The 56,685-nt window shown below is 72.5% G+C and carries 47 protein-coding genes (1 of these 47 only partly in view); 36 read left to right on the forward strand and 11 right to left on the reverse strand.

The features are described 5' to 3' along the window. The 6 genes from ACILR4_RS16080 to ACILR4_RS16105 form a co-directional block, all read left to right on the forward strand. Positions 1-451, forward strand: a 451-nt coding sequence (locus tag ACILR4_RS16080) for an ATP-binding protein (RefSeq protein ID WP_395701865.1), incomplete at its 5' end; no start/stop codon positions are given. Between the two features lie 98 nt (positions 452-549). After that, positions 550-1,959 (forward strand): cell envelope integrity protein CreD, encoded by a 1,410-nt coding sequence (gene creD, locus ACILR4_RS16085; RefSeq protein WP_395701866.1) that lies wholly within the window; start codon positions 550-552, stop codon positions 1,957-1,959. A 93-nt stretch (positions 1,960-2,052) separates the two neighbouring features. Continuing rightward, a complete protein-coding gene (locus ACILR4_RS16090; protein WP_395701867.1) occupies positions 2,053-3,714 on the forward strand; it encodes a GMC family oxidoreductase in 1,662 nt (553 codons plus the stop codon). Between the two features lie 399 nt (positions 3,715-4,113). Continuing rightward, positions 4,114-4,935 (forward strand): HDOD domain-containing protein, encoded by an 822-nt coding sequence (locus tag ACILR4_RS16095; RefSeq protein WP_395701868.1) that lies wholly within the window; start codon positions 4,114-4,116, stop codon positions 4,933-4,935. Positions 4,936-5,088: 153 nt separating this feature from the next. Continuing rightward, the gene (locus ACILR4_RS16100) at positions 5,089-6,771 is read left to right on the forward strand and encodes an AMP-binding protein (protein ID WP_395701869.1); all 1,683 of its coding nucleotides are present in this window, start codon (positions 5,089-5,091) and stop codon (positions 6,769-6,771) included. A 26-nt stretch (positions 6,772-6,797) separates the two neighbouring features. After that, positions 6,798-7,187 (forward strand): DUF488 domain-containing protein, encoded by a 390-nt coding sequence (locus ACILR4_RS16105; protein WP_395701870.1) that lies wholly within the window; start codon positions 6,798-6,800, stop codon positions 7,185-7,187. Here ACILR4_RS16105 and ACILR4_RS16110 read toward each other — a convergent pair. Beyond that, positions 7,173-7,892, reverse strand: coding sequence for an alpha/beta fold hydrolase (locus ACILR4_RS16110; protein ID WP_395701871.1), 720 nt, complete (start codon positions 7,890-7,892; stop codon positions 7,173-7,175). The two genes, ACILR4_RS16105 and ACILR4_RS16110, sit on opposite strands and share 15 nt — an antisense overlap. 120 nt (positions 7,893-8,012) lie before the next feature. Between ACILR4_RS16110 and ACILR4_RS16115 the strand changes: the two genes are divergently transcribed. Beyond that, the gene (locus ACILR4_RS16115) at positions 8,013-8,969 is read left to right on the forward strand and encodes a CysB family HTH-type transcriptional regulator (RefSeq protein WP_395701872.1); all 957 of its coding nucleotides are present in this window, start codon (positions 8,013-8,015) and stop codon (positions 8,967-8,969) included. 28 nt (positions 8,970-8,997) lie between these two features. Here ACILR4_RS16115 and ACILR4_RS16120 read toward each other — a convergent pair whose 3' ends face one another. Next, positions 8,998-9,564 carry an NADPH-dependent FMN reductase gene (locus ACILR4_RS16120; RefSeq protein WP_395701873.1) on the reverse strand — a complete coding sequence of 189 codons (567 nt, stop codon included), beginning with the start codon at positions 9,562-9,564 and terminating at the stop codon, positions 8,998-9,000. 108 nt (positions 9,565-9,672) lie between these two features. Here ACILR4_RS16120 and ACILR4_RS16125 point away from each other — a divergent pair, with 108 nt between their 5' ends. From ACILR4_RS16125 to ACILR4_RS16195, 15 genes are all read left to right on the forward strand, one after another. Beyond that, complete coding sequence (locus ACILR4_RS16125) at positions 9,673-11,094, forward strand: FAD/NAD(P)-binding protein (protein WP_395701874.1); 1,422 nt, start codon at positions 9,673-9,675, stop codon at positions 11,092-11,094. A gap of 172 nt (positions 11,095-11,266) precedes the next feature. Then, a complete protein-coding gene (locus tag ACILR4_RS16130) occupies positions 11,267-13,525 on the forward strand; it encodes a protein-disulfide reductase DsbD family protein (RefSeq protein ID WP_395701875.1) in 2,259 nt (752 codons plus the stop codon). 327 nt (positions 13,526-13,852) lie between these two features. After that, positions 13,853-14,431: a DJ-1/PfpI family protein gene (locus ACILR4_RS16135; protein ID WP_395701876.1), complete on the forward strand. Its 579-nt coding sequence runs from the start codon at positions 13,853-13,855 to the stop codon at positions 14,429-14,431. 20 nt (positions 14,432-14,451) lie between these two features. Further along, the gene (locus tag ACILR4_RS16140; protein WP_395701877.1) at positions 14,452-14,829 is read left to right on the forward strand and encodes a ribbon-helix-helix domain-containing protein; all 378 of its coding nucleotides are present in this window, start codon (positions 14,452-14,454) and stop codon (positions 14,827-14,829) included. A gap of 146 nt (positions 14,830-14,975) precedes the next feature. Continuing rightward, positions 14,976-16,769, forward strand: coding sequence for a S8 family peptidase (locus tag ACILR4_RS16145; RefSeq protein ID WP_395701878.1), 1,794 nt, complete (start codon positions 14,976-14,978; stop codon positions 16,767-16,769). Positions 16,770-16,862: 93 nt separating this feature from the next. Further along, positions 16,863-17,939 (forward strand): alcohol dehydrogenase, encoded by a 1,077-nt coding sequence (locus ACILR4_RS16150; protein ID WP_395701879.1) that lies wholly within the window; start codon positions 16,863-16,865, stop codon positions 17,937-17,939. Between the two features lie 107 nt (positions 17,940-18,046). Next, on the forward strand, positions 18,047-18,490 hold the full coding sequence (locus ACILR4_RS16155; RefSeq protein ID WP_395701880.1) for a hypothetical protein: 444 nt from the start codon (positions 18,047-18,049) through the stop codon (positions 18,488-18,490). Continuing rightward, positions 18,451-18,936: an alpha/beta fold hydrolase gene (locus tag ACILR4_RS16160; protein WP_395701881.1), complete on the forward strand. Its 486-nt coding sequence runs from the start codon at positions 18,451-18,453 to the stop codon at positions 18,934-18,936. The genes ACILR4_RS16155 and ACILR4_RS16160 overlap by 40 nt, the downstream gene beginning before the upstream one ends. 222 nt (positions 18,937-19,158) lie before the next feature. Continuing rightward, positions 19,159-20,049: a hypothetical protein gene (locus ACILR4_RS16165; protein WP_395701882.1), complete on the forward strand. Its 891-nt coding sequence runs from the start codon at positions 19,159-19,161 to the stop codon at positions 20,047-20,049. A 33-nt stretch (positions 20,050-20,082) separates the two neighbouring features. Next, the gene (locus ACILR4_RS16170; protein WP_395701883.1) at positions 20,083-22,137 is read left to right on the forward strand and encodes a cytochrome C; all 2,055 of its coding nucleotides are present in this window, start codon (positions 20,083-20,085) and stop codon (positions 22,135-22,137) included. Further along, entirely contained in the window at positions 22,134-28,634 is a 6,501-nt protein-coding gene (locus ACILR4_RS16175; RefSeq protein ID WP_395701884.1) for a hypothetical protein, read from the forward strand. Before ACILR4_RS16170 ends, ACILR4_RS16175 begins: the two co-directional genes overlap by 4 nt. 4 nt (positions 28,635-28,638) lie before the next feature. Further along, complete coding sequence (locus tag ACILR4_RS16180; RefSeq protein ID WP_395701885.1) at positions 28,639-30,948, forward strand: tol-pal system YbgF family protein; 2,310 nt, start codon at positions 28,639-28,641, stop codon at positions 30,946-30,948. Next, positions 30,938-31,843, forward strand: coding sequence for a tetratricopeptide repeat protein (locus ACILR4_RS16185; RefSeq protein WP_395701886.1), 906 nt, complete (start codon positions 30,938-30,940; stop codon positions 31,841-31,843). The genes ACILR4_RS16180 and ACILR4_RS16185 overlap by 11 nt, the downstream gene beginning before the upstream one ends. Positions 31,844-31,981: 138 nt before the next feature. Continuing rightward, on the forward strand, positions 31,982-33,277 hold the full coding sequence (locus ACILR4_RS16190; protein ID WP_395701887.1) for an NAD(P)-binding domain-containing protein: 1,296 nt from the start codon (positions 31,982-31,984) through the stop codon (positions 33,275-33,277). Beyond that, on the forward strand, positions 33,274-33,951 hold the full coding sequence (locus tag ACILR4_RS16195; protein WP_395701888.1) for a response regulator transcription factor: 678 nt from the start codon (positions 33,274-33,276) through the stop codon (positions 33,949-33,951). Before ACILR4_RS16190 ends, ACILR4_RS16195 begins: the two co-directional genes overlap by 4 nt. Here the strand turns inward: ACILR4_RS16195 and ACILR4_RS16200 are convergent. After that, a complete protein-coding gene (locus tag ACILR4_RS16200) occupies positions 33,899-35,332 on the reverse strand; it encodes an ATP-binding protein (protein ID WP_395701889.1) in 1,434 nt (477 codons plus the stop codon). The two genes, ACILR4_RS16195 and ACILR4_RS16200, sit on opposite strands and share 53 nt — an antisense overlap. A 117-nt stretch (positions 35,333-35,449) precedes the next feature. Here ACILR4_RS16200 and ACILR4_RS16205 point away from each other — a divergent pair, with 117 nt between their 5' ends. Then, a complete protein-coding gene (locus ACILR4_RS16205; protein WP_395701890.1) occupies positions 35,450-35,971 on the forward strand; it encodes a BON domain-containing protein in 522 nt (173 codons plus the stop codon). A 29-nt stretch (positions 35,972-36,000) separates the two neighbouring features. Here ACILR4_RS16205 and ACILR4_RS16210 read toward each other — a convergent pair whose 3' ends face one another. Beyond that, positions 36,001-36,915 (reverse strand): glutaminase, encoded by a 915-nt coding sequence (locus tag ACILR4_RS16210; RefSeq protein WP_395701891.1) that lies wholly within the window; start codon positions 36,913-36,915, stop codon positions 36,001-36,003. Positions 36,916-37,059: 144 nt separating this feature from the next. Here ACILR4_RS16210 and ACILR4_RS16215 point away from each other — a divergent pair, with 144 nt between their 5' ends. Then, the gene (locus ACILR4_RS16215) at positions 37,060-40,482 is read left to right on the forward strand and encodes a two-component regulator propeller domain-containing protein (RefSeq protein ID WP_395701892.1); all 3,423 of its coding nucleotides are present in this window, start codon (positions 37,060-37,062) and stop codon (positions 40,480-40,482) included. A gap of 22 nt (positions 40,483-40,504) precedes the next feature. On the opposite strand, the gene ACILR4_RS16220 is transcribed toward ACILR4_RS16215, so the two are convergent. From ACILR4_RS16220 to ACILR4_RS16230, 3 genes are all read right to left on the reverse strand, one after another. Then, on the reverse strand, positions 40,505-40,882 hold the full coding sequence (locus tag ACILR4_RS16220) for a VOC family protein (protein WP_395701893.1): 378 nt from the start codon (positions 40,880-40,882) through the stop codon (positions 40,505-40,507). A 106-nt stretch (positions 40,883-40,988) separates the two neighbouring features. Then, the gene (locus tag ACILR4_RS16225) at positions 40,989-41,699 is read right to left on the reverse strand and encodes a helix-turn-helix transcriptional regulator (protein WP_395701894.1); all 711 of its coding nucleotides are present in this window, start codon (positions 41,697-41,699) and stop codon (positions 40,989-40,991) included. Between the two features lie 45 nt (positions 41,700-41,744). Continuing rightward, complete coding sequence (locus ACILR4_RS16230; RefSeq protein WP_395701895.1) at positions 41,745-41,945, reverse strand: hypothetical protein; 201 nt, start codon at positions 41,943-41,945, stop codon at positions 41,745-41,747. 130 nt (positions 41,946-42,075) lie between these two features. Here ACILR4_RS16230 and ACILR4_RS16235 point away from each other — a divergent pair, with 130 nt between their 5' ends. The 3 genes from ACILR4_RS16235 to ACILR4_RS16245 all read left to right on the forward strand — a co-directional run bounded on the left by ACILR4_RS16235 (position 42,076) and on the right by ACILR4_RS16245 (position 44,289). Then, the gene (locus tag ACILR4_RS16235) at positions 42,076-42,723 is read left to right on the forward strand and encodes a histidine phosphatase family protein (RefSeq protein WP_395701896.1); all 648 of its coding nucleotides are present in this window, start codon (positions 42,076-42,078) and stop codon (positions 42,721-42,723) included. A gap of 83 nt (positions 42,724-42,806) precedes the next feature. After that, positions 42,807-42,950, forward strand: coding sequence for a hypothetical protein (locus ACILR4_RS16240; protein WP_395701897.1), 144 nt, complete (start codon positions 42,807-42,809; stop codon positions 42,948-42,950). A 103-nt stretch (positions 42,951-43,053) separates the two neighbouring features. After that, a complete protein-coding gene (locus ACILR4_RS16245) occupies positions 43,054-44,289 on the forward strand; it encodes an AGE family epimerase/isomerase (RefSeq protein WP_395701898.1) in 1,236 nt (411 codons plus the stop codon). 261 nt (positions 44,290-44,550) lie between these two features. Here the strand turns inward: ACILR4_RS16245 and ACILR4_RS16250 are convergent, their stop codons facing one another. From ACILR4_RS16250 to ACILR4_RS16260, 3 genes are read right to left on the reverse strand one after another with little or no spacing between them, the layout of a single operon-like run. Then, positions 44,551-45,888, reverse strand: a complete 1,338-nt coding sequence (locus tag ACILR4_RS16250) for a tetratricopeptide repeat protein (protein ID WP_395701899.1) — start codon at positions 45,886-45,888, stop codon at positions 44,551-44,553. Between the two features lie 18 nt (positions 45,889-45,906). Next, positions 45,907-47,403 carry an ABC transporter substrate-binding protein gene (locus ACILR4_RS16255; protein WP_395701900.1) on the reverse strand — a complete coding sequence of 499 codons (1,497 nt, stop codon included), beginning with the start codon at positions 47,401-47,403 and terminating at the stop codon, positions 45,907-45,909. Positions 47,404-47,431: 28 nt separating this feature from the next. Further along, positions 47,432-47,809 carry a thioredoxin family protein gene (locus ACILR4_RS16260; protein ID WP_395701901.1) on the reverse strand — a complete coding sequence of 126 codons (378 nt, stop codon included), beginning with the start codon at positions 47,807-47,809 and terminating at the stop codon, positions 47,432-47,434. A 117-nt stretch (positions 47,810-47,926) separates the two neighbouring features. On the opposite strand from ACILR4_RS16260, the gene ACILR4_RS16265 reads away from it, so the two are divergent. Then, positions 47,927-48,475, forward strand: a complete 549-nt coding sequence (locus ACILR4_RS16265) for a hypothetical protein (protein WP_395701902.1) — start codon at positions 47,927-47,929, stop codon at positions 48,473-48,475. 26 nt (positions 48,476-48,501) lie between these two features. After that, positions 48,502-50,550 carry an alkaline phosphatase gene (locus ACILR4_RS16270; RefSeq protein WP_395701903.1) on the forward strand — a complete coding sequence of 683 codons (2,049 nt, stop codon included), beginning with the start codon at positions 48,502-48,504 and terminating at the stop codon, positions 50,548-50,550. A 21-nt stretch (positions 50,551-50,571) separates the two neighbouring features. On the opposite strand, the gene ACILR4_RS16275 is transcribed toward ACILR4_RS16270, so the two are convergent. Continuing rightward, a complete protein-coding gene (locus ACILR4_RS16275) occupies positions 50,572-51,648 on the reverse strand; it encodes a helix-turn-helix transcriptional regulator (RefSeq protein ID WP_395701904.1) in 1,077 nt (358 codons plus the stop codon). Between the two features lie 77 nt (positions 51,649-51,725). On the opposite strand from ACILR4_RS16275, the gene ACILR4_RS16280 reads away from it, so the two are divergent. From ACILR4_RS16280 to ACILR4_RS16310, 7 genes are all read left to right on the forward strand, one after another. Next, complete coding sequence (locus ACILR4_RS16280; protein WP_395701905.1) at positions 51,726-52,052, forward strand: ArsR/SmtB family transcription factor; 327 nt, start codon at positions 51,726-51,728, stop codon at positions 52,050-52,052. A gap of 27 nt (positions 52,053-52,079) precedes the next feature. Next, positions 52,080-52,598, forward strand: coding sequence for an ArsI/CadI family heavy metal resistance metalloenzyme (locus tag ACILR4_RS16285; RefSeq protein WP_395701906.1), 519 nt, complete (start codon positions 52,080-52,082; stop codon positions 52,596-52,598). A 16-nt stretch (positions 52,599-52,614) separates the two neighbouring features. Continuing rightward, positions 52,615-53,496 carry a sterol desaturase family protein gene (locus tag ACILR4_RS16290; protein WP_395701907.1) on the forward strand — a complete coding sequence of 294 codons (882 nt, stop codon included), beginning with the start codon at positions 52,615-52,617 and terminating at the stop codon, positions 53,494-53,496. Positions 53,497-53,517: 21 nt separating this feature from the next. Further along, positions 53,518-54,024 (forward strand): arsenate reductase ArsC, encoded by a 507-nt coding sequence (locus ACILR4_RS16295; RefSeq protein ID WP_395701908.1) that lies wholly within the window; start codon positions 53,518-53,520, stop codon positions 54,022-54,024. A gap of 2 nt (positions 54,025-54,026) precedes the next feature. After that, positions 54,027-54,716, forward strand: coding sequence for an aquaporin (locus ACILR4_RS16300; RefSeq protein WP_395701909.1), 690 nt, complete (start codon positions 54,027-54,029; stop codon positions 54,714-54,716). Between the two features lie 123 nt (positions 54,717-54,839). After that, a complete protein-coding gene (locus ACILR4_RS16305) occupies positions 54,840-55,313 on the forward strand; it encodes a MarR family winged helix-turn-helix transcriptional regulator (RefSeq protein WP_395701910.1) in 474 nt (157 codons plus the stop codon). After that, a protein-coding gene (locus tag ACILR4_RS16310) for a flavoprotein (protein WP_395701911.1) crosses the window boundary here: on the forward strand, positions 55,310-56,685 show its 5' portion. It continues 97 nt past the right edge of the window; only the first 1,376 of its 1,473 coding nucleotides appear in the window; its start codon is at positions 55,310-55,312; its stop codon lies off the right edge, out of view. The genes ACILR4_RS16305 and ACILR4_RS16310 overlap by 4 nt, the downstream gene beginning before the upstream one ends.

Here is a 56,685-nt window from a genome sequence, read left to right on the forward strand (position 1 = left end):
GTTGCCGCCGGTGTCGCCGCTGCAGCTGATCGACGCGCTGCTGCAGGACCTGGCTGCGCCGCTGCGCCAGCGAGGCGTGGCCGTGCAGTGGGCGCAGCGCGACGGCACGGCGGTGCCGGCCGATGCCGAGCGGCTGCGGCTGGCCTTGTCGAACCTGCTGGCCAATGCGATGGACTTCGCGCCGGCCGGCTCGGTGATCGAGCTGGCGGTGCAGGCCCAGCCGCAGGCGCTGTGCATCACGCTGCGCGACCATGGCCCGGGCGTGCCCGACTTCGCGCTGCCGCAGCTGGGCCAGCGCTTCTTCTCGACGCCGCGCCCGGCCGATGGCCGCAAGGGCAGCGGGCTGGGCCTGGCCATCGTGCGCCAGGTAGCGCTGCTGCACCGTGGCGCCCTGCAGTTCGAGCAGGCGCAGCCGGGCCTGCGCGTGCGCCTGAGCTTGCCGCGCAGCTGAGCGAGACGGCCGTCGCTTCACGCCGCCTTCACGCAGCGCGTGGCGGCTTCACCCCGGGCGCCGAGCATCGGCAGCTTCATTCACGGAGGCTGCCGTTCATGCGATTTCCCCTGTTGTTCAAGGTGCTGGCACTGGCGCTGCTGGTGCTGATGCTGAGCGCGGTGCTGATGCGCATCGGCTTCCTCGTCGACGAGCGCCAGGCGCGGCAGGGCGAGGCGCAGCGCAGCGTCGAGCAATCCCATGCCGGCGCGCAGACGCTGATCGGCCCCTGGGTCGAGCAGCGCTGCGTCGAGGAGTGGGACGTCGTCAGCGGCGAAGGCAAGGACCGCAAGCTTAGCGTGGAGCGGCGCGAGCCGACCCTGCGGCGGGTGCCTGACCAGCTGGTGGTCGGCGCCCAGGTGCGCAGCGAACTGCGCACGCGCGGGCTCTTCCGCATCCCGACCTATGGCGGCCCGGTGACCCTCGATGCGGCCTGGAGCGCGCCCTTCGCGCAGTCGCCGCGCCGCGAGCGCAGCGATTCGCGCTGGGCCTGCGAAGCGCCGCGCCTGGTGCTGGCGATCAGTGACGTGCGTGGCTTGCGCGCCGCCGCCTTGACGCTGGACGAGCGGCCGGCCGCGGTGCGCGCCGGCACGTTGAGCGCGGCGTATCCGCAGGGCGTGCATGCCGACCTGCCGGCCAACCGGCCCGCCGCCACTGCGCTGCAGGCGCGCTGGCAACTGCAGCTGGCCGGCACCGGCCAGCTGGCGCTGGTGCCGGCGGCGGAGGCCACCGAGTGGCACCTGTCCTCGGACTGGGCGCACCCTTCGTTTGGCGGCCGCTTCCTGCCCGAGCGCCGCAGCATCTCGGCCGGCGGCTTCGAGGCGGCCTGGCAAGTTTCCTCGCTGGCCACCGGTGCGCCGGACCAGCTGCAGCGCGGCGTGCCGCTGTGCGGTGGCGCGATGGGCGTCGACGGCGATGCCTACAGCCCGCCGGGCGCGCGTGCGGCGGGCTGCCTGGACACGCTCTCGGTCGCCTTCTTCGACCCGGTCAATCCGTACGTCCTGAGCGACCGCGCCATCAAGTACGGCCTGCTGTTCGTCGTGCTCACCTTCGCCGCGGTGCTGCTGGTCGAGGCGCTGTCCGGCCGCCGCGTGCACCCGATCCAGTACGCGCTGGTCGGGCTGGGCTTGAGCCTGTTCTTCCTGCTGCTGCTGAGCCTGTCGGAACACCTGCCGTTCGCGCAGGCCTACGGCGTCGCGGCCACCGCCTGCGCGCTGCTGCTGGGCTACTACGGCGGCCACATGCTCGGGCGCTGGCGCGCCGGCCTCGCCTTCGGCGCCGGCATCGGCCTGCTCTACGGCCTGCTGTACCTGCTGCTGCAGATGGAGCAGAACGCGCTGGTCGTCGGCTCGCTCGCGCTGTTCGTCGTGCTCGCCGCCGTGATGGTGCTGACCCGCCGCGTCGACTGGTACACGCTGTTCGACAGCTGGCGCCGCAGCGCGGCGGTGGCCGCACCGGTTGGACGCTAGCGGGCGACGCGAGGCCCGGCGCGCCCGCCGGGCCACTACAGTGCAGGCAGCCCGGGCGCCACCGCCCGGTCGCCTGCCTGGAGACCCCACCCCGTGAGCGACGACAGCGTTCCCACCTACGACTACGTGATCGTCGGCGCCGGCACCGCCGGCTGCCTGCTGGCGAACCGGCTGAGCGCCGACCCCGATTGCCGCGTGCTGCTGATCGAGGCCGGCGGCTACGACGACTACCTGTGGATCCACATCCCGGTGGGCTACCTGTACTGCATCGGCAATCCGCGCACCGACTGGCTGTTCCAGACCGAGCCCGACCCCGGGCTGAACGGCCGCCGGCTGCGCTACCCGCGCGGCAAGGTGCTGGGCGGCTGCTCCAGCATCAACGGGATGATCTACATGCGCGGCCAGCGCCGCGACTACGACGCCTGGGCCGAGGCCTGCGGCGACGCCGCCTGGCGCTGGGACGCCAGCCTGCCGTTCTTCCGCCAGCACGAGGACCACTGGCGCGCGCCGGGCGATGCGGCGCACGACGCCGCGCACGGCCACGGCGGCGAATGGCGCGTCGAGCGCCAGCGCCTGTCCTGGGAGATCCTCGACGCGTTCGCCGCCGCCGCGCAGCAGGCCGGCATCCCGGCCAGCCAGGACTTCAACCGCGGCGACAACGAAGGCGTCGGCTACTTCGAGGTCAACCAGAAGCGCGGCGTACGCTGGAACGCGGCCAAGGCCTTCCTGCGGCCGGCGGCGCAGCGGCCCAACCTGCAGGTGTGGACCGGGGCGCAGGTGTCGCGGCTGGTGGTGGAAACCGGCGATGGAGGGCCGCGCGTCACCGGCCTCGAGGCGCTGCCCGCTGGCGGCGGCGCGCCGCTGCGGGCACGCGCGCGGCGCGAGGTGGTGATGGCCGCCGGCGCGGTGGGCACGCCGCAGATCCTGCAGCTCTCGGGCATCGGCCCGGGCGCGCTGCTGCAGGCCCATGGCATTGCCGTGCAGCACGAGCTGCCGGGCGTCGGCGAGAACCTGCAGGACCATCTGCAGATCCGCGCGGTGTTCGAGGTCGAAGGCACGCGCACGCTGAACACGATGGCGCACTCGCTGCTCGGCAAGGCGCGCATCGGCCTGCAGTACCTGCTCACCCGCAGCGGGCCGATGAGCATGGCGCCCTCGCAGCTGGGCTGCTTCACCCGTTCATCGGCCGGGCAGGCGCATCCGAATGTCGAGTACCACGTGCAGCCGCTGTCGCTGGATGCCTTCGGCGAGCCGCTGCACCGCTTCAATGCCTTCACCGCCAGCGTCTGCAACCTCAACCCCACGTCGCGCGGCCATGTGCGCATCCGCTCGCCACGGCCGGGCGATGCGCCGGCGATCCAGGCCAACTACCTGTCGACGGCCGAAGACCGCCAGGTCGCCGCCGATTCGCTGCGCCTGACCCGCCGCATCGCCGCGCAGTCGGCGCTGGCGAAGTACCGGCCGCGCGAGGTGAAGCCGGGCGTGCAGTTCCAGAGCGACGAGGAACTCGCGCGCCTGGCCGGCGACATCGGCACGACGATCTTCCACCCGGTGGGCACCTGCCGCATGGGCCGGGCCGACGACGCGATGGCGGTCGTCGACGCACGGCTGCGCGTGCGCGGCCTGGCCGGCCTGCGCATTGCGGACGCCAGCGTGATGCCCACCATCACCAGCGGCAACACCAACGCGCCGACCCTGATGATTGCCGAGCGCGCCGCGGCCTGGCTGCGCGAGGACGCCGCGGCCCGCGGCTGAGACTGCCGCCGCCGCGGCCCCGGGTTCGCGGGGCGGTGTGTGGTTTTGCCGCTGCATGACGGGTTAACCCTGGATGACGTTGGTCATGCGCCTGCCTACATTGCGCCCACTCGGCGGTGTTGGGCTTGGACACCCGCGCCGCCCGGGGGACTGAGGAGACAGCAACAGAGTCGAACGAGCACAAGCATCCGTGGCAGCAGCAGGCCGAGGACAGCGGACCTGCGCATCACACGGGGCACCCATTGCAGGCGCCGGGCAACCCCCGGCGCCTTTTTTCTTGGGCCGCCGCCGGCGCTGTTGCCATTTGTCGATATTGCGTGCCGCCCGACCGTTGATTTGCCCTTTGCCGGGCGGCGCCAGGGGCTACCCTGTGGTGAGATCCCCCAGCCTGCCACTGCCATGTCCGTCAACGCCCGCCTGCGCACGCTCGACATCGACATCCCGTCCAAGCCGGATTCGCTGGTCCGGCTGTCGCTGCTGCTCGCCGACGAGGACGTGAACCTGCAGGCTATTGCCGCACTGGTCGAGGCCGACATGGCGCTGGCCGCGGCGGTGATGAAGGCGGTGAACTCCTCGCTCTACGGCCTGAAAGGCCGGGTGCAGAGCGTGCAGCAGGCCGTCACCTACCTGGGCACGCGCGAGATCGCCGGCATCACCTTCGAGATGGGCCTGCGCGCGGCCTTCCCGCCGGCGCCGGAACTGGAGCCGATCTGGGCCCGTGCCGCGCAGCGCGGGCTGCTGATGGGCCGGCTCGGCCAGTCGCTCGGGCTCGACGCCTGGGCCGCGCATTCGGCCGGCCTGTTCGAGGAATGCGGCAAGGCGGTGCTGTTCCGTCATGCGCCGGACCACTACCGCGCGATGCTGCGCGCGGCCACCAGCGATGCCGAGCTGTGCCAGCTGGAGCACACCGGCTTTGGCGTCAGCCACGACGCGCTGGGCGCCGCCTTGTGCGAAAGCTGGGGCCTGGGCCCGGCCGCGGTGGCCAGCGTGCGCCACCACGTGGCCGCGCGTGACCAGCGCGACCTGCAGGCCGCGCCGGTGCCGCGGCGCGCGGTGCTGGCCTTGTCCGTGCTGGCCGACGCGCTGATGCGCCAGCCCGAGCAGCTGGACGAAGCGGCCGCCGCCGTCGGCCCGCAGGCCGAGCTCGACACCACGCTGCTGCTGCGCTCGGCGCGCCGCATCCAGGAACAGCTGGCCGAGGCCGCCGCGCACGGGCGCTGACGGCGCCCGCGCCGATTGCTGCCGCTGAAGCAGCTGTCGCCCGGCCCGCGCCCGGGCTAACCCGGCCCTGGAAAGCCCTCATGGGCGCAGCCCGTAAGGGCCGGCTACGCTGCGCCGCTCCACCCTCTTGCGAACCGCGAGCGTCGCCGCCCCATGAGCCAAGCATCCGTGCCCGCCAGCGACCTGGCCCTGCAGCGCCTGTACCACTGGGAAAAGACCGCGCCCAACCGCCGGGTGTTCGTGCAGCCGATGGGCGGCGGCGTGATCCGCGAATTCACCTGGCGCGAGGCGATGGACCAGACGCGCCGCATGGCCGCGCACCTGAAGAGCCTGGGCCTGGCGCCCGGCGACAAGGTGGCGCTGATGTCCAAGAACACCGCCTGGTGGCTGATGGCCGACTGGGCGATCTGGATGGCCGGCGGCGTCTCGGTCCCGCTGTACCCCACGCTGGCCGCCGAGACCATCCGCCAGATCCTGAACCACAGCGAGGCCAAGCTGCTGTTCATCGGCAAGCTCGACGGCTTCGACGCGATGAAGCCCGGCATCCCGCAGGGTCTGCCCTGCATCAGCCTGCCGCTGGCGCCCAAGCTCGACTGCCCGGCCTGGGACGACATCATCGCGAAGACGCAGCCGATCAAGGGCGAGCCGGTGCGGCCCGGCAGCGAGCTGTCGACCATCATGTACACCTCGGGCACCACCGGCGCGCCCAAGGGCGTGATGCACAGCTTCGACACCTTTGCCTGGTCGGTCGGCACCGGCATGAAGCGGGTGAAGTTCGACACCGAGACGCGCGTGCTGAGCTACCTGCCGCTGTCCCACGTGGCCGAGCGCACGCTGATCGAGCACGGCCTGTTCGCCACCGGGATGCAGGTGTTCTTCGCCGAGAGCCTGGAAACCTTCACGCAGGACCTGCAGCGCGCGCGGCCCACCGGCTTCTTCTCGGTGCCGCGGCTGTGGGTCAAGTTCCAGCAGGGCGTCAGCGCCAAGATGCCGCCGGAGAAATTGAAGCGCCTGCTGAAGATCCCGATCGTGCGCGGCCTGGTGCGCAAGAAGATCCTCGGCGCGCTGGGGCTGGACCAGTGCGTGTTCGCCGCCGGCGGCGCCGCGCCGATGCCGCCCGAGCTGCTGCGCTGGTATGCCGAGCTCGGCCTGCCGATCATCGAGGTCTACGGCATGACCGAGAACTGCGGCGTCTCGCATGCCACGCTGCCCGGCGTGCAGCGGCCCGGCACCGTCGGCCTGCCCTACGACGGCGTGCAGAGCCGGCTCGACCCGGCCAACGGCGAGATCCAGGTCAAGAGCCCCGGCCTGATGCTCGGCTACTACAAGGAGCCCGAGCTCACCCAGCAGGCCTTCACCGACGATGGCTGGCTGCACACCGGCGACAAGGGCCAGCTCGACGCCGAGGGCAACCTGCGCATCACCGGTCGCGTGAAGGACCTGTTCAAGACCAGCAAGGGCAAGTACGTGGCGCCGGCGCCGATCGAGGACCGCCTGGTGATGCACACCGCGATCGAGGCCTGCTGCGTGACCGGCGCCAACCTCGGCCAGCCGCTGGCCATCGTGATGCTGAACATCGATGCCGCCCAACGCGCAAAGGACGCGGCCGCGCGCGGTGAGCTGGAAGGCTCGCTGGCTGCGCACCTGAAGTCGGTGAATGCCTCGCTCGATCCGCACGAGCAGCTCGACAGCCTGATCGTCGTGACCGAGGCCTGGACCGTGGACAACGGCTTCATCACCCCGACCTTCAAGGTCAAGCGCAACCGGGTCGAGGAGGTCTATGCGCAGCGCTACGAGGCCTGGTCCGAATCGCGCAAGCCGGTGATCTGGGTCTGAGCCCCGAGGTCACGACGAGTACGGCGATGGCCATTCGCATCGTGCGCCTGGGCAGCCCGCGCGCGCCGGACGAAGGCCCGCGCATCGGCACCGTGCGCCGGCCGCCGCGCGGCGTGCCGAAGACCGAATTCGCGCGCCAGGACTGGTACGACACCTGGTACCCGAACCTTGCGCCCAGCGTCGAGACGATGAAGCTGGGCCAGCAGGCCGGCGATGACGCCGCATGGGCGCAGTTCGCCAAGCGCTACCGCGCCGAGATGGCCGAGCCCGATGCCGCGCGCAGCCTCGACCTGCTGGCCACCTTGTCGCACACCAGCGCGTTCTCGGTCGGTTGCTACTGCGAGCACGAGGCGCGCTGCCATCGCTCGATCCTGCGCGCCCTGCTGCAGGAGCGCGGCGCCTCAGTGCTGCCCTGAGATCCCGTCGAGCCAGTCCGCCAACAGCGCGTTGACGGCCGCGGGCCGCTCCATCGTCAGCAGGTGGCCGCAGTCGGCGATGAGTTCGAAGCGCGCGCCGGGCACGGCCGCGGAGATCTCGCGCGAACACTCCGGCGGCGTCAGCAGGTCGGCGTCGCCGCAGGCCACCAGCACCGGACAGCGGATGTGCGGCAGCAAGGGCCGGCTGTCGGGCCGGGCCATCACCGCGCGGTTCTGCCGCACCAGTTGCGCCGGCCCTGCGCGGCCGATCATCGCCAGGTAGTCCTCCACCAGCGCACGGTCGCCGCTGCGCGACGGGTGGAACGCGAACAGCACGTTCGCGCGCAGCACCTCGTCCATGCGGCCGCTTTCGAACAGCGGGATCGCGTTGCTGCGCAGCGCGATCTGCTCGGGCGTGTCCGCCCGCGCCGAGGAGCCCAGCAGGGCCATCGCCCGCACCCGCTGCGGCGCCTGGCGCAGCAGCTCGAAGGCCAGCATGCCGCCCATCGAGGTGCCGATCAGCAGCAGCGGCCCGGCGTGTTCGGCCAGCAGCGCGGCGGCCATCTCGGGCAGCGTCGCGCAGCGGGCATGCGCGTCGCTCACCTGCACCGGAAGGCCGCGGGCGCGCAGCGGCGGCAGTTGATCGCGCCAGATTGCCTCGTCGCTGGCGAGGCCGGGCAGCAGCAGCAGGGTGGGTTCGGGCATCCGGCGCAGTGTGCCAGCCCGGCCTTATGCGCCAGGCGTGCTTGCTTGGTTCAAAACCTTCGTTGGCCGTGCCCTGCACGCATCAATAATTCGATTTCCGCATAAGAAGACCGCGCGGCCATGAATTTCCAGCAACTTCGATCGGTGCGCGAGACCGTTCGCCAGGGCTTCAACCTCACCGAGGTGGCGGCCACGCTGCACACCTCGCAACCGGGCGTGAGCCGGCAGATCCGCGAGCTGGAGGACGAACTCGGCATCGAGATCTTCGTGCGCGCCGGCAAGCGCCTGACCGGGCTGACGCCGCCGGGCGAGGTGGTGCTGCCGATCGTCGAGCGCCTGCTGCACGAGGCCGCGAACCTCAAGCGCGCCGGCGACGACTACGCCCGCAGCGGCAGCGGCGCGCTGACCATCGCGGCCACCCATTCGCAGGCGCGCTATGCGCTGCCGGCCGCGGTGCGCGACTTCCGCGCCGGCCACCCGCAGGTGCAGCTGCAGCTGCACCAGGGCACGCCGCAGCAGATCGCCCGCATGCTGATCGACGGCGAGGCCGACATCGGCATCGCCACCGAAGCGCTGGCCGACTACCAGGAACTGCTGGCGCTGCCCTGCTACCGCTGGACCCACAGCGTGGTGCTGCCGCCCGACCATGCGCTGGCGCGAGACGCCCAGGCCGGCAAGCCGCTGACGCTGCAGCGCCTGGCCGAGTTTCCGCTGATCACCTACGAGTCCGGCTACACCGGCCGCGCGCACATCGACGAGGCCTTCAAGCGCGCCGGGCTGGCGCCCGAGGTGGTGCTGGTGGCGATGGATGCCGACGTGATCAAGACCTACGTCGAGCTCGGCATGGGCGTGGGCATCGTCGCGGCCATCGCCTACGACGAGGAGCGCGACCGCCACCTGCGCGCCATCGACGCGCGCCACCTGTTCGCCGCCAACATGACGCGGCTGGCCATCAAGCGCGGCAGCTACCTGCGCGACTACGTCTACGACTTCATCACCACCTTCGCCGCGCCGCTGACACGCAGCCTGGTCGAACAGGCGATGGTGGCCACGCCGGAGCAGGACCCGATGCTGTGACGCCGCGGGGCCGCGGACGCCCCAGGGTTCAGGCCGCCCAGCGCTCGACCCAGGCCGCCACCGCCGCGATGTAGCGCTCCAGCACCTGGCGCGTCGCGTCGTTGGCCACCGAGCCGTCTTCCGCGATCAGCTCGGGCGTGAAGTGCAGGAACAGCTCGGGCTGCGACATCGTCGGCGCGTTCAGCACCGACAGCACGTTGCGCAGGTGCTGCTGCGCCGCCGCGCTGCCCAGCTGGCCGGGCGAGGTGCCGCAGATCGCGCAGGGCTTGCCGCCCAGCGAGTTCTGGCCCTTGGGGCGCGAGGCCCAGTCGATCGCGTTCTTCAGCGGCGCCGGGATCGAGCGGTTGTACTCCGGCGTCACCAGCAGCAGCCCGTCGCAGGCGGCCAGCGCCTGCTTGAAGGCCTGCACCGGCGCGGGCAGCGCGCTCTCGTGGTCCTGGTTGATCAGCGGCAGGTCGCCGACGGCGATGGGTTGCCATTGCAGCGATGGCGGCGCCAGGCGCTGCAGCGCCAGTGCGAGGCGGCGGTTGAACGATGCCTGGCGCAGGCTGCCGACGATCACGCCGAGACGGCGTACGGGTGGGGCGGTGCTCATGGGGCCCGATGGTACGGGCCCGATGCGGTGGCGGGGCCCTCGGGTGCCGCTGCAGTCACTAACATCGGTCACCATCGAGACAGCCTCCGCCGCGACAATCGCCCGCCGATGCACGCCGAACCGACCTCGCCACCGCCAAAGCGTCCGCCCCGCCGCATCGCCATCGTCGGCGCCGGCTTCAGCGGCGCCGTCACCGCGATCCAGCTGCTGCGCCGCGCCCCGCCCGAGGGCCTGCAGGTGGTGCTGATCAACGAATCGGGCCGCATGGCGCGGGGCCTGGCCTATGGCACGCACAGCAGCGCGCATGTGCTGAACGTGCCGGCCGGCAACATGAGCGCGCTGGCCGACGATGCCGAGGACTTCGTGCGTTACTGCCGCTGGTCCGACCCGCGCGTCGAGCCAGGCGCCTTCGTCTCGCGCCGGCTCTACGGCGCCTACCTCGAGGCGCTGCTGTCGGCGGCCGAGCTGCGCGACGACGGCGCGGCCACGCTCGAGCGCATCGTCGGCCGCGTGATCGGCCTGCGCACCGAGGGTCCCGGCGGCCGCGCCGAGCTGCTGCTGGACCAGGGCAGCAGCGTGATCGCCGACCACGTGGTGCTGGCCTTCGGCCACTTCGCGCCGCTCGACCCGCTGCCGCCCGCGGCGCTGGCCGCGGCCGGCGCGCGCTACATCCGAGACCCCTGGCGGCCCGGCGCGCTGCGCGGCATCGGCCCTGCCGACGACGTGCTGCTGGTCGGCGCCGGGCTCACCGCGGTGGATGTGGCCCTGGCGCTGACCCAGGCCGGCGCGCGCAGCGGGCGGCTCGTCAGCATCTCGCGCCGCGGGCTGCTGCCGCAGTCGCACCGCCGCAGCGGCGCGGTGCCCGGCGCGCTCGACGGCGCCGCGCTGGTGGCCGAGATGGGCGGCAGCCTGCGCCAGCAGCTGCGCGTGCTGCGCCGCGCGGTGCGTGCGGCGCTGGCCCGCGGCGAGGACTGGCGCGACCTGATCGGCGCCTTGCGGCCGCACACGCCGGCGCTGTGGCAGCGGCTGTCACTGGCCGACCGCGCGCGCTTCCTGCGCCATGTGCGGCCGTTCTGGGAAGTGCTGCGCCACCGCTGCGCCCCCAGCGCGCACGACCGCTTCCAGCAGTTGCGCGACAGTGGCGCGCTGACGGTGCAGGCCGCACGCATCGCCGATGTGCAAGCGGTCGACGGGGCCTTGCAGGTGCAGCTGCGCCCGCGCGGCGCGGCCGGCACGCAGGGCCTGCGCGTGCAGTACATCGTCAACTGCACCGGACCCAGCGCCGACCTGCAGCGCTGCAGCTCGCCGCTGGTGCGCGAGCTGCTGGCCAGCGGCCAGCTGTGCCCCGACGCGCTGGGCCTGGGCCTGGCGGTCGATGCGCAGTACGCGGTGCTGGACCGCGCCGGCCGGCCGTCGCCTACGCTGTCGTACATCGGCCCACTGCTGAAGGCGCGCGACTGGGAGGCCACGGCGGTGCCCGAGCTGCGGGTGCATGCGCAGCAGCTGGCCCAGCGGCTGCTCGTCGGCTGAAAAACCGCCCATCGGTCTGGCGAAGCCTTCGCGGCACCCCGCCGCACCGGCGCTGGTGGACCCCGAATGCCGCAGGGCGATGAAGGGTCTTGCCAGACCCCCGCTTGCCAGGAGCGCCGCTTGACGCTGTAGTGCGCGCTGGGCCGGGGTCCGCCCCCTGGCAGGATGTTCCGTGCGCCGCTTGATTGCTCCCCTCCTCGTCGCCCTTGCCGCCTTCGCCGGCGGCGCTCCGCTGGCACTGGGCGCCGCGCCCGCCGCGGGCCCGGTGGTGCAGACCGACCAGGTGCGGGCCGAATTGCTGGTCCATGCGCCCGAGGGCCTGGCACCGGACAAGCCGGTCTGGCTGGGGCTGGCGCTGGACGCCCTTCCGCACTGGCACACCTACTGGCAGAACCCCGGCGATTCGGGGCTACCGACCACCCTGCGCTGGACGCTGCCCGCTGGCGCCAGCGTCGGGCCTGTCCAGTGGCCCACGCCGCAGCGGCTGCCGGTGGGCCCGCTGGTCAACTACGGCTACGAGGGCCGGCTGCTGCTGCCGGTGAAGCTGGCGCTGCCGGCGGGGTGGGCCGGCGGTCCGCTGCCGGTCAAGCTGCATGCCGAATGGCTGGTGTGCAACGACACCTGCATTCCCCAGTCGGGCGATTTCGCGCTGGATCTGCCGACGGGGCAGCCCATCACCGCGCAGGCCGAGCGCTTCACGCAGGCGCTGGCCGCGGTGCCGGCCGCGCCGGCGGGCGTGAAGCTGCAGGCCCGGGTCGAGGGCACCGCGCTGCGCATCGAGGCCACCGGCCTGCCGGCCGCGTGGCGCCAGAAGCCGCTGCAGCTGTTCGCGGCGCAGGCCGGCGTGATCGACCACGCCGCGCCGGCGCAGGCCCAATGGCAGGGCGACTCGCTGCGCCTGAGCCAGCCGCTGTCGCCGCAGCGCAGCGAAAGCCCGGAGCAGTTGCAGGTCGTGCTGACCACCGCCGGCCAGCCGGCCGGCCTGGCGCTGGCCGGCCCGGTGCTGGGCGGCTGGCCGGCCATCGCCGGCGCCGCGAACGCCGACATCACGCCAGCCACCGCACCGGCGGCTGCCGCCGCGGCCGCTCCCGCCCCGGCCGCTCCCGCCCCGCGGCTGCCCGTGCCGGAGCTGCCAACGGCCGCCGCCGAATCCGCGCCGGTGGAGACCCCCTGGCTGCTGACCACGCTGGGCCTGGCCTTCGTCGGCGGCCTGCTGCTGAACCTGATGCCCTGCGTGTTCCCGGTGCTATCGCTCAAAGTGCTCGGCCTGGCCGCGCATGGCGGCCAGCGCCGGCAGCTGGTGGCCGGTGGCCTGGCCTATGCCGGCGGCGTGCTGCTGTCCTTCCTGGTGCTGGCCTCGCTGCTGCTGATGATGCGCGCCGGCGGCGCCGAGCTCGGCTGGGGTTTCCAGCTGCAGTCGCCGGGCTTCGTCGCGCTGCTGGCGCTGCTGTTCACCTTGATCGGCCTGAACCTGTCGGGCGTGTTCGGCTTCTCGGGCGCGATGACCGGGCAGCTGTGCACCGTGCGCGCCCGCCGGCCGCTGCTGGACCATGCGCTGACCGGCGTGCTGGCGGTGCTGGTGGCCTCGCCCTGCACCGCGCCGTTCATGGGCGCGGCACTGGGCGCGGCGCTGGCGCAGCCGCCGTTGCAGGCCTTGTCGGTGTTCCTCGCGCTGGGCCTGGGCATGGCCGCGCCCTACCTGGTGCTGTGCTGCTGGCCGCGGCTGGCCCGCCTGCTGCCGCGGCCGGGCGCCTGGATGGAGCAGCTGAAGATGCTGCTGGCCTTCCCGATGTACGCCACCGTGGTGTGGCTGCTGTGGGTGCTGGGCCACCAGGTCGGGGTCGATGGCGCCACCGCGCTGCTGCTGGTGCTGCTGCTGGTGGCCTTCGGCGCCTGGGTCTGGGGCTCGCGCGGGCTCGGCCGCCTGGGCCGCCGTGCCGGTGGCGCGCTGGCCGCGGTGGGGCTGGTGGGCACCAGCCTGTGGGCCTGGCCGCAGCTGCAGCTGCCGCCGGCCCCGGTGGGCACGCAGCAACCGGCGCTGGCGGCGGCCAGCGAACGCTGGCAGGCCTGGTCGCCCGAGGCGGTGCAGCGCGCACAGGCCGAAGGCCGGCCGGTGCTGGTGGACTTCACCGCGGCTTGGTGCGTGACCTGCCAGTTCAACAAGCACGGCGTGCTGGCCAATGCCGGCCTGCTGGCCGACCTTGACGCGCGCCGCGTGCTGCTGCTGCGCGCCGACTGGACCCGGCGCGACCCGCAGATCACCCAGACACTGGGCGCGCTGGGCCGCAGCGGCGTGCCGGTGTACGCGGCCTACGGCCCGGGGCAGGCCCAGCCGCGGCTGTTGCCCGAGCTCTTGAGCGTGGCCAGCGTGCGCGAGGCCATCGCCGCCTGGCCGGTGGCGCAGCCCCTGGGCGCGATGCCCGTGCCCTGACCGACCGACACCCACCCGGTCAACCAGGCGCTGGCCGGCAAGCCGGTTAGCAAGCCGGTCACGCAGCCCTACGGCTGCTCGGTCAAGTACGCCGCGGGATAGGGGCTCCGAGGTTTCTCCCCGGTAGGGGACAGGCCGCGCCGCGGCCAGGGGCGCGCGGTGGTGTCTGAAGGGCCAAACCCGATCCGGGTTGCCCGGTCGGGTTTGGTGGCCCCTCGGGGGCGGCCGCCAGGCGGCCGGGGCCGACACAACAGCCGGCTGCTACCCGCAAGAGGTGCTTCCTTCGAACAATGGCCGGACCCCATCCCGCCACGAAGGAGACACCCGATGGCCCGCAAGATCCTGATGCTGTGCGGCGACTACGCCGAAGACTACGAGACCATGGTGCCGTTCCAGGCCCTCAGCGCCGTGGGCCACACGGTGCATGCGGTGGCGCCGGACAAGAAGGCCGGCGACTGGGTGCACACGGCCATCCATGACTTCGAAGGCGCGCAGACCTACAGCGAGAAGCCGGGCCACCGCTTCACGCTGAACGCCACCTTCGCCGAGGTGCGCCCCGAGGCCTACGACGCGCTGCTGATCCCCGGTGGCCGCGCGCCCGAGTACCTGCGCATGAACAGCCGCGTGGTCGAGATCGCGCGCCACTTCCTCGCCGCCAACAAGCCGGTGGCGGCGGTGTGCCATGGCGCCCAGCTGCTGGCGGCCACCGGGCTGTTGAAGGGCCGCAAGGTCTCGGCCTACCCGGCCTGCCAGGTCGAGGTGGAGCTCGCCGGCGCCGAATACATGGGCCTTGCCATCGACCAGGCGGTGACCGACGGCACACTGGTGACCGCGCCGGCCTGGCCGGCACACCCGGCCTGGATTGCCCAGTTCCTCGCGGTGCTGGGCACCCGGATCGAGACCTGACCCTTCCGGAGAGCCCTGCCATGTGCGAGGTGTTCATCAGCGCAGACCCGCAAAGCTACGACAGTCGCACGCGCTCGGTGCGGCTGCATGGCGTGGTCACCAGCATCCGGCTGGAGAACCTGTTCTGGCAGGTGCTCGAGGAGATCGCCCGCCGCGACGGCATGAACGTGGTGCAGCTGATCGAGAAGCTGTACGACGAACTGGTCGCCGCGCGCGGCGAGGTCGGCAACTTCGCGTCCTTCCTGCGCGTCAGCGCGCTGCGCTACGAGGCGCTGCTGGCGCAGGGCGCCATTCCGGCCGACACCGCGATCGCGATCCGCTCGCTCGACCCGCAGGCCGTGCTGCGCGGGCTGGCACCGGGCTGGGGACGGCCGGCACCGCCGCGCAGCCTGAGCTGAAGGCGGGGCGGTCCTCACGCCCCGGCGCCGGCCGGGCGCACGCTCTTCACGCTTTGTTGCGAGGAATCAGCAAGACCGCAGCAACAAGTCGATGCGCCAATGGCGGTGTGGGCGCTAGCATGCCCGCCCAAAGCGAGAGAGCCCCGATGAACCTGCGCCGCCTGACCCTGCTTCCCCTGCTGCTTGCCGCCGCCTGGCCCCTGGCGGGCTGGTCGGCCACCCACGAACCCGGCCCGCGCCGCTCGGTGGTGGCCTACGACCCGGCCGAAGACCCCGCCGGTGCGCGCGTGATCGTCAAGTACAGGACCGGGTCCACGCTGATGAAGGTGCAGGCCGCCGGCAGCGGCGAAGGCGCGGCCAGCACCGCCAGCGCCGGCCCGCAGCAGGCCGCGACGATGGCCCGGCGCCTGGGCCTGGCGCTGCGCGACGGCATCACGCTGGGTCGCCGCAGCCAGGTGCTGCATGGCGACAAGAGCCTGAGCTCGCGTGCGCTGGCCGCGCGCCTGGCCGCCGATCCGGAAGTCGAATACGCGGTGCCCGACCTGCGCCGCCGCGCCTTCGCGGTGCCCAACGACCCGCTGTTCAATGCCGCGGCCGGCATCTCCCCCGCCGTCGGCCAGTGGTACCTGCGGGCGCCCGACAGCACGGTGAAGGCCTCGATCAACGCGGTGGGCGCCTGGGACCTCAGCACCGGCGCCAGCAGCGTCACGGTGGCGGTGCTCGACACCGGCGTGCGCCTGAACCACCCGGACCTGGCCGGCAAGCTGCAGTCGGGCTACGACTTCATCGCCGACCGCGTCACCGCCAACGACGGCAGCGGCCGCGATGCCGACCCCAGCGATCCCGGCGACTGGACCAATGCCAACGAATGCGCCAGCGGCGAACCCGCGTCGGACAGCAGCTGGCATGGCACCCAGGTCTCGGGCCTGATCGGTGCCTCCACCAACAACGGCGTCGGGATGGCCGGCGTCGGGCGCAGCGTGATGCTGCTGCCGGTGCGCGTGCTGGGCCGCTGCGGCGGCTTCGACAGCGACATCATCGCCGGCATGCGCTGGGCCGCCGGCCTGTCGGAAACGCAGAGCAACCCGCGCCCGGCCAAGGTGCTGAACATGAGCCTGGGTTCCACCGGCAGCTGCAGCGTCAGCGAGGCGCCGGACTACGTCGACGTGTTCAACGAGCTCACGGCCGCCGGCGTCACCGTCGTGGTGGCCAGCGGCAACGACACCGGCCATGCGGTGGGCGTGCCGGCCAACTGCCCCGGCGCCATCGCGGTGGCCGGCGTGCGCCACATCGGCACCAAGGTCGGCTACTCCAACGTCGGTCCGGAGATGACCATCGCCGCGCCCGCGGGCAACTGCGTCGAGGACAACACCTGCCTGTACCCGCTGCTCACCACCACCAACAGCGGCACCAAGGGCCCGGCCCTCAACACTTACAGCGACAGCACCAACTACTCGGTGGGCACCAGCTTCGCGACGCCGCTGGTGGCCGGCACGGTGGGGCTGATGCTGTCGGTGAACCCGAAGATGACGCCGGCGCAGATCAAGACCGCGCTGCGCAACAGCGCGCGGCCGTTCCCGACCACCGGCTCCGATGCCGACGTGGTGGCCTGCCATGCACCGGACGACACCGACCAGCTCGAGTGCTACTGCACCACCAGCACCTGCGGCGCCGGCCTGCTGGACACCCAGGGCGCGGTGGCGCTGGCCGCCGCCGACCGCGTGTTCGACTGGGCCGAGTCGGTGTACCCGCAGCTGTTCCCGAAGCCCGCGACCAGCGGCTACTTCGCGCCCTACACCTACCGCTACTACCCGGCCACCGGCATCTACCTGGGCACGGCGAACGGGCGCATCTACCTGCACGACGGCCGCGAGTGGAACCTCACCGATGTCGGCCCGATGAGCCAGTACCTGCCGCAGGCCGCCGCCGCGGGGTTCTGACACGCGGGTGACACCCTCGCCGCACCGACCGGGCACGGCCGGTGCTAGCGTCACGCCAGCGCGCACGAGCCGCGCGCCGAGGAGCGACGAGCGATGAGCCTGAACTACCGATGCGCCCACCGCTGGGCCTTCAGCGCCTGGGGCGGCGCGCTGGCCGAGCAGGCCGACGAACTGGTCGCGCCCACCGGCCAGGAAGTGACGGTGCGCATCCGCCACTGCGGCATCTGCCACTCCGACCTGCACATCCAGGCCGGCGGCTTCGACATGGGCGGCGGCAAGCTCTCGTCGCTGGAACGCGCCGGCACGCGGCTGCCGGTGACCATGGGCCACGAGATCGGCGGCGAGGTCGTCGAGCTCGGCCCCAAGGTGCAGGGCCTGGCGCTGGGCGAGCAGGTCGTCGTCTACCCCTGGATCGGCTGCAATGCCTGCCCGGTGTGCGCCCGTGGCGACGACCACCTGTGCCCGAAGGCGCAGAACACGCTGGGCATCCAGCGCCCCGGCGGCTTTGCCGACCTGGTGCGGGTGCCGCATGCGCGCTACCTGGTGCCCATCGGCTCGCTGGACCCGGCGCGCGCGGCCACCTTTGCCTGTGCCGGCATCACCGCCTACGGCGCGATCCGCAAGCTCGACGCGATGACGGCCGACGAGGCGGTGGCCGTGATCGGCTGCGGCGGCGTCGGCATGACCGCGGTGGCGCTGCTGTCGGCCACCACGCCGGCGCGCATCGTCGCCATCGACCCCGACCCGGCCAAGCGCGACTCGGCGCTGGCCCATGGCGCCGCGCTGGCCTTCGACCCGGCCGCGCCCGATGCGCTGAAGACGATCAACAAGGCCTGCGGCTTCAACATCGCCGGTGCGCTCGATTTCGTCGGCGGCGAAGCCAGCTCGGCGATGGCGGTGAACCTGGTGCGGCGCACCGGCCAGGTGGTGATCGTCGGCCTGTTCGGCGGCGAGTTCCGCCTGCCGCTGCCCATGTTCGCGCTGCGCTCGCTGCGCATCAGCGGCTCCTACGTCGGCAGCCTGCACGACCTGCGCGAACTGGTGGCGCTGGCGCAGCGCGTCCCCCTGCCGGCGATCCCGCTGGACCTGCGGCCGATGGCCAGCGTCAACACCGCGCTGGCCGACCTGGCGCAGGGCCGGGTCGTGGGGCGGGTGGTTCTCCAAGCCTGAGTTCGTCAGCATCCGGGCACGCCCATGCCCGGTCCGCTCGACACCACGATCCACCTCACCCGTGCGCCCTCGGGTGCCCGCATCGCCTGGGTCTGGCCGCACAGATCGTGCGTTATGACGAGCGGGGCTGCGGCCTGTCCGGCCGGGATGCACTGCCGCCCTCGCTCGACAGCGCGGTGCAGCAGTACTTCACCTCGACGATGGTGCCGGACGCCAGCCGCGAGCAGGCCGAGTCGCTGAACGAGCAGCAGCGGCTGAGCTGCGACGGCGAGCATGCCGCGGCGCTGATGCTGGCGCGGGCCTCGCTGGACGTGCGCGCCGAGGCCGCGGCCCTGCGCAACGCGCTGTCGGCGCTGTACGCACGGCTGCAGGTCGAGGGCCGCGCGCAGGCCATCGTGCGCATCCGCGACGGCGGCAGCGGGACGCTGCCGCGCGCGCGGGACCGCTGTCCCGTGGCGCCCGGTGCGCTTGGACACTGCAATCGAGGCTCCCATCCACGGAGGTCACGATCATGTTCATCGAACGCCCCGATGCCCGCCTGTTCTCGCTGAGCTTCGGCCAGGGGCCGCGTACTTTGCTTGCCATTGGCGGCTGGATCGGCAGCGGCGAGCTGTGGCACGAGGTCTTCGGCCAGCTGCCGCACTGGCGCTGCGTCAGCCTGGACCACCGCGGCAGCGGCGCCAGCCACTGCGGGGCCGAGGCCATCGGCCACGAGGCGATGGTGCAGGACCTGGCGGCGGTGGCCGATGCGCAGCGCATCGACCGCTGCGTGCTGGCCGCGGAGTCCTCCGGTGTCGCGGTGGCGCTGCTGCACGGCGATCGCGCCGCGATCGCGCCACCGGCCGAGTCGCAGCGCCTGGCCGCCGCGCTGCCGCAGGCCACGCTCCACCTGCTGCCCGGGCTGGGCCATGTGCCGATGCTCAGCGCGCCGGCGCGGCTGGCCCAGGCCATCGAGCAGCGCTTCGGCCGCCAGGAATGCGCGGCCACCGCGTCGTGAGCCGGCCGGCGCTGAAACAACCGGCAGCACAAGCTTAAGCGGGCTTAGCGATCGCCGCCGGGCCGGCCCGCACCATCGCCTGACCGCTGCGCCGAACAGCGGAACAACAGAGGGCCCCGCGGGGCCATGCACAGGAATGGCAGTGGGACCGGGGAGGCCGGCAGCGGTGCTGCCGGCAATGTGGCGCCTTGACGACGAGGCGCCCCGGAGGCGAAGGACGACATGAACACCAGCGTGGCCAGCGATGAGGCGATTGCCACGCCGGCACCGGCACGGCGCCGCAGTGGCGACCACTGGCTGGCACTGCTGCTGCCGGCGCTGGTGGCGGCCGCCTGGGTGCTGGGCCGTGGCGGCTGGCTGCGCTCGGGCGACGACCTGAGCTACTGGATCGCGGTGGCCGGCGGCTCGATGATGCTGGCCGCGCTGCTGCTGTACCCGCTGCGCAAGTACTGGCGCGCGCTGCACCAGGCCGGCCGGGTCAAGTGGTGGTTCGCGCTGCACATGGTGCTGGGGCTGCTGGGGCCCTGGCTGATCCTGGTGCACTCGACCTTCCGCATCGGCTCGCTCAATGCCGGCGTGGCGCTGCTCAGCATGGTGGTGGTCGTTGCCAGCGGTGTCATCGGTCGCTTCCTGTATGTGCGCGTGCACCGGGGCCTGAGCGGCGAGCGCACCTCGCTGCAGGCACTGCAGGCCCGCGCCGGCTTCGTCGAGGACCAGGCCCGCTCGCGCCTGGCTTTCGCGCCGGAGGTGGAAGCCGGCCTGCGCGCCTTCGAGCAGCGCGTGCTGGGCACGCCGCCCGGCCTGGCAGGCGCGTTCCGCCAGGCGCTGTGGCTGCCATGGCTGGCCTGGCGCGAGCGGCGGCGCTGCCAGCAGCGGCTGCAGGCGCCGCTGGCCGCGCTGGCGCAACGCCGCGGCTGGGGCGCCGATGAGCTGGCGCGCCGCCGCCGCCACGCCTGCAAGCTGGTGGCGCGCTACCTCGAAGCCGTGGTGCGCGTGGCGCAGTACAGCGCCTACGAGCGCCTGTTCGCGCTGTGGCACGTGGCGCACCTGCCCTTCGTGGTGCTGCTGGTGCTGAGCGCAGTGGTGCATGTGGTGGCGGTCCATGCGTACTAGCCGTTTCCGGGGCCCCGCCGGCCATGCGTGCTGATGCCAAGGCCTCGCTGGCAGGCGGCCGGCCGCGCATGGCGCCAGGTCATCGCCGGCCTGGGCCTGCTGCTGTTGATGCTGCCGGCGCTGGCGCAGAACCTCGAATCGGTGCTGCGCCCGGGCGAGCTGATCCGCGGCCATGCGCAATGGGACGAGGCCTGCGAGCAATGCCATGTGCGCTTCGACCGCGCGGCGCAGAACGAGCGCTGCATGGCCTGCCACAAGGACGTGGGGGCTGACGTGCGCCAGCGCCGCGGTCACCACGGACGCCTGCCGGCACAGCCCTGCCGTGCCTGCCACACCGACCACAAGGGCCGCGACGCGCGCATTGTCCAGCTCGACACGCAGCGCTTCGACCATCGCCAGACCGATTTCGTGCTGCGCGGCAAGCACGAGGGCGCCGCCTGCCAGAAATGCCACCCCGCCGGCCGCAAGTATTCGCAGGCGCCGGGCGACTGCGCCAGCTGCCACCGCGCCGACGACGTCCACAAGGGCGGCCTCGGCGCGCAGTGCGCCGACTGCCATGGCGAGACCGACTGGCGCCAGGCCCGCTTCGACCACGGCCGCACCCGCTTCGCGCTGACCGGCCGCCACGCCGAGGCACGCTGCACTGACTGCCACCGCAATAACGTCTATACGGAGGCGCCGCGCACCTGCATAGGCTGCCACCGCAAGGACGACGACGGCGCGCGCGGCCACCACGGCCGCTTCGGCGAGCGTTGCGACAGCTGCCACGGCAGCAAGGCCTGGAAGCCGGCCAGCTTCAACCACGATGCCGACACCCGCTTCGCCCTGCGCGGCAAGCACCGCGCCGCCACCTGCACCGCCTGCCACACCGGCGTGCTGTTCAAGGACAAGACCGGCACCGCCTGCGTCGACTGCCACCGCAAGGACGACCGCCACGAAGGCAGCCTGGGCCGCGAATGCCAGGCCTGCCACAGCGAGCGCGACTGGAAGGACACCGGCACCCGCTTCGACCATGCGCGCACCCGCTTCGCGCTGCTGGGCAAGCACCGTGACGTGCGCTGCGACGCCTGCCACGCCAACCAGCGCTACCAGGGCACGGCGACCGAGTGCGTGGCCTGCCACCGCAAGGACGACCGCCACCGCCCCAGCCTGGGGCAGGCCTGCGAGTCCTGCCATGGCGAGCGCGACTGGAAGGACGTGTCGCGCTTCGACCACCAGAAGACGCGCTTCGCGCTGCAGGGCCGCCACCGCGACACGCGTTGCGCCGACTGCCACCGCAGCAGCAACTACCGCGAGGCGGCGAGCGACTGCGTGGCCTGCCACCGCCCCGACGACAAGCACGCCAACACGCTGGGCAGCGGCTGCGGCGATTGCCATGACGCCCGCGCCTGGAAGCCGGCGCCGGCCTTCGACCACCAGCGCACCCGATTCGCGCTGCGCAACGCGCACGCGGCGCCGGCCGTGGCCTGCAGCGCCTGCCATGCCGATGCGCGCCACTACCGCGACCTGGCGCGCGACTGCATCGCCTGTCACCGCAAGGACGACCGCCATGCCGGCCAGTCCGGCGAGCGCTGCGAGGCCTGCCATGCCGACACGCGCTGGCGCGACACCCGCTTCGACCATGCGCAGGCGCGCTTCCCGCTGCTGGGCCGCCACCTGGCGCTGGCCTGCAGCAGCTGCCACCTGAGCCTGCGCTACCGCGACGCCGCGCGCGAATGCGACGGCTGCCACCGCAAGGACGACAGGCACCTGCGCAAGTTCGGCAGCGCCTGCGAGAGCTGCCACAACGCGCGCAGCTGGCGGCTGTGGCGCTTCGACCATGAACGCCGTGGCCGCTACAAGCTCGACGGCGCGCATGCCCGCGTCGCCTGCGAAGCCTGCCACACGGCGCCGGCGCCGGCCGGTCGCGCCATCGCCGATGTCGGGGGCGGCTGCATCGCCTGCCACCAGCGCGACGACAAGCACGAAGGCGCCTTCGGCGTGCAGTGCGACCGCTGCCACGACACGGCGAACTGGCGCCAGGTGCGCCAGCGCAGCGGCGCGGTGCACACCTGGCCGCGCGACCTGCGCGCCGGGAGGCTGGCATGACGGCGCGGGCCTGCGGCCGGCCCCTGGCGCCCGCGCTGTGGCGTGCGCTGGCGCTGCTGCTGCTGGGCCTGCTGCTGAGCCTGCAGCTGCCCGGCCTGGCGGCGGCGCAAGGGACCGCACCGGCCGCCGGCGCGCAGGGCTTCGACCACCTGCGCACCGGCTTCGCGCTGACCGGCCGCCATGCGCAGCAGCGCTGCGAAGCCTGCCACCAGAACGGCGTGCTGCAGGGCACCCCGCGCGATTGCGTCAGCTGCCACCAGAGCGGCCAGCGCTTCGCACGCGGCAACGTCGTGATGTCGGCCAACCACCTGCCGACCCAGCAGAGCTGCGACACCTGCCACGACACGCGCGCCTTCACGCCGGCACGCTTCAACCACGGCAACGTGGCCGCCGGCAGCTGCGCCAGCTGCCACAACGGCGCGCGCGCCGGCGGCAAGCCGGCCAACCACCTGCCGCAACAGGCGCTGGCGGCCACCGCCTCGGCGGCCTGCGACAGCTGCCACAAGGGCGGCTTCAGCAGCTGGGCCAACGGTCGCCTGCACGCCAATGTGAGCGTCAGCAGCGGCTGCGCCAGCTGCCACAACGGGCAGGTGATGGGCGCCGCCGGCAAGCCCGCGACGCCGGTGCATGCCACCGCCACCACCTGCGAAAGCTGCCACGGCACCGGCAGCTGGGCCGCGGCGCGGGTCGACCACGCCAGCTTCACCAGCGCCACCGCCTGCACCAGCTGCCACAACGGCAGCACCGCCACCGGCAAATCGGCCACGCACGTGCCGGTGGGCAACGCCAATTGCAGCAGCTGCCATGCCAGCAGCGGCTGGAAGCCGACCACCTGGAACCACACCCAGCTGCCCGTGGCCAACCAGTGCGCCGGCTGCCATTCGGGCGCCTACCCGCCGGCCGATGGCCGATCGGCCAACCACGTGCCTTATGCCGGCCTCGCGGCGCTCAACGGCGCCAGCTGCGACACCTGCCACAAGGCCGGCTTCGCCGCCTGGGCCCCGGCCAAGGTGCACCGCAACGTGGCGCTCACCAGTGGCTGCGCCAGCTGCCACACCGGGGCCTTCGCGCAGGCCGTGGGCAAGCCGAACAACGCGGTGCATGCCAGCGTCGGCGGCAATTGCGAGAGCTGCCACAAGTCCACCAGCGCCTGGGCCGGCGCCAAGGTCGACCACGGCGCCTTCAACGACAGCACCGCCTGCAGCAGCTGCCACAACGGCAGCGCGGCCACGGGCAAGTCCGCCACCCACGTGCCGGTGGGCACGACCAACTGCGCGGCCTGCCACGCCACGGCCGGCTGGACCCCCACGAAATGGACCCATGCGCAGGTGGCGGTGAACGGGCAGTGCGCCAGCTGCCATTCGGGCGGCTTCCCGCCGGCCGATGGCAAGCCCGGCAACCACCTTGCCGAGGGCAGCTTCGCGCTCACCGCCTCGTCCAGTTGCGATGCCTGCCACAAGGGCAGCTTCAGCAGCTGGGCCGACGGCCGGCTGCATGCGAACTTCACGTTCGGTGCGCAGTGCGACAGCTGCCACAACGGCAACACCCTCGGCGCCACCGCCAAGCCGGCGAACGCGCTGCACGCCAATGTGAGCGGCAGCTGCGAGAGCTGCCACAAGTCCACCAGCAGCTGGGCCGGCACCAAGGTCAACCACGCGAACTTCAACGACAGCACCAACTGCGCCAGCTGCCACAATGGCAGCGCGGCCACCGGCAAGCCGGCGGGCCACGTGCCGGTGGGCTCCGCCGGCTGCATCGGCTGCCACAGCACCAGCGGCTGGACACCGACGAAGTGGAACCACACGCAGCTGGCGGTGGCGGCGCAGTGCGCCAGCTGCCACACGGGCAGCTACCCGCCCGCAGACGGCAAGCCCGCCAATCACATCCCGTACCAGGGCGTGGCGCTCACGTCCTCGGCCAATTGCGACAGCTGCCACAAGGGCAGCTACAGCAGCTGGGCCAACGGCAAGCTGCACGCCAACTTCGCGATCACGGGTGCTTGCGCGTCGTGCCACACCGGCGCGTTCCTCAACGCGGCGGGCAAGCCCGGCACCACCATCCACGCCACCGTGACCGGCAACTGCGAGAGCTGCCACAAGTCGACGACGAACTGGAGCGCCAAGGTCGACCACAGCACGTTCAACGACAGCACCAACTGCGCCAGCTGCCACAACGGCAGCGCGGCCACCGGCAAATCGGCCACGCACACCCCGGTCGGGGCCACCAACTGCATCAGCTGCCACAGCACCGCGGGCTGGACGCCGACGAAGTGGAACCACACGCAGCTGCCCGTCACGTCGCAATGCGCCAGTTGCCACAGCGGCGGCTACCCGCCGGCCGACGGCAAGCCGGTCAACCACATCCCGTACCAGAACGTCGCGGTCACCGCATCGGCCAACTGCGACAGCTGCCACAAGGGCAGCTACAGCAGCTGGGGCACGGGCAAGCTGCACAGCAACTTCACCATCACCAGCGGCTGCGTGGCCTGCCACAGCGGCAGCTACCTCAGCGCGGTGGGCAAGCCCGCGACCACGATCCATGCGACGGTCACCGGCAATTGCGAGAGCTGCCACAAGTCCACCAGCACCTGGTCCGGCGCCAAGGTCGACCACGGCGGGTTCAACGACACGACCAATTGCGCCAGCTGCCACAACGGCAGCGCGGCCACTGGCAAATCGGCCACGCACATCCCGGTGGGCTCGACCAATTGCTTCACGTGCCACAACACCACGGGCTGGACGCCGACGAAGTGGAACCACACGCAGCTGGCGGTGACGGCGCAATGCGCCAGTTGCCACACGGGTGGCTATCCGCCGGCCGACGGCAAGCCGGCCAACCACATTCCGTACCAGGGCGTGGCGGTGTCGAGCGCAGCCAATTGCGATGCCTGCCACAAGGGCAGCTTCAGCAGCTGGGCCACCGGCAAGTTCCACGGCAATTTCACCGTCAGCGCCGGCTGCGCGAGCTGCCACACCGGCGCCTACCTCAATGCCGTTGGCAAGCCCGCGACCACGATCCATGCGACGGTCACCGGCAATTGCGAGAGCTGCCACAAGTCCACCAGCACCTGGTCCGGCGCCAAGGTCGACCACGGCGGGTTCAACGACAGCACCAACTGCGCCAGCTGCCACAACGGCAGCGGGGCCACCGGCAAGCCGGCGTCCCACATCCCGGTGGGCTCGACCAACTGCTTCACGTGCCACAACACCACGGGCTGGACGCCGACGAAGTGGAACCACACGCAGCTGCCCGTCACGTCGCAATGCGCCAGTTGCCACAGCGGCGGCTACCCGCCGGCCGACGGCAAGCCGGCCAACCACATCCCGTACCAGGGCGTGGCGGTCACCTCCGTGGCCAACTGCGACAGCTGCCACAAGGGCAGCTACAGCAGCTGGGCCAATGGCAAGCTGCACAGCAACTTCTCGATCTCGAGCAATTGCGTGGCGTGCCACACCGGCACGTACCTGAACGCTGTCGGCAAACCCAACACGGCCATCCACGCGACGGTGACGGGCAACTGCGAGAGCTGCCACAAGTCCACCAGCACCTGGTCCGGCGCCAAGGTCGACCACAGCACGTTCAACGACACGACCAACTGCGCGAACTGCCACAACGGCAGCACCGCCACCGGCAAATCGGCCACGCACATCCCTTCGGGTTCGACCAACTGCTTCACGTGCCACAACACCACGGGCTGGACGCCGACGAAGTGGAACCACACGCAGCTGCCCGTCACGTCGCAATGCGCCAGCTGCCACACGGGCGGCTACCCGCCGGCCGACGGCAAGCCGGCCAACCACATCCCGTACCAGAGCGTGGCGGTGACCTCCGCAGCCAACTGCGACAGCTGCCACAAGGGCAGCTACACCAGCTGGGTCAACGGCAAGCTGCACAACAACTTCTCGATCTCGAGCAATTGCGTGGCGTGCCACACCGGCGCCTACCTCAATGCCGTGGGCAAGCCCAACACCGCAATCCATGCGTCGGTGACCGGCAACTGCGAGAGCTGCCACAAGTCGACCACGAGCTGGACGGCCAAGGTCGACCACAGCGGATTCAACGACACGACCAACTGCGCGAGCTGCCACAACGGCAGCACCGCGACCGGCAAGCCGGCGACGCACATCCCGGTGGGCTCGACCAATTGCTACACCTGCCACGGCACCACCGGCTGGACGCCGACGAAGTGGAACCACACGCAGCTGGCGGTGACGGCGCAATGCGCCAGCTGCCACACGGGTGGCTATCCGCCGGCGGACGGCAAGCCCGCCAACCACATCCCGTATCAGAGCGTACCGGTGTCGACCGCGGCCAACTGCGACGCGTGTCACAAGGGCAGCTACACCAGCTGGGCCAACGGCAAGTTCCACAGCAATTTCTCGGTCTCCACGACCTGCGCGACCTGCCACACCGGCACGTACCTGAACGCGGTGGGCAAGCCCAACACCGCCATCCACGCCACGGTGACCGGCAATTGCGAGAGCTGCCACAAGTCCACGACGAGCTGGAGCGCGAAGGTCGACCACAGCACCTTCAACGACACGACCAACTGCGCGAACTGCCACAACGGCAGCACCGCGACCGGCAAGCCGGCGACGCACATCCCGGTGGGCGCGACCAACTGCTACAGCTGCCATAACACCACCGGCTGGACGCCGACGAAGTGGAATCACACGCAGCTGGCGGTGACGGCGCAATGCGCCAGCTGCCACTCGGGCGGCTATCCGCCGGCGGACGGCAAACCAGGCAACCACATCCCTTATCAGAGTGTGGCGGTCACGTCCGCGGCCAACTGCGACAGCTGCCACAAGGGCAGCTACACGAGCTGGGCCAACGGCAAGCTGCACAGCAATTTCTCGATCTCGAGCAATTGCGTGGCGTGCCACACGGGCACGTACCTGAACGCCGTCGGCAAGCCCAACACCGCGATCCACGCCACGGTGACCGGCAACTGCGAGAGCTGCCACAAGTCGACCACGAGCTGGACGGCCAAGGTCGACCACAGTGGGTTCAACGACACGACCAACTGCGCCAGCTGCCACAACGGCAGCACCGCCACCGGCAAGCCGGCCACGCACATCCCCGTCGGTTCAACGAACTGCTACTCGTGCCATGGGACCACCGGCTGGACGCCGACGAAGTGGAACCACACGCAGCTGGTGGTGACGGCGCAATGCGCCAGCTGCCACACGGGCGGCTACCCGCCGGCCGACGGCAAGCCGACCAACCACATCCCGTACCAGAGCGTGCCGGTGTCAACCGCGGCCAATTGCGACAGCTGCCACAAGGGCAGCTACACCAGCTGGGCCAACGGCAAGTTCCACAGCAACTACAGCGTCAGCACCAGCTGTGCGACCTGCCACACCGGCACGTACCTGAATGCGGTGGGCAAGCCCAACACCGCGATCCACGCCACGGTGACCGGCAATTGCGAGAGCTGCCACAAGTCCACGACGAGCTGGAGCGCGAAGGTCGACCACAGCACCTTCAACGACACGACCAACTGCGCCAGCTGCCACAACGGCAGCACCGCCACCGGCAAGCCGGCCACGCACATCCCGGTCGGTTCAACGAACTGCTACTCGTGCCACAGCACCACCGGCTGGACGCCGACGAAGTGGAACCACACGCAGCTGGTGGTGACGGCGCAATGCGCCAGCTGCCACAGCGGGGGCTATCCGCCGGCCGACGGCAAGCCGGCCAACCACATCCCGTACCAGAGCGTGCCGGTGTCGACGGCGGCCAACTGCGATGCGTGCCACAAGGGCAGCTACACGAGCTGGGCGAATGGCAAGTTCCACGCGAACTTCAGCGTCAGCACCACCTGCGCCACCTGCCACACCGGCAGCTACCTGAATGCGGTGGGCAAGCCGGGCAACGCCACTCATGCCAGCGTCACCGGCAATTGCGAGAGCTGCCACAAGTCCACCAGCAGCTGGTCGCAGGTGAACTACACGCACTCGGCGGCCAATGCGGTGGGCACCGGCACCTGCGACACCTGCCACAACGGCAGCAATGCCACCGGCAAGCCGGCTTCGCACATCCCGATTCCGGCCGGCGCGGCCAGGTGCGACAGCTGCCACAAGTCGCAGTCGGCCTGGAATGCCTCGGTGACGATGAACCACAGCGTGGTCACCGCCGGTGCCTGCAAGTCCTGCCACAACGGGAGTTATCTCTCGGCCGGCACGCAGGGCGCACTGGCCAAGCCGTCCAACCACATCCCGGAAGTCCAGCTGCTCAACGGCGCGGCGATGGACTGCAATGCCTGCCACACCAGCACCAGCAGCTGGGGCTCGCAGAAGATGAATCACAACGCCAGCCAGGGCAATGGCGCGGGCTGGTGCAAGGCCTGCCACCAGAGCGGCACCAGCTACCTCGGCAGCATGGAGCACAAGTCGCTGACGCACCAGAAGTCCAGCGGGGTCACCGATTGCTCGCAGTCCGGCTGCCACCGGCCGCTGGGCAACAAGGGCAGCCCGTACACCAAGTGGGATTGAGAACTTGAAGTCAAAGTCGTGGGAGGGGGCGCCGCTGGCGCCATGGGTGGCCGTGCTGGGGCTGGCGGCAGCGTCCGCGCCCGCGGCCGCGCAGTTGATCGACGAGCTCGAGCTGCGGCGCGAGGGCAACGACGCGGTGCTGCAGCTGCGCTTCACCACCGAAGTGCAGTTCCAGCGCGCGATCAGCACGCGCTCGGGCGATGTGACGCAGCTGATCTACACGCTGCTGACGACCACCAACGGCGCGGTGGCGACGCCGATGCAGGTGCTGCGGCTGCGTGCCGCGCGCGGCGTGCCCGAGCTCGAGGTCAGCGACGAGCCCGAGCGTGCCGAGCGCGGCGAGCAGACGCGCCGCGTGCTGTTGCGCAGCCGCGAGCCGCTGGTGGCCCGGGCCCGCGCCGGCAAGGGCAACCGCAGCCTGGAGATCGTGCTGGTCGGCAAAGGCAGCGGCCTGCCGTTGCCGCCGCCTGGGCCGGCGGCGCGCCGGCCTGCGCCCGCGGTGGCTGCGGCCTCGGCACCTGCCGCCACAGGCCCCGCGGCGCCGGCCGCTGCACCCGCCCCGACCGCCCCGGCCGCGCCGGCCGCCGCGTCGCCGCTGCCGAGCCAGGCGCCGCCGGAGGTGGAGGCCCGTGCCACCGCGCTGCTGGCGCAGGCCCGCACGGCCTTCGAGGCCGGGCGCATCGGCGAGGCCATCGACCAGCTGAATGTGCTGCTGGAGCTGCCGCCGAACAGCGCCACGCGTGAAGGCCAGGAGCTGGCCGGTCGCGCCCACCTGCAGGCCGGCGACACCGCGCGGGCCCGCGCCGAGTTCGAGACCTACCTGCAGCTGTTCCCGCAGGGCGAGGGCAGCGAGCGCGTGCGCGCGCTGCTGGCCGGGCTGCCGAAGCCGTCCAGCGCGCCGGCCGCGCCCGTCGCCGCGCCACTGCCGGCCGAGCCCGAGATCACCACCAGCGGCTCCGCGTCGGTCACGCACTACGGCGGCAATGGCCAGGTGCGCAGCCGCGACTTCCTCGATTCGCCGATCGCCGGCCTGCCGCAGGTGGCGGGCGACCCGCAGCTCAGCGCCGACCGCACGCGCCAGCTGTACAGCGACGTCGACCTGAACTGGCGCCGCCGCAACACCGAGGTGGAGCAGCGCTTCGTGTTCCGCGAGGCCTACACGCGCGATGAGCTGCGCCCGGAGAAGAGCCGCAACCGGCTGTCGGCGCTGTACTTCGACCACAAGTCGCTGACCGGCGGCTGGAACGTGCGCCTGGGCCGGCAATCGCCCACCGGCGGCGGCGTGATGGGGCGCTTCGACGGCCTCAAGGGCAGCTGGTCGATCACGCCGCGCGTCAAGCTCGGTGCGGTGGCCGGCCTGCCCACCGACAAGTACTTCGATTCGAACCGCCGCTTCTACGGCGTGTCGCTCGACGCGGAGCGGCTGCCCGGCGGCTTCGGCGTCGGCGCGTATGCGATCGAGCAGCGCATCGACAGCGAGATCGACCGCCGCGCCGTCGGCCTGGACCTGCGCTGGTTCCAGGGCGGCAGCACCGTGTTTTCGCAGTTCGACTACGACCTGCTGATGCGCGGGCTGAACGTGGCCACCGTGCAGGCCACCTTCATCACCGAAGGCAACACCGTCTACAACGCGCTGTACGACCGCCGCACGCTCAGCACGCTGGCACTGGGCAACGCGCTGACCTTCGAGGACCCGGCCAATCCGGGCGTGCTGTTCTCGCGCATCCAGGACCGGCTGGCCAGCACCACGGTCGAGGCGCTGCGCCGGCAGGTCAAGCGCATCACGCCGATGATCACGCAGGCCCAGCTCGGCGTGACGCGCCCGTTCACGAAGAACTGGCAGGGCGCGGCGAGCATCCAGCTCACCAACACCGGCGCGATCCCGCCGGTGCCGGAGGTGGCCGGCTTCGAGAACGGACGCCCGGCCACCGGCAACGTCATCACCACCAGCGCGCAGCTGATCGGGCTGAACCTGTACTCGGCGCGGGACACGCACGTGCTGTCCACCAGCGTCATCTCCAGCCCCTCGCTGCACGGGCTGCTGCTGGGCTACAACAACGCCTCGCTGCTGTACGGCGTGTGGCAGGTCGAGCCTTCGCTGCAGTTCTACCGCGACCGCCTCAGCGGCGGCAGCCACAGCCGGCGCTGGACGCCGGGCCTGCGCATCAGCTGGCGCGGCTGGCAGCGCTGGGCCATCGAATCGAACCTGACCTACGAGATCGGCCGCGCCACGCGCGTCTCGACCGCCGGCTCGACCACCGAGGAGTCGGTTCGACGCGTCAATTACTCGTTAGGAGTCCGTTATGAGTTCTGAAGCCGTGGCCCTGCCGACCCCGGCGCTGACGCTGGCGCAGTGCCGTCAGCAGATCCTGCAGCTCGACGCGCTGCGCGACGGCGGCGCCATCAGCGCGTCCGACCACGCCAGTGGTCGCGCGCGGCTGGAGCGCCTGCTGCTGGCGCAGGTGCTGCAGGCGCCGGCACCGGCGTCGGCGCCAGCCGTGGCGAGCCCGTCGCCGACGCCGGCGAGACCCGCCCGCTGGCGCTGGCCGCTGGCCGGTGCACTGCTGCTGCTGGCCGGGCTGGCGGCCGGCTACGCGGCCTGGCGCGTGCGGGCCGGGCCCGCCGCGCCGACGGGCGCTGCACCGATGGCCGCGGCACCGATGGCCATGCCGCGCCTGCCGGGCCTGTCGCCGGCCATGGGCCAGGCGCAGCCGATGGGCCAGGCGCCGGCCGCGCCCGCGCCGGTCGCGCCGCATGCGATGGCGCCGGACCAGATGGCCGGCGTGGCCAAGAGCCTGTCCGAGCGCCTGGCGCGCGAGCCGAAGGATGGCGCCGGCTGGGCGATGCTGGCGCGCACCTATGCGGTGATGGGCCGCCATGCCGATGCGGTGCCGGCCTTCCGCCAGGCCGTTGCGCTGCAGAAGCCTGATGCGGTGCTGCTGGCCGACTTTGCCGATGCGCTGGCGATGACCCAGCAGCGGCGCCTGGACGGCGAGCCGATCGCGCTGGTGAAGCAGGCGCTGGCGCTGGCGCCGGACAACCAGAAGGCGCTGTCGCTGGCCGGCACCGAGGCTTTCGACCGGCGCGACTACGCCGCCGCGCTGCGCCACTGGGAACACCTGCGCCAGGTGGCACCGCCGGACAGCGTGTTCGTCAAGCAGATCGAGGGCGGCATCGAGGAAGCGCGCGCGCTGTCCAGCGGAAAATGACCCACCCCCGTAGCGCCTTCGGCGCCTCCCCCTCCAGGGGGCCACGCCAGTGGCCCGGCGGAGCCGGCTCCACGGCGTGCGCTTGGTCAGACCGGATCCTGCGCCGTGGGGCGCGCGAAGCGCGGTGGAGCAACTGACATGAGCTGGCTGCTGCTGTACGCGGCCGCGCTGGCGCTGGTGCTGGCCGGCTACGGGCGCTGGCGACGGCGGCGCCAGCAGGCCCATGCGGCCGAGCTGCAGCAGGCCGTCGAGGCCGGCCTGGTCGAGCCGCCGTCGCTGCATCCGGTGATCGACCCGGTGCTGTGCATCGGCTCCAGCTCCTGCGTGCAGGCCTGCCCGGAGGGCGCCCTGGGCATCGTCGACGGCAAGGCCACGCTGACCAACGCCTCGGCCTGCATCGGCCACGGCGCCTGCCAGGCGGCCTGCCCGTTCGAGGCGATCCAGCTCGTCTTCGGCACCGAGCGCCGCGGCATCGACATCCCGGCGCTGACGCCGCAGTTCGAGAGCAACGTGCCGGGCCTGTTCATCGCCGGCGAGCTGGGCGGCATGGGGCTGATCCGCAAGGCCGCCGAGCAGGGCCGGCAGGCCATCGATGCGATCCGCCGGCGCGGCGGCGGGGCCGGCTTCGAGCATGACGTGGTCATCGTCGGCTGCGGCCCCGCGGGCCTGTCGGCCGGCTTGAGCTGCATCGAACACGGGCTGCGTTACGTGCTGATCGAGCAGGAGGACTCGCTCGGCGGCGCGGTGTTCCACTATCCTCGCCAGAAGATCGCGATGACGGCGCCGGTGAAGCTGGCCCTGATCGGCCAGGTCAAGTTCGGCGAGGTGCAGAAGGAGGCGCTGCTGGACTTCTGGGATGGCGTGGTGCGCCGCACCGGCCTGCGCATCGCCTTCCGCGAGACCTTGCAGGACATCGTGCCCGAGGGCGAAGGATTCACCGTGCACACCAGCCGCAGCCACTACCGCACCCGCAGCGTGCTGCTGGCGATGGGCCGCCGCGGCACGCCGCGCAAGCTGGGCGTCCCGGGCGAGGACAGCCCGCAGGTGGTGTACCGGCTGATCGATCCCGCGCAGTACCGCGGCCAGCGCGTGCTGGTGGTGGGCGGTGGCGACAGTGCGCTCGAAGCCGCGCTGGCGCTGGCGGCCGAGCCCGGCACCACGGTGGGCCTGAGTTACCGCGGCGAGGCCTTCAACCGCGTCAAGCCGAAGAACCGCCAGGCGCTGCAGGCCGCGGCCGAGGCCGGCCGCGTGCAGCTGCTGCTGGGCACCGAGGTCGAGGCCATCGCCGCGCAGGCGGTCACCTTGCGCGGCCCGGGCGCGGCCACCACCGCGTGGCCGCACGATGCGGTGATCGTCTGCGCCGGCGGCCAGCTGCCGGTGCCGCTGCTGCAGAAGGTGGGCATCCGCTTCGAGACCAAGTTCGGCACCGCATGAAGATCCTGCTGCTCGAGGACGACGAGGACTTCGGCGCCGCGCTGCGCGAGGGGCTGATGCAGGACGGCCACGAGGTGCTGTGGCTGCAGCGCGCGCGCAGCTTCGAGACCACGTTGATGTCCGAGCGCTTCGACGCGGTACTGCTGGACCTGAGCCTGCCCGATGCCGACGGCCAGCAGCTGCTGCGCGAGATGCGCCAGCGCCGCGACGCGACGCCGCTGATCGTGATCTCGGCGCGCGGCCAGCGCAGCGACCGCATCGACATGCTGGACCTGGGCGCCGACGACTACCTGGTCAAGCCGATCGACCTGCCCGAGCTGGCGGCCCGGCTGCGCGCGGTGACGCGGCGCGCCTACCCGCAGGCCACGCAGCGCAGCGCGCTGCAGCACGGCGCGTTGCGGCTGGACCCGGCGCAGGGCGTGGTGTCCTGGCGCGGCCGGCGCGTGGCGCTGCGCGAGCGCGAGCGCTGGCTGCTCGAGCAGTTCATGCGCCATCCGCAGCATGTGTTCACGCGCGCGCAGCTGGAGGCGGCGCTGTACGGCGAGCCCACCGCGGTGGACAGCAATACCATCGAGGTCTACGTGCACTACCTGCGGCGCAAGCTGGTCTCGGACGTGATCGTCACGGTGCGTGGGCTGGGCTACCGGCTGGGGCCGGCGCATCCGGAAAACTGATCCGCACGCGCAGCCCGCCGCCGGGCGCATCCAGCAGCGCGACGCTGGCGCCATGGGCCTCGGCCACCGTGTGCACGATCGACAGGCCCAGCCCCGCGCCCGGGCTGCCTGCCGCCGGCGCCAGCCGCACGAAGCGGTCGAACACGCGGGCCCGCTCGGCCGCGGGAATGCCGGGGCCGCTGTCGTCGATCTCCAGCACGGTGGCGCCGGCCTCGTGCCGGCTGCCGATGCGCACACACCCGGCCGGTGGCGTGTGCAGCAGCGCGTTCTCGACCAGGTTGCGCAGCAGCATCTGCAGCGCATAGGGCCGGCCGGTCAACGCCGGCGCCTGCAGCGCGAGCTCGATGCGCGCCTGCCGGCGCTGTGCCAGCGGCGCCAGGTCGTCCAGCACCTCGTCCAGCAGCGCCTCCAGGTCCAGCGACTCGGGTGCCGGCGGCTGGTCGTCCTGCTCCAGCCGGGCCAGCGTCAGCAGCTGCGACAGCAGGTGGTCGCAGCGGTCGGCAATGCCGGTCAGCGCCCCCAGCTGCTGGCGGCGGCGCGCCTCGTCGGGCTCGCGCTGCGCCACCTGGGCCTGCAGGCGCAGCGCCGCCAGCGGCGTGCGCAGCTCGTGCGCGGCCAGCGCGGTGAAGCCGCGCTCCCGCGACAGGTGCTCGCCGATGCGCGCCAGCAGGCTGTTCAGCGCCGCCAGCAGCGGCTGCATCTCGGCCGGCACGTCGGCCACCTGCAGCGGCGCGGCATCCTGCGGCTGGCGCTGCGCGAGCCGCTGCGCCAGCGCATCCACCGGGCGCAGCGTGCGCACCACCAGCCAGCCGGCCAGCAGCGCCACCGCCAGCAGCGACAGCAGCATCGCCGCCAGCAGCCCGGTGCCCATCGCGCTGGCCAGCGCGCTGCTGGGCTCCTGGCGTTCGGCCACCTGCACCTCCAGCGTGCCGTTGCCGGCCTGCATCAGGTAGGTGCGCAGCGGCTGGCCGCCCAGCCGGGCATCGGCCAGGCCCGGCTGGCGCGTGGGCACCAGCGCGACCGTGGCCGGCGCCTCGTGGCTGCGCAGCAGCAGCGCGCCGTCGCGGCGCCAGATCTGGTAGAGATAACGCACATCCAGAGCGGCCACGCGCTCGACGTGGCCCTCCGTGGGGGTGGGGCCGTCGGCCTGCGCACCGACCTCGGCCAGCTCATGCTCGGCAAAGGCCGCCAGCGTGCGCGCCAGGTGGATCAGCCGCGCGTCGCGGCGCTCGCCGTCGACCCGCGCATCGACCAGGAAGAAGGCCAGTCCGCCGACCAGCCAGGCCAGCAGCGCCACGCCCAGCGCAATGCCCAGCATGCGCCCGCGCAGCGACCAGCCGGCGGCGGCGCTGCGGGCAGTGGTGGAACCGGACAGGGGCATGGGGCGATGCTGCAGGCCTCGGATGAGGGGATTCTTAAGCGCGGCCCGTGGCTTTTGCGGCTGCGCTAGGCTGCGGAACCGCGCGGTGGCGCGGGCTGACGAAACGGGGAGTCTGGCATGGTGCGATCGAGGGGGGTGACGGGCGCAAAGGGCGTGCTGCGCCTGACGGGCGCGATGGCGCTGCTGCTGGCCGGTGCCGGCCTGGCGCAGGCGCAGAGCCGCAGCAATGTCTTCAACGACCCCTTCGTGCAGGTCACCGCGGCGCTGCCGGCCTGCCCGGTGCCCGACGCACCCGGCGTCACGCCCGAGGAGGCCAAGGAACTGGCGCACGACCGGGCCCAGCGCGGCGTCAGCTGCTGGCTGGCCGGGCGCTGCCGGCTGCACAACGCCTACCTGTACGACGCCGAGATCATCCCGCGGGTGCAGAAGGCGATCCGCGTCGACGGCCGCTACGGCAACACCAGCATCTGGGCCACCGGCCAGCGGCGCTGGGTCTGGCTGCAGGGCTGCGTGGCCACGGCCGAGCAGTCTGCCGAGGTCGAGGCGATGGTGCGGCGCATCGACGATGTCGAGGGCGTGATCAACCAGCTGATGGTCGGCACCGCGCAGCTGCCGGCCTACCGGACCGCGCCGAAGTGAGCCGCTGCGCCTGACGCGCTTTTCCGGCGTTAGAAGATCGAGCGCCCGGTCAGCGTCGTGAAGGTCTCCAGCGCCAGCGAGCCGGCCAGCGAATTGCCCGAAGGCTCCAGCCCCGGTGACCACACGCACACCCCGCACTCGCCCGGCACCAGCGCCAGGATGCCGCCACCCACGCCGCTCTTGGCCGGCAGGCCGACGCGGAACGCGAAGTCGCCGGCCGCGTCGTAGGTGCCGCAGGTCAGCATCAGCGCGCTGACGCGCTTGGCGGCGCTGGCGCTGAGCAGCCGCTCGCCGCTGTGCGGTACCACGCCGCGGTTGGCCAGCACCAGCACCGCGCGCGCCAGGTCGACGCAGTTCATCTCGATCGCGCAGTGCCGGCAGTACGCGTCCAGCACCTGCGGCACCGGGTTGCGCAGGTTGCCGAAGCTGCGCATGAAGTAGGCCATCGCGGCATTGCGGTGCGCGGTGTCGCGCTCGGAGCGGGCGACGCGGCGGTCGTACTGGATGTCCTTCTCGCCGGCCAGCCGGCGCATGAATTCCACCACCGCGTTCTCGGGCACCGCGAAGCGCGTGCACAGGATGTCCGCCAGCACCAGCGCGCCGGCATTGATGAACGGGTTGCGCGGGATGCCCGACTCGTGCTCCAGCTGCACCAGCGAGTTGAACGGGTTGCCCGAGGGCTCGCGGCCGACGCGCTGCCACAGCGCGTCGCCCTCGCACTGGAAGGCCATCAGCAAGGTGAACAGCTTGCTGATGCTCTGGATCGAGAACGGCACGCGCGCGTCGCCGACGGCATGCACCGTGCCGTCGAGCTCGACCACCGCCATGCCGAAGTGATGCGGCGAGACCTTGGCCAGCTCGGGGATGTAGCTGGCCACGCGGCCCTGGCCGATCACCGGCTGCAGCTGGTGCTGGATCTGTTCGAGCAGGGCCTGGTAGTCCATCGCGGATCTTTCGGTACGGGGGCCGCAGTGTGCCAAGCCCGCGGCCGGCGTGACCGGCAGCACGCGGATCGCGCGGGGCGCTGTGCTAGCCTCGTTGCTTCCTCGCCAGGCTGGGCATTCCTGCTGCCTCCTCGTTCCGTCGCGATGCCTGAAGCCTTTGACATCGTGCGCGCTGTGGCCGGTCTGCGCACCGGTGCGCGGCGCTGGCGCCTGCTGCTGGGCGCGGCGCTGCTGGCCGTGGCCACACTGGCCGCGGCGCTGCCGGCCGCCGGCCCGCCGCAGCCGGCGCGCTGGTCGCGCCTGACCGAGCCGGTGTTCCAGACCATCGGCCGTGCGCAGGGCCTGCCCAACGACGTGGTCTACAGCGTCGCGCAGGACGCGCAGGGCTTCCTGTGGATCGGCACCGTCAGCGGCCTGGCACGCTGGGACGGCTATGGCGCGCGCGTCTACCGCCCCGGACCGCCGGCCGCCGGCATGCTGCCCGATGGCTGGATCCAGGTGATGCTGCGCGACGCCGGCGGGCGGCTCTGGGTCGGCACCAGCGGCGGCGGGCTGGCGCGGCACGACGAGCTGGCTGATCGCTTCGAGACCATCGGCGCCGGGCCGCAGGCGCTGAGCCACGTCAACGTGCATGCGCTGCTCGACGACGGCGCCGGCCGGCTCTGGGTGGGCAGCGATGGCGGGCTGGACCGGCTCGATCCGCAGACCGGCCAGGTGCAGCAGCAGGCCGCGGCCGGCGATGCGCTGGCCGGCCTGCCGCGGGCGCGCGTGCTGGCGCTGCTGCGCGATGCCGAGCAGCGCCTGTGGGTGGGCACCGACGTCGGGCTGTACCGCCAGCGCGCGGCCGCGGCCATCGGCCCGGCCTTCGAGCGCCTGCCGCTCGCCGGCGATGGCGGCGGCGCCGCGCCGCCGCCGGTGCAGGCGCTGCTGCAGGACGCGCAGGGCCGGGTCTGGATCGGCACCCAGCAGCATGGCGCCTACCTGTGGCAGGCCGGCGCCGCGGCGGCGCAGCCGCTGGCGCTGACGCCGTGGCCCGGCACGCCCTTGCAGGGCGAGCATGTCACCAGCATCAGCGAAGTGCGGCCCGGCGTGGTCTGGCTGGCCACGCTGGGCCAGGGCGTGGTCGAGATCGTGCTCGGCGCCCACACCGCGCCCACGGCGCCACTGGGCACCGGCTGGGATGCGCGGCGCATCCGCCATGCGCCGGCCTCGCCCGGCAGCCTGGCCGACAACACCGTGCGCAGCCTGTTCCGCGACCGCTCGGGCCTGCTGTGGCTGGCCACCGACCGCGGCATCAGCCGCCACGACCCGACCCAGACCGCGGTGCTGACGATGTTCGGCCTGGACCTCGCCGGGCGTGCGGCGACCCGCGCCGACGCGGCCGGCGACGAGGAGGCACCCGCGCGCACCGCGGCCGAGGTGAGCTGGATCCTGCCCACCGAGGACGGCCGCGTGTGGCTGGGCACGCACAAGCAGGGCGTGGTGATCGTCGACCCCGCCGGCGGGCCGAGCCAGTCGTTGCGACCCGATGCCCGGCGGCCCGAAGCCGCGCTGCCGCAGGACATCGTGCTGGGCATCGTCGAAGGCCCGCGGCGCGAGAAATACATCGCCACCAAGCGCGGGCTCTACCGGTCCAGCGCGGACGGGCGCGAGGTCGAGCGCGTGGCGCTGGCCGACCGCGACCCGGCGGCCAGCACCTGGGCGCTGTGGCGCCAGGGCGAGACCTTGTGGATCGGCGGCGGCACCGACGGGCTGTGGACGCTGGACCTGCGCAGCGGCCGGGCGCAGCAGCGCTCGCGCGCGGGCGACGCCGCGTGGGGCCTGAGCGACGAGCGGGTCACGCTGCTGGCGCCGGCGGCCGACGGCGGCCTGTGGGTCGGCACCCGCAATGGCTTGAACCGCGTCGACCCCGCACGTGGCGTGCAGGCCCGCTGGCTGCCCGAGCGCGACGATCCGCAGGGCCTGGCCGGTGGCTTCATCACCGCGGTGCACAGCGACGGCCAGGGCCGGCTCTGGGTGGGCACCTTCGGCGCGGGCCTGGCGATCGTCGACAAGCCCTTCGAGGCCCGGCTGCGCGCGCGCCGGCTGAGCGCGGCCGAAGGCCTGCCCGACGACAACGTCAACACCCTGCTCGAAGACGCGCAGGGCCGCGTCTGGGCCAGCACCGACAGCGGGCTGGCGCTGATCGACACGCTAACCCTCAAAGTGCGCACGTTGCGGGCCTCCGACGGCATCGTGTTCCCGATCTACTGGACCGGCTCGGCCGCGCGCACGGCCGAAGGCGAGCTGCTGTTCGGCGGCGCCGGCGGCATGAGCATCGTGCGGCCCGAGGCGGTGGCGGCCTGGGACTTCCTGCCGCCGCTGGTGATCACCGAGCTGCAGGTCGGCGGCCAGGCGCGCCGGGCGCAGCCTTACCACCCGCTGCCCACGGGCGCGCCGGCGCTGGCGGTGGCGCCCGAGGCCAACAGCCTGAGCGTGGAATTCGCCGCGCTGGACTACTCCGACCCCGCGCGGCTGCGCTACGCGACGATGCTGCAGGGCATCGACCGCGACTGGACCGAGACCGACGCGCAGCACCGCCTGGTGGCCTACGCCAACCTGCCGCCGGGCGACTACACGCTGCTGGTGCGCGCCACCAACCGCCAGGGCGCCTGGGGTCCGACGCCGCTGCAGCTGCCGCTGCGCGTGCTGCCGGCCTGGTACCAGACCTGGTGGGCGCGCGGCGCGGCGGGGTTCGGCCTGCTGCTGCTGGGCCTGCTGACGCTGCAGCTGCGCACGCGCCGGCTGCGGCTGCAGCAGGCCATGCTGGAGCGGCGCGTGAACGAGCGCACTGCGCAGCTTCACGAGGTGACGCAGCGGCTGGCCGACAAGTCGCTGGCACTGGAGCGCAAGTCCATCGCGCTCGAGCAGGCCAGCCTGACCGATCCGCTGACCGGCCTGCACAACCGCCGCTACCTCATCAGCCGGCTGCAGACGCCGCGACCCGGCGGGCGCGGCTTCGCGCTGCTGCTGATCGACATCGACCACTTCAAGCAGATCAACGACAGCCGCGGCCACGCCGCCGGCGACGCCGCGCTGGTGGCGGTGGCGCAGCGCCTGCAGCAGCAGCTGCGCCCGGGCGACGACCTGGTGCGCTGGGGCGGCGAGGAATTCCTGCTGGTGGCCCACGGCGTGCCGCCCGAAGGCGCCGCGGCCATGGCCGAGCGCCTGCGCGGCAGCGTGCACGATGCACCGGTGGCGCTGGCCGGCGATGGCGCGCCGCTGGCGATGACGGTGTCGATCGGCTTCGCCTGCCTGCCCTTCACCGCGGCCGACCCGGGCGCGCCGGGCTGGGAGGACACGCTGGGCTGGGAAGAGGCGCTGAGCCTGGCCGACCTGGCGCTGTATGCCGCCAAGCGCGCCGGCCGCAACCGCTGGATGGGCCTGGCCGCCGGCCCGCGCGCACATGCCGAAGGCCTGCTGCAACGCGCGCTCGGCGATCCGCAGGCCTGCGTGGCGCAGGGCGAACTGCAGGTGCTGAGCCCGGACGATCCGACCACTGCGGCGAGCGCGCTGCGCGGCAACTGAGCGGCCCCGGGGGCACCCGGGCTCAGGCGCCCTCGGGTGCGAACACCCGCAGCCGGTGGCCGTCGGGGTCCTGCGCGGTGAAGGTGTAGCCGAAGTCCATCGCGGTGGCCGGCTGCAGCAGCGCAATGCCCTGGGCCTGCCACGCGGCCTGCGCGGCATCCACCGCGGCGCGGCCGCCCTGCAGCGCGAAGGCCAGTTCGCCGGCGCCGGGCGCGCCGGTGGCGGCGGGCTGCACCGTGTCGCGCCGCCAGAGCCCGAGCATCGTGCCCGACCCCAGCGCGAACATCGCGAAGGTCGGCGAAGCCTCGACCGGCGGCTTGCCGAGCAGGCGCTGGTAGAACGCGGCGCTGGCCGCGGGGTCGGCCACGTACAGCAGCGTGAAGTTGGGGTCCTGGGTCATGCTGGAAGGCTCCATCGGGTGGGGGTGAAGGCCTTCATGCTCGCTGCCGGGCATGTCAATTTCTGGCAGCAGCCGACGGCAGCGGCCGACAGCAGCGGCGCCGCACTCAGGGGGCGGCGATGCCCTCGGCCTCGCGCCATTCGCGCAGCAGCTGCTGGCGCCGGCGCGGGTAGCGCTCGGCCAGTGCCTGCACCGCGACGATGCGGTCGGTACGAAAGTGGCGCAGCGCCTGCCGCCATTCGCACCATGCCACCAGCACCCGCACGCGCTCGAAGAAGCCCAGCGCAATCGGCCACACCCGGCGCTCGCTGGCCTGGCCGCCGGCGTCGCGGTAGCGGATGGCCAGCTTGTGCTCGTCGCGGATCGCCAGCCGCAGCGTGGCCAGCTCGGCATCGCCGGCCGAAGGCGGCCCGGGTGGCGGCGGGTTCACCGCCGGGCCGACCATCAGCGTCGAGGCATCGGCGGCCTGGCGCAGCTCGGCCGGCAGCACCGCGGTGATCTTGGCCAGCGCCTGGCGCGCGGCGCCGGCCAGGCGCGCATCGGCCCGCTCGCCGACCCAGCGCGAGCCGAGCACGAGCGCCTCGATCTCTTCCTGCGTGAACATCAGCGGCGGCAGCAGGAAGCCCGGCTGCAGCACGTAGCCGAAGCCCGGCGCGCCATCGATCGCGGCGCCCTGGGCCTGCAGGCTGGCGATGTCGCGGTACAGGGTGCGCAGGCTGATGCCGAGCTCGGCCGACAAGGCCTGGCCACTGACGGGCCGGCGATGGCGGCGCAGGATCTGCAGCAGCGACAGCAGGCGTTCGGCGCGCGAGGACATGCGCGCCACCTTAGCAGGCGCGGCGGGTCGGGCGCCCCTTACCGCTCAGGGCAGCGCCGGGCTGCTCAGGCCGGGCAGCCGGCACTGCTCGCGGCGGTCGACCTTGACCCATTCACCGCCCCGCTCGCCACAGACGCGCTTGGCGGTCTCGACCCGGTCGCGCACCCGCTCGGGCGCCGTCGCCACACGGAAGACCGTGCTGCCGACGGCCACCACGGCCACGCCGAGCACCAGGAATCCGGTCATCGCGGTTCGCATCCGATGTCCTCCCCCGGCGGCGGCAGCGCCACCGGTTGCAAACCACTATAGCGATCCGCATGCCAGCCCGCGATCCCCTGGACTTGAAGCCACCCCGCCTGCACCGACAATATGCAGGATGACCCCCCTGATCGTGATCCGCCACGGTGAAACGGACTGGAACCGGCAACATCGCTTCCAGGGCCAGATCGACGTGCCGCTGAATGCGATCGGCCAGACCCAGGCCGCGCGCCTGGCCGAGCGGCTGGCCGACGAGCCGATCGACGTGCTGCTGGCCAGCGACCTGCAGCGCGCGCGCAGCACTGCCGAGGCGCTGGCCCGGCGTCGCAACCAGGCGCTGCAGGTCGAGCCGCTGTGGCGCGAGCAGTCCTTCGGCGTGCTGGAAGGGCTGGACGTGCCCACCATCCACCGCGAGCACCGCCCGCTGTGGGACCAGTACGTGCGCCACGAGGCCGACTATTCGCTGCCCGGCGGCGGCGAGAGCACGCGCCGCTTCTACGAGCGCGTGATGCAGGCGCTGCAGGCCGCGCTCGCGGTGCATGCCGGCCGCCGCATCGCGGTGGTCACGCACGGCGGCGTGCTGGACATGCTGTGGCGCGCCGCGCGCGGGCTGCCGCTGCACGGCCCGCGCGAATGCGAGATCCCCAACACCGGCATCAACCGCCTGCGCTGGGACGGCGACCGGCTGCAGATCGACAGCTGGGGCGAGGCCGAGCACCTGGCCGGGCTGCCCGAGCAGCCCAGCACGCGGGCACCCCGCGGCTGAGCGCTTGCGTGTAATCACCTGGTGCCGATGCGCTGATGTTGACTGAACGCTCCGAGGCGTTTCGGACGTCGTGGGAGAGTGGGATGAAAGAAGGAGACGTGCGCCGCATCGCCGAGCAGCCAGGCACTGGCGCGGCGCCCGCCGAACGCCTGCTGGCGCCGCCGCCGCCGCGCCCGCTGCGCGCGCTGCACGCCGAGGGCGATGCCCGCGTCTGGCCGTACACCTAGGCCTTCGCCTGGGCCCACCCCCGCCTCGACGTGCACGCGCGCATGGCCGACCGGCTGGTGGCCTTCCTGCAATCCGATGTCCCGACCCCGTGACGACACCCACATGACGACACCCCCGTGCCCCGACATGCGCCAGCCCGCGGCGCTGCTGGCCCACATGCGCCACACGCTGGACTTCTACGCGCCGCGCGCCCTCGATCCCAGCGGTGGCTGCTTCCACTTCTTCAAGGACGACGGCCGGGTCTACGACCCCTGCACGCGCCACCTCGTCAGCAGCACGCGCTTCGTCTTCAACTTCGCGCTGGCGCGGCGCTGGTTCGGCGAAGCACTGGCGCCGGTGGCCCATGCGCTGGACTTCGTGCAGCGGGCCCATGCGCAGCCGCAGGGCGGCTACGCCTGGCAGCTGGACTGGCGCGCCGGCCAGGCCCGTGTACTCGACGGCACCCAGCAGTGCTACGGCCTGGCCTTCGTGCTGCTGGCCCAGGCGCATGCCGCGATGGTGGGCCTGGGCGAAGCCCGCGACGCCCTGGAGCAGACGTTCGCGCTGATGGAGCGGCATTTCTGGCTGCCCGAGCACGGCCTCTATGCCGACGAGGCCACGCCCGACTGGCAGCTGGGCCCCTACCGCGGGCAGAACGCCAACATGCATGCCTGCGAGGCCCTGCTCGCCGTCCATGCGGCCACCGGCGATGGACGTTATCTGGCCCGCGCGACGGTGCTGGCCGAATCGGTGACACGGCGCCTGGCCGAACGCGCCGGCGGGCTGGTGTGGGAGCACTACCACGCCGACTGGTCGCCCGACTGGGACTACAACCGCGACGACAAGACCAACATCTTCCGCCCCTGGGGCTTCCAGACCGGCCACCTGACCGAGTGGACCAAGCTGCTGCTGCAGCTGGAGCGCCGGCTCGGCCCGCAGGCACCCGACTGGCTGCTGCCCACGGCGCGTCATTTCTTCGACCGCGCCATGCAGCACGGCTGGGACGCCGAGCACGGCGGCCTGGTCTACGGCTTCGCGCCCGGTGGCGCGGTGTGCGATGCCGACAAGTACTTCTGGGTGCAGGCCGAAAGCCTGGCCGCCGCCGCCTGGCTGGCGCTGCGCACCGGCGACGCCGGCTACTGGCAGTGGTACGACCGGCTCTGGGACTATGCCTGGGCGCATTTCGTCGACCACCGGCACGGTGCCTGGTACCGCATCCTGAGCCCGCAGAACCAGGCGCTGAGCGACGACAAGAGCCCCGCCGGCAAGACCGACTACCACACGCTCGGCGCCTGCCAGGACGTGCTGGCCGCGCTGGGCGTCGCGCCCCCGTGCGCCAGCCCGAGGGCCGTGGCATGAGCGCAAGGGCCCTCTGTGCCAGGCCATGCGAAGGCACTGGCGCCGTCCATAACGCTCGAATGGCGCGGCATCAGCCTGTCCAGCGCTGAATGGGGCGACAAGCCGCTGCCTGGCGTTTACGGCAAGGACTTTGACTACCCGGCCGTCGACAGCACCGCCTACTGCCAGGCCAGGGGCATCAACCTGGTGCGGCTGAGTTTTCGCTGGGAGCTCCTGCGTGGCTTCGTCGCCGGCAGCACCGCGCGCGGCCGGCAGGCGGGCCTAGCCCGCGTGGGGCCCCGGCAATCCCAGACCCGCATAGACCGCTGCCAGCCGGCGCTGCAGCCGCCGCGACTGCGGCAACGCGTTGGCCTGCGGCTGCAGCAGGTTCAGCACGCCGCCGAGCTCGCCGGTGCGCTGCAGCGCGTCGACATGGATCTGCTCGAACAGCCCGCGCTGCGCATGGCTGCCGCCAATGGCCAGCAGCCGCGGCAGTGCCTGCTCCAGCGCCCGCGCGGCCTCGGCCCAGCGGCCCTGCGCATGCGCCAGCAGGCCGCGCGCGGCCGGCAGCGCCACCTGCTGCCAGGCCGCGCGGCTGGCGGCCGGGGCCTGCGGCGCATAACGCTCGATGTGAGCGAGCAGGTCGGCCGCCTGCGGCCGGTCGGCGCGCGCCAGGCCGTACAGGTACTGCAGGTCCAGGAAGGGCTGCACCTGGTCGGCCACGCGCCCGGCCAGGTGCTCGGCCAGGTCCTGCCAGCGGTCGCCCACGTCCACGCCGGCCAGCTCCAGCCGCGCCAGCAGCGAGACGGCACCCACCTGGTCCTGCGAGTAGGTCTTGTCGACGCCCCAGACCTCGCGGTCGTACAGCGCCAGCGCCGCGGCCTCGTCGCCGAGCTCGAGGTGGAACAGCGCCAGGTGCCACCAGTTGTGCGTGCGCATGAACGAGGTCAGCCCGCGCCAGCCGCCGCTCACGGCCTGCAGGAAGCGCCGGCCTTCGTCGAAGCGGCCTTCGGTCAGCAGCACATGGGCCAGCGCATGCTGGGCCCAGGGCTCGGCCGGCTGCATCGCCAGCGCATGGCGGGCGGCGTGCTCGGCCTCGCGCAGCCGGTGGTTCTGCTCCCACGCGAAGGCCAGCATGCCGTGCAGCGCGGCGACGTCCGCCGCCGCCGGCGCGGCCTGCAGCGCCAGCCGCAGCATCGCCGGCGAATCGCCCAGGTTGAAGGCGTGGTACTGCGCGAGCTTCAGGCTGCACAGGTCGCGTGGATGGTCGGCCAGGCTCTGCGCATGCAGCGTAATCGCGCGGGCCACGTCGCCGTCGACCCAGGCCGCCACCGCGGCGGCAAACTGCCGCTCTCTTTCGGTGCCAGGCAGCGCCGCCGCCTGCGCGCGCTGCAGGTGTGCCCGTGCTGCCGGCGGGCCGCTGGGTGCCTCGGCAAACATCTGCAGCGCCGCGGCGCAGGCCTGCACGATCAGGCTGTCGTCCTGCGCCGCCGCCGGCAGCACCGCCAGGATGTCCGGCGTGTAGCCGAGGAAGCCGTTGACGAAGCCGGCCACCGCGGCCGCGCTCTCGGCGCGCTGCACGCGGACGGCCAAGCCGAAGGGATCGTGCGCGTCGATCATGCCGGCCTCACTGCCGCGTCATTCCCAGTACAGCGCCGACAGGTCGTTGACGAAGATCGGCATGTCCTTCCACAGGCCCTTCAGCCGCGCATGCGCCACCGTGATCCAGGTCGGCTGGTACAGGTAGGCGGCCACCGCATCGTCGGCCACCAGGCGCTGCGCTTCGCCCATCAGTGCATTGCGCTGCTTCGGGTCCGCGGTCTGGTTGATGCGCGCCCACAGCGCATTGAACTTCGGCGACTCGTAGTTCCAGTAGTAGCCCGGCCGCGCGAAGTTGCCCATGTCCAGCGGCTCGACGTGCGAGATGATCGTCAGGTCGTAGTTCTTCTGGCCGTACACGCCGGAGAGCCACTGCGCCCACTCGACGTTCTCCTGCTTCGCGACGATGCCCACCTTGGCCAACATCGCCGCAATCACCTCGCCGCCGGTGCGCGCGTAGGGCGTGGGCGGCAGCTTCATCGTCAGCTCCAGCGGCGCGGTGACGCCGGCCTCCTTCAGCAGCGCGCGCGCCTGTTCCGGGTTGTAGGCATTGACCTTGGTGAGGTCGACATAGCCCGGCGCGCCCGGCACGTAGAAGCTGCCGATCGGCGTGCCGAAGCCTTCGGCCACGCCATTGACCACCTGCTGGCGGTCGATCGCCATCGCGATGGCGCGGCGCACGCGCACGTCGTCCAGCGGCTTCTTCTTGTTGTTGATGGCCACGATGGTCTTCGCGCGCGAACCGCTGATCACCACCTGGAAGCGCTTGGGCTCGCGCTTGAACTGCTCGAGGTTGCGCGCCGCGGCCACGCGCGGGAAGCAGTCGACATCGCCGGCCAGCAGCGCGGCCACCTGCGCCGCGGTGTCGTTGATGAAGCGCACCGTCACCCGCTTCAGGCGGATGGCCTTCGCGTCGCGGTGCTCGTCCCAGCGCGCGAGCACCAGCGACGAGCCCTTGGCCCAGCTCTCCAGCTTGTAGGGGCCGGTGCCCACCGGCTTGCCGGCGTTGTCGGCCGCGCTCCTGGGCTCGACGATCACCGCGGTGGCCTGGCCGAGCTGGAACAGGAAATCGGGGTTCGGGTTCTTCAGCGTCAGCACCACCGTCATGTCGTCGGTGAGCGCGATGTTGAGGATGTTCTGGAAGGTGGCCTTGTCCTTGTTGGCCGAGTCGGCGGCGGCGGCGCGCTCGAACGCGAACTTCACGGTGCGCGCGTTGAACGGCTCGCCGTTGTGGAAGCGCACGCCCGGGCGCAGCGTGAAGGCCCAGGTCTTGGCGTCGGGCGTCACGGTCCAGCTCTGCGCCAGCAGCGGCGTGATCGACGAGTCGGCGTGGATCTTGGTCAGCGTCTCGAACACGTTGTACAGCACCACTTCGGCAATGGCCGACGCGGCGTTGACGGTGGGATCGAGGCCCGGCGGCTCCAGCGTCATCGCCAGCACCAGCGTGTCTTTCTTCGACTGGGCCTCGGCGGCCCAGGGCGCCAGGCCCAGGGCGGCGGCGGCGGGCAGGGCCAGGGTGTGGCGGCGACGGATCATGGCAGGGCTCCTCGTTGGGTGGTCGGTCTCAGATCGGGCGCTCGGGTCCCAGCCGCCAGACCGCGGCGGCCATCTCGGCCGGCACCGCGGCGGCATCGCCGGGCGCCAGCGCATCGTTGCGCAGCGCTTCGAGCAGCCGCAGCAGCGTGGCCGCGTGCGGCAGCAGGGTGCCATGGAACAGCACGCGGCCTGCGCGCAGCAGCATGACGGTGGGGAAATTCTCGATGTCCAGCGCCGAATCGCCCAGCGCGTCGCTGTCGTCCTCGATGTCGATCCACGCGAAGCGCAGCGCCGGGTGCGCGGCGGCCACCTCGGCCAGCGTGCCGCGGTAGGCGGTGCAGGTGGTGCACCAGCCGGCGCACAGGCAGGCCACGAGCAGGTCATCGGCTGTCGGTGCGGCAGTCATCGGGCAAGTCTGCCAGAGCAGGCCTCGGCTGCTGGCACGCTGGGTCAAGCTTGTCGCGGCCCTGTCACGATGGCTCGGAAGAATGACGGGCTTTGACCGGCCTCGCCCCACCTCGCCATGCCTGCGTTCCGTCTCCTGATCGGCCTTGCCTTGATGCTCGGCATCGCCCTGGTCAGCGCCGCGCAGGCGCAAGGCACCGGCACCGAGCGTACCGAACCCATCGACCTGAGCTTCGCCAGCTTCTTCCGCCTGCCGGTCGGCCCGCGCGGGCTCGAGTGGTCCGACGCGCTGCGCGCCGCCGATGGCCGCGTGGTGCGGCTGGCCGGCTACATCGTCGCGCAGGAGGAGCCCGAGGCCGGGCGCTTCCTGTTCGCGCCCTCCCCGATCAAGCTCAGCGAGCATGCCGACGGCGCGGCCTCGGACCTGCCGGCCACCACCGTCACCGTGCTGCTGCACGAGAGCCAGCGCAAGCGCATCGTGCCGCACCAGAGCGGCCTGATCGTGCTCACCGGCCAGCTGCGGCTGGGCCGCGCAGAAGACGCCGAGGGCCGCGTCAGCTGGCTGCGCCTGCAGCTCGCGCCCGATGCGCTCGAGCAGGCTGTCCCGCCCCGCCGCGCGGCCACCGAGGCCGCCATCCCCGAATCCACCCGCCCTGCCGCGCACTGACCCTGCGCCCGCCTGCCATGCCGTCGATGCCCCTCCGCCTTGCCCTGCTGCCGCTGGCCGGCGCGCTGCTGCACTGCCTGTCCGGGCAGGCGCACGCCGCGCCCCAGGTCGCGCGCCTGACGCCGCCCAGCGAGCTGTTCGCCAGCGGCCAGCCCGAGCCGGTGATCGCGCGCTTCCTGCCCGGCCAGCGCTTCGACCTGCAGGCCACGCTGCGGCCCGATGCCGGCCAGCGCATCAGCGCCGCGCGCTTCTTCATCGACGGTCGCCCGGTGGACGTGCCCGTGGCGCTGCGCGACTGCACCAGCGGCTGCGTCAAGGGCCTGGCGCCCGAGGTGGCGATTGCCACGGTGCGGGCGGTCGGCGTCGAGCGCGCCGGCCGGCATGAATTCACCGTGGTCGCGACGCAGGCCGACCAGCAGACCGTCACCGCGCGCGGCAACTTCGAGGTGGTGCCGTTCACCGCCGCGATGGGCCCGAAGGTCCGCAACCTCATCATCCTGCTCGGCGACGGCATGGGCGCCGCGCAGCGCACCGCCGCGCGCATCGTGAAGAACGGCTATGCGCAGGGCAAGGCGCTCGCGCCGCTGGCGATGGACACCTTCCCGGCCACCGCGCTGGTGAAGACTGCGTCGCTCAATTCGGTGGTCACCGATTCCTCGCCCGGCATGACGGCCTATGTCTCGGGCAACAAGAACAACAACAACGAGGAAGGTGTGTTCCCTGACGACACGCTGGACCCTTTCGACAACCCGCGCATCGAGTACCTCAGCGAGTACCTGCACCGCACCCAGGGCAAGGCGCTGGGGGTGGTGACCACCGCCGATGTGTTCGACGCCACGCCGGCCGGCAACGCGGTGCACACCAGCAGCCGCGGCGCCGGCACTGGCATCGTCGACCAGTTCCTCGATGATCGCAGCCTCACCGGCCTGGCGGTGCTGATGGGCGGCGGCCGCAAGTGGTTCCTGCCGGCCGGCACGCCGGGCTCGGAGCGCGCCGAGGCCAACGACTACGCGTTCTCGGCCACCCAGCCGCACACCGCCGAGATCGTCAGGCGCTGGGGCGCCGCGCCGGGCGCGAAGGACAAGGGCCGCGACCTGATCCAGGACTTCCAGCAGGCCGGCTTCCGCTACGCCGCCACCAAGACCGAGATGGACGCCGCCGCCGGCGCCGACAAGCTGCTGGGCCTGTTCGCGTTCTCGAACATGAACGTCGCGCTGGACAAGATCAACGGCCGGCGTGGCGTGAAGACAGGCTTGTCCGGCAGCGTGGTCGACGACTTCGGCTTCCCCGACCAGCCGATGCTCGACGAGATGACCATGCGCGCGCTGGCGGTGCTGAGGAAGCAGCCGAAGGGCTTCGTGCTGATGGTCGAGGGCGCCTCGATCGACAAGCAGGCGCACAACATGGACACCGAGCGCTGGATGCTCGACACCATCGAGTTCGACCGCGCGGTGCAGGTGGCGCAGGACTTCGCGCGCGAGCGCGGCGACACGCTGGTGATCGTCACCGCCGACCATGAATGCTCGGGCGCCGCGCTGATCGGCGGCTCGATGCTGACCGACCTGGCGCTGCAGCAGGCGGCGCAGTCGCGTGGCGCGGCCAACCTGCGCGACAAGGTCGTCGGCGTCTACGAGAAGGCCGGCTTCCCGCGCTACAAGACCGCGGCCGACGGCTACCCCGTCACCACCGACATCGACCACCGCCTGCTGGTGGGCTACGGCGCGAATGCCGACCGCATCGAGGACTGGCGCACCAATGCCACGCCGCTGCGCGACAGCCAGCAGCCCCTGGCGAAGCAGACGCCGCTGAAGTGGTACCCGGCCAACCCGAGCGAGCGCGACGACGCGGTCGGCGAATTCGCGGTCACCGGTCAGGTACCAGGCGACTCGGCGGTGCACACCGCCACCGACATCCCGCTGTCGGCCTTCGGCCCCGGCGCGCTGGCCTTCACTGGCGTGATCGACAACACCGACGTGTTCTTCAAGCTCGCGCAGGCCGCGGTGAAGGGCGTGACGGCGCCGGCCGACGCCAGCGGCGCGCGGCGACCGAAGGCAGCGGTGGCCCGGAAACCGTAACGCCTGAAAGCAGCGGCCGGCTCAGCCGCCGCCGTCGGGGCCGCGCCGTGGGGGCCGCGCGCTGCGCTGGGCATCGGCATACAGCCGTGCCGCATGGGCGCGCAGCAGCGCGGCCAGGGCCGGCGGCTGCAGGATCTGGAAGCGGAACGGCAAGCCGGCCAGGCTGCGGGCAAAGCCTTCGAGTTCGTCGACCTGGCCGCTGAGCCGCACGCAGGGCGCTGCGTCACGGTCCAGCGGCTGCTCCAGCGGCTGCAGGACGCCGACCTCCTCGCCCATGCGCCGGCGCGCCTCCTCCAGCGTGGTGTGCAGCAGCAGTTCCACCGTGTGCCGGCGCGGCAGCGTGGCCACGCTGCGGCGCATCGCGGCCAGCGCGTCGAAATCCTTCGGCGGCGCGAAGCTGGCCGGCACCGGCTCGACGGACAGCATGCGGTCGAGCCGGAACGAGCGCTGGCCGCCGCGCAGGTGGCAGTGGCCCACCGCGTACCAGGCGCCGAGGTAGAAGGCCAGGCCCCAGGCGTCGAACAGCCGCTCGGTCGGCGGCGGGGCCGCCGGGCCCCCTACGCCGCCGGTGCCGTCGCCGTTGCGGCCGGCCGCCTGGTAGCGCAGCTTCACGCGCTGCTGCTTCTGGATCGCCTCGCTCAGCAGCGCCAGCGTGGGGCCCTGCGAATCGGCCACCGCGCCGCGCAGGTCCAGCCGCACCGCGCGCTCCACCGCGCGCACGCGGTTGCGCAGCGCCTCGGGCATCACCCGCTCGAGCTTGGCCGCGGCGCTGTCCACCGCGATGCGCGCCTGCCCCAGGCCCAGGTCGCGCGCGGCCACCAGGCCCATCGACAGGGCCAGCGCCTCGTCGTCGCTGAACATCATCGGCGGCAGCTTGTAGCCGGCGCTCAGGCGGTAGGCGCCGTCGCGGCCGCGCTCGCCGCTGATCGGCACGCCCATCTCGATCAGCCGCGCCACGTAGCGCCGCGCGGTGCGCCGGTCGACGGCCAGGCGCTCGGCCAGCTCGGCACCGGTGACGCGGCGCCGCGCCTGCAGCAATTCCAGCGCGGCCAGCAGCCGGGCGGTGGGCTGCGGCGTGTTGGTGCGGGCGGATGTCATGGGGCCGGAGCATAGACCGGGCGCGCCGCGGCGCCGCAGTGCTTGACACGCTTCGATGATTCCAATATCGTTGAATTATGGAAGAGCAAGACGTCGTGCGCGCCCTCGCGGCCCTGGCCCAGCCGCTGCGGCTGCAGGTGTTCCGGGCGCTGGTGGTCAGCGGCCCGCAGGGCCTGACCCCCGGCACCATGGCCGAGGCACTGGGCGTGCCGCAGAACTCGCTGTCCTTCCACCTGAAGGAGCTGGCCCAGGCCGGGCTGGTGACGCAGGAGCGGTCCAGCCGCTACATCATCTACCGCGCGGCGTTCGAGCGCATGAACGCGCTGCTCGGCTACCTCACCCAGAACTGCTGCCAGGGCAGCGCCTGCGCCGTGCAGCCCGCAGCCCAGGGCTGCGGCTGCTGACCCCGCCTTTCCCCCCAGGAGCCCGCGATGAAGCGCTTCCACGTCCATGCCCATGTCCACGACCTGCAGGCGAGCATCGCCTTCTACAGCCGGCTGTTCGGCGCCGCGCCCTCGCGCGTGGAGGCCGACTACGCGAAGTGGATGCTCGACGACCCGCGCATCAACTTCGCCATCTCCACCCGCGGCGGTGCCCCGGGTGTCGACCACCTCGGCATCCAGGTCGATGACGCCGCCGAGCTGGCCGAGCTGAAGGCCCGCGCCGCCGCGGCCGAGGGCCCGGTGCTCGACGAGGGCGAGACCACCTGCTGCTACGCCCGCAGCGAGAAGCACTGGGTCACCGACCCGCAGGGCATCGCCTGGGAGCACTTCCACACGCTGGACAGCATTCCGGTGTTCAGCGAGCGGGCCGTTGCGGCCACCGCGGCCACGGTGCCCGCCGCCGCCAGCGCCTGCTGCGCGCCGGCCACGGCATCCACCGCCGCGGCGGCGCCGGTGCGCGGCAAGCCGGTGGGCGTGGCGGTCAAGTCCGCCGGCGGCTGCTGCTGAGCCGGGGCGTCGCGCCATGGTCGGCTTTCTCACGCGCTGGCTCTACGTGCTGGCCGTGGTCGGCAGCGCGCTGGCCTGGTGGCTGGCGCTGCGCTGGGGCGGGTCGCTGTCGGCGACGGTGCTGGGCGCCAGCATCGCCACGCTGGCGCTCGGGGTCTGGCTCGAACGCGTGCGGCCCTTCGAGGCGGCGTGGCGCCAGCCGCGCGACGACCGGGCCACCGATGCCACCAGCGCGGTGCTGCTGATCGGCTTGGTCGACCCGCTGCTGAAGGCTGCGCTGCCGCTGGGGGTGGTGGCGGCGCTGGGGCATCTGCCCGGTGCCGAGGCCTGGCCGATGGCCAGCTGGCCGCTGGGGGCGCAGGTGCTGGTCGCCGCGGCCTGGATCGAGCTGGCCAAGTACCTGTCGCACCGCGCCCACCATGCGTCGCCGCTGCTGTGGCCGTTGCATGCGCTGCACCATGGCAGCGAGCGGCTGTACTGGCTGAACAACTTCCGCTTCCATCCGCTGAACCATGTCGTCAACAGCGTGCTGAGCCTGCTGCCGCTGGCATGGCTGGGCGTGCCGGCGCCGGTGCTGTACGGCGCGCTGGCGCTGACCCAGCCGGTGGTGATGCTGCAGCACCTGAACGCCGACCTGCGCAGCGGCTGGCTGAACTGGCTGTTCAGCACCAACGAGCTGCACCGCTGGCACCACTCCGACCAGCCGGCCGAGGCGAATGCCAACTACGGCAGCGCCTGGGTGCTGTGGGACCATGTCTTCGGCACCTACCTGCGGCCGCAGGGCCGCCGCCGCCCCGCGCGCATCGGCCTGTTCGGGTCGAGCGGCCGCTACCCCGCGCAGGCCTCGTACTGGCGCCAGCTGGCGGCGCCGCTGCGGCCGGCCTGCTGCCGCGCCTGAGTCGCCATCCCGACATCCACCATGACCACCCACGTCCTGATCCTCTGCACCCACAACTCCGCACGCAGCGTGCTGGCCGAAGGCATGCTCAACCACTGGGCGGCGCGGCTGGGCCGCGACGTGCGCGGCCACAGCGCCGGCAGCGCGCCCAGCGGGCGCATCAATCCGTTCGCGATCGAGGCGCTGCAGCGAGCCGGCATCGACACGCAGGGCGTGCGCAGCAAGCGCTGGGACGAGTTCAGCGCGGCCGGCGCGCCGCCGCTGTCCATCGTCATCACGGTGTGCGACAGCGCCGCCGCGGAGACCTGCCCGGTGTTCTTCGGCGGCACCGGTGGCCCGCCGGTGAAGGTGCACTGGGGCTACCCGGACCCCTCGAACGCCGAGGGCGGCGACGAGGGCAAGCGCCGCGCGTTCGAGCTTACGCGCCAGGCCATCGGCTACCGCCTGCTGCAGCTGCTGGCGCTGCCGCTGGCCACGATGGACCGCGCGGCGCTGCAGCAGGCGCTCAACGACATCGCGCAGCGTTGACCATGGCCGCACTGCGACATCCCGACCTGCCGCAGCGCCTGGCGGCCGAGGCGCTGGGCACCGCACTGCTGCTGGCGGTGGTGATCGGCTCCGGCATCATGGCCGAGCGCCTGGCCGGCGGCAACGTGGCCATCGCGCTGCTGGCCAACACCGCGGCCACGGTGGGCGGGCTGTTCGTGCTGATCGAGCTGTTCGGCCCGCTCAGCGGCGCGCATTTCAACCCGGCGGTCAGCGCGGTGATGGCCTGGCGCGGCGAGCTGCCCCGGGCCGCGCTGCTGCCCTACGTGGCCGCGCAGCTGCTGGGCGCGATGCTCGGTGCCTGGCTCGCGCACGCGATGTTCGAGCGGCCGATCCTGCAGTTCTCCACCCACCTGCGCGGCGGCAGCGGCGCCTGGATCGCCGAGGTGGTGGCCACCGCCGGCCTGCTGCTGACGATCCTGCGCGCGCCGCCGGGCCGGGCCTCGGCGCTGGTGGCGGCCTACATCGGGGCGGCCTACTGGTTCACCGCGTCGACCTCGTTCGCCAACCCCGCCGCGGTGTTCGGCCGCCTGTTCAGCGACAGCTTTGCCGGCATCGCGCCGGCCAGCGCGCCGGGCTTCGTCGCCGCCGAGCTGGCGGGCGCCGCGCTGGGCTGCGTGCTGAACGCGGTCCTCGCGGGCACGCCGGCCGCCGCGCGTGCCCGCCCCGACTGACACCGCCCCTCGTTGAACTTCGCCACGCGCCTGCGGGCGCGTCTTCTTCACCCAAGTAGTTGCTATTGACAACTGGAACCCAGGAGCCGATCATGCGCCCAGATAGTTGCTATCCACAACCACATGACCGCTTCCTCCGGCACGGCCGGCGAGATGCTGCGCGAGGTGGCGCGGCTGTACACCCGCGCGCAGCGCGTGGTGGCGGATTGCTGCCACACCACCAACACGCAGTGCCACATCCTCACCGAGCTGGGCCGTTCGGGTCCGGTGCCGATGGGCGAGCTGGGCCTGCGGCTGCAGCTGGAGAAAAGCTGGATCAGCCGCGCGGTCGACAGCCTGGCCGAGCGCGGCCTGGTCACGCGCGAGCCGAACCCGGCCGATGCGCGCAGCTGGCTGGTCACCCTCACCGGCGCGGGCCGCAAGCGCGTGAAGGATCTGAACCGCACACTGGACGGCCACGCCGAGCAGCTGCTGGCCGGCCTGCCGGCGCGCGAACGCCAGCAGGTGGACCAGGCGCTGCGCCTGCTGCTGAAGGTGCTGCGGCAGGACGCCAGCGCCGCCTGCTGCCTGCCGCCTGAAGGGGGAACGACGCCATGAACGCCACCCCCATCGCCTTCACCACCCCCACCCCCGCGCTCGACCACCTGCCGGTGGCCGTGCTCGGCGCCGGCCCGGTCGGCCTGGCCGCGCTGGCGCAACTGCTGGCGCGCGGCCTCGAAGCAGTCGTGCTCGAAGCCGGCCCGTCGGTCGGCGCCCACCTGCTGGACTACGGCCATGTGCGCCTGTTCTCGCCCTGGCGCTACAACGTCGACGCGGCGCTGGCCGCGGCGCTGCGGGCCCGCGGTTGGCAGCCTCCGCCGGACGACGAGGTGCCGCTGGCACGCGAAGTCGTCGAGCGCGTGCTGCAGCCCTATGCGGCGCTGCCCGAGGTGGCGCCGCGGCTGCGGCTGGGCACCCGCGCGGTGGCGCTCAGCCGCGAAGGCTTCGACAAGGTGAAGACGGCCGGCCGCGAGCAGGCCGCCTTCGTCGTGCGCGCCATCGGGCCTGACGGGCCGCTCGAGCTGCGCGCCCGCGCGGTGATCGACGCCACCGGCACCTGGCACCAGCCGAACCCGCTCGGCGCGAACGGACTGCCGGCGCTGGGCGAGCGCGAACAGGCGAGCCGCATCTTCTACGGCATCCCCGACGTGCTGGGCCGCGACCGTGCGCGCTACGCCGGCCGCCACACGCTGGTGGTGGGCGCCGGGCACTCGGCGGCCAACGCGCTGCTGGGGCTGGCCGAGCTGGCGCGCAGCGCGCCGGGCACGCGCCTGGCCTGGGCGGTGCGCAGCCCGACGCTGGCGCGCGTGTTCGGTGGCGGCGCGGCCGATGCGCTGCCGGCGCGCGGCCAGCTCGGCAGCGAGCTGCGTGCTTTGCGCGATAGCGGGTCGCTGACATTCCTCAGCGGCCTGCGCATCACCGCGCTGCACGAGCAGGCCGGGCAGCTGCAGGTGCAGGGCCAGGACGCCGAGGGACGCGTGATCCGGCTGGACGGCGTGGACCAGATCGTCTGCGCCACCGGCCAGCGGCCCGACCTGGGCCTGGCGGCCGAGTTGCGCCTGAAGCTCGACCCCTGGCTCGAATCGACCGAGGCCCTGGGCCCGCTGATCGACCCCAACCTGCACAGCTGCGGCACCGTGCGGCCGCACGGCCACCGCGAACTGGCGCATCCGGAGCCGGGCTACTACACCGTCGGCGTGAAGAGCTACGGCCGGGCGCCCACCTTCCTGATGGCCACCGGCCACGAGCAGGTGCGCTCGGTGGTGGCGGCCCTGGCCGGCGACCTGGCCGCGGCCGACCGCGTCGAGCTCGCACTGCCGGAGACCGGTGTCTGCAGCGCCGGCGGCCCGGCACCCGCTGCTGCGGCGGGCGGCGCTGCGGCCGGCTGCTGCGGCGGCCCGGCGCGCGCCGATGCCAGCGCCTGCTGCGC

The sequence above is a fragment of the Aquabacterium sp. genome (genome assembly GCF_044226965.1).
In the GTDB taxonomy this organism is placed as follows: domain Bacteria; phylum Pseudomonadota; class Gammaproteobacteria; order Burkholderiales; family Burkholderiaceae_C; genus Pseudaquabacterium.

Excerpts from the sequence above, each read along its gene's own strand:
- creD (WP_395701866.1), top strand. The coding sequence starts at position 550 with ATGCGATTTCCCCTGTTGTTCAAGGTGCTGGCACTGGCGCTGCTGGTG.
- ACILR4_RS16095 (WP_395701868.1), top strand. The coding sequence starts at position 4,114 with ATGTCCGTCAACGCCCGCCTGCGCACGCTCGACATCGACATCCCGTCC.
- ACILR4_RS16100 (WP_395701869.1), top strand. The coding sequence starts at position 5,089 with ATGAGCCAAGCATCCGTGCCCGCCAGCGACCTGGCCCTGCAGCGCCTG.
- ACILR4_RS16105 (WP_395701870.1), top strand. The coding sequence starts at position 6,798 with ATGGCCATTCGCATCGTGCGCCTGGGCAGCCCGCGCGCGCCGGACGAA.
- ACILR4_RS16110 (WP_395701871.1), bottom strand. The coding sequence starts at position 7,892 with ATGCCCGAACCCACCCTGCTGCTGCTGCCCGGCCTCGCCAGCGACGAG.
- ACILR4_RS16115 (WP_395701872.1), top strand. The coding sequence starts at position 8,013 with ATGAATTTCCAGCAACTTCGATCGGTGCGCGAGACCGTTCGCCAGGGC.
- ACILR4_RS16120 (WP_395701873.1), bottom strand. The coding sequence starts at position 9,564 with ATGAGCACCGCCCCACCCGTACGCCGTCTCGGCGTGATCGTCGGCAGC.
- ACILR4_RS16125 (WP_395701874.1), top strand. The coding sequence starts at position 9,673 with ATGCACGCCGAACCGACCTCGCCACCGCCAAAGCGTCCGCCCCGCCGC.
- ACILR4_RS16135 (WP_395701876.1), top strand. The coding sequence starts at position 13,853 with ATGGCCCGCAAGATCCTGATGCTGTGCGGCGACTACGCCGAAGACTAC.
- ACILR4_RS16140 (WP_395701877.1), top strand. The coding sequence starts at position 14,452 with ATGTGCGAGGTGTTCATCAGCGCAGACCCGCAAAGCTACGACAGTCGC.
- ACILR4_RS16145 (WP_395701878.1), top strand. The coding sequence starts at position 14,976 with ATGAACCTGCGCCGCCTGACCCTGCTTCCCCTGCTGCTTGCCGCCGCC.
- ACILR4_RS16150 (WP_395701879.1), top strand. The coding sequence starts at position 16,863 with ATGAGCCTGAACTACCGATGCGCCCACCGCTGGGCCTTCAGCGCCTGG.
- ACILR4_RS16160 (WP_395701881.1), top strand. The coding sequence starts at position 18,451 with ATGTTCATCGAACGCCCCGATGCCCGCCTGTTCTCGCTGAGCTTCGGC.
- ACILR4_RS16165 (WP_395701882.1), top strand. The coding sequence starts at position 19,159 with ATGAACACCAGCGTGGCCAGCGATGAGGCGATTGCCACGCCGGCACCG.
- ACILR4_RS16170 (WP_395701883.1), top strand. The coding sequence starts at position 20,083 with ATGCCAAGGCCTCGCTGGCAGGCGGCCGGCCGCGCATGGCGCCAGGTC.
- ACILR4_RS16175 (WP_395701884.1), top strand. The coding sequence starts at position 22,134 with ATGACGGCGCGGGCCTGCGGCCGGCCCCTGGCGCCCGCGCTGTGGCGT.
- ACILR4_RS16185 (WP_395701886.1), top strand. The coding sequence starts at position 30,938 with ATGAGTTCTGAAGCCGTGGCCCTGCCGACCCCGGCGCTGACGCTGGCG.
- ACILR4_RS16190 (WP_395701887.1), top strand. The coding sequence starts at position 31,982 with ATGAGCTGGCTGCTGCTGTACGCGGCCGCGCTGGCGCTGGTGCTGGCC.
- ACILR4_RS16195 (WP_395701888.1), top strand. The coding sequence starts at position 33,274 with ATGAAGATCCTGCTGCTCGAGGACGACGAGGACTTCGGCGCCGCGCTG.
- ACILR4_RS16200 (WP_395701889.1), bottom strand. The coding sequence starts at position 35,332 with ATGCCCCTGTCCGGTTCCACCACTGCCCGCAGCGCCGCCGCCGGCTGG.
- ACILR4_RS16205 (WP_395701890.1), top strand. The coding sequence starts at position 35,450 with ATGGTGCGATCGAGGGGGGTGACGGGCGCAAAGGGCGTGCTGCGCCTG.
- ACILR4_RS16210 (WP_395701891.1), bottom strand. The coding sequence starts at position 36,915 with ATGGACTACCAGGCCCTGCTCGAACAGATCCAGCACCAGCTGCAGCCG.
- ACILR4_RS16215 (WP_395701892.1), top strand. The coding sequence starts at position 37,060 with ATGCCTGAAGCCTTTGACATCGTGCGCGCTGTGGCCGGTCTGCGCACC.
- ACILR4_RS16220 (WP_395701893.1), bottom strand. The coding sequence starts at position 40,882 with ATGACCCAGGACCCCAACTTCACGCTGCTGTACGTGGCCGACCCCGCG.
- ACILR4_RS16225 (WP_395701894.1), bottom strand. The coding sequence starts at position 41,699 with ATGTCCTCGCGCGCCGAACGCCTGCTGTCGCTGCTGCAGATCCTGCGC.
- ACILR4_RS16230 (WP_395701895.1), bottom strand. The coding sequence starts at position 41,945 with ATGACCGGATTCCTGGTGCTCGGCGTGGCCGTGGTGGCCGTCGGCAGC.
- ACILR4_RS16235 (WP_395701896.1), top strand. The coding sequence starts at position 42,076 with ATGACCCCCCTGATCGTGATCCGCCACGGTGAAACGGACTGGAACCGG.
- ACILR4_RS16240 (WP_395701897.1), top strand. The coding sequence starts at position 42,807 with ATGAAAGAAGGAGACGTGCGCCGCATCGCCGAGCAGCCAGGCACTGGC.
- ACILR4_RS16245 (WP_395701898.1), top strand. The coding sequence starts at position 43,054 with ATGACGACACCCCCGTGCCCCGACATGCGCCAGCCCGCGGCGCTGCTG.
- ACILR4_RS16250 (WP_395701899.1), bottom strand. The coding sequence starts at position 45,888 with ATGATCGACGCGCACGATCCCTTCGGCTTGGCCGTCCGCGTGCAGCGC.
- ACILR4_RS16255 (WP_395701900.1), bottom strand. The coding sequence starts at position 47,403 with ATGATCCGTCGCCGCCACACCCTGGCCCTGCCCGCCGCCGCCGCCCTG.
- ACILR4_RS16260 (WP_395701901.1), bottom strand. The coding sequence starts at position 47,809 with ATGACTGCCGCACCGACAGCCGATGACCTGCTCGTGGCCTGCCTGTGC.
- ACILR4_RS16265 (WP_395701902.1), top strand. The coding sequence starts at position 47,927 with ATGCCTGCGTTCCGTCTCCTGATCGGCCTTGCCTTGATGCTCGGCATC.
- ACILR4_RS16270 (WP_395701903.1), top strand. The coding sequence starts at position 48,502 with ATGCCCCTCCGCCTTGCCCTGCTGCCGCTGGCCGGCGCGCTGCTGCAC.
- ACILR4_RS16275 (WP_395701904.1), bottom strand. The coding sequence starts at position 51,648 with ATGACATCCGCCCGCACCAACACGCCGCAGCCCACCGCCCGGCTGCTG.
- ACILR4_RS16280 (WP_395701905.1), top strand. The coding sequence starts at position 51,726 with ATGGAAGAGCAAGACGTCGTGCGCGCCCTCGCGGCCCTGGCCCAGCCG.
- ACILR4_RS16285 (WP_395701906.1), top strand. The coding sequence starts at position 52,080 with ATGAAGCGCTTCCACGTCCATGCCCATGTCCACGACCTGCAGGCGAGC.
- ACILR4_RS16290 (WP_395701907.1), top strand. The coding sequence starts at position 52,615 with ATGGTCGGCTTTCTCACGCGCTGGCTCTACGTGCTGGCCGTGGTCGGC.
- ACILR4_RS16295 (WP_395701908.1), top strand. The coding sequence starts at position 53,518 with ATGACCACCCACGTCCTGATCCTCTGCACCCACAACTCCGCACGCAGC.
- ACILR4_RS16300 (WP_395701909.1), top strand. The coding sequence starts at position 54,027 with ATGGCCGCACTGCGACATCCCGACCTGCCGCAGCGCCTGGCGGCCGAG.
- ACILR4_RS16305 (WP_395701910.1), top strand. The coding sequence starts at position 54,840 with ATGACCGCTTCCTCCGGCACGGCCGGCGAGATGCTGCGCGAGGTGGCG.